Here is a 55,524-nt window from a genome sequence, read left to right on the forward strand (position 1 = left end):
CAGCCTGGTTGCCGTGACCGGCGTACACCTGGAGCCGCTGGGCGCCTACTCGAGCAAGATCAAGAAAATCGAAGACCTGCCAGGCGGTGCCAACGTGGTGATCCCGAACGACGCCACCAACGGCGGCCGTGCGCTGTTGCTGCTGGACAAGGCGGGCGTGATCAAACTGAAAGACTCGAAAAACATCCTGTCGACCGTCAAGGACATCGCTGAAAACCCGAAAGACCTGAAGATCCGTGAACTGGAAGCTGCGACCATCCCGCGTGTGCTGACCCAGGTCGACCTGGCACTGATCAACACCAACTACGCGCTGGAAGCCAAGCTGGATCCGTCCAAGGACGCGCTGGTTATCGAAGGCAACGACTCGCCGTACGTGAACATCCTGGTGTCCCGCGCGGACAACAAGGACAGCGACGCCATGCAGAAACTGGCCGCCGCCCTGCACAGCCCGGAAGTGAAGAAATTCATTACCGAGAAGTACAAAGGCGCGGTATTGCCGGCGTTCTGATTCGGACGCCGCAACGAAAAAGGGGACGCCACTGGCGTCCCCTTTTTTGTCCCCAAAACACATCCCCTGTGGGAGCGGGCTTGCCCGCGAAAGCGGTGGGTCAGATAAACATAGGTCGACTGACACACCGCATTCGCGAGCAAGCCCGCTCCCACATTGGAACAGTGCTGTTCTTACTTGCGGTTCAGCATCACCGGCAACTGCGCCACCAGCTTGGCATTATTCAACGGCGCCCGAATAAACCCACGCTGTGTACCATCAGGCCCGATCACCGCCAGGTTCCCACTGTGATCCACCGTGTAATTCGGCTTGCTGGTGTCCGCCGGAATGAACGGAATGCTCACTGCGTTCGCCACCTTCTGCAGCTCCTCGATCGATTTCGGCGTCAGGCCGATGAACTGTGGATCGAAGTAGCCCAGGTACTGCTTCAACTGCGCAGGGTTGTCGCGGTTCGGGTCGACGCTGACCAGCACGATCTGCAACTTGTCCACAGCATCCTTCGGCAGCTCGCTCTTGATCTGGCGCAGTTGGGCGAGGGTGGTCGGGCAGATGTCCGGGCAGAAGGTGTAGCCGAAGAACAGCAGGCTCCACTTGCCCTTGAGCTCGTTGACCGTGACCGGTTGGCCGTCCTGATTGGTCATCGTCACGTCCGGCAGGTTGCGGCTTTGCGGCAGCAGGATGATGCCGGCGTCGATCAGCGCCGTCGGGTCGCCCTGGCCCTTGCCGCTCAGCACTTTGTTGACGGTCAGGCCGAGGATCAGCGCGATCACGGCCACGAGGATGAAGACGGTTTTCTGGGTTCGAGTCATAGGTTCAACAGTAAGTAGTGGTCTACGAGCAGGGCGATGAACAGCAGAAACAAGTACCAGATAGAGTACTTGAAGGTGTTGATCGCCGCGTGCGGCCGGGTGCCACGGTACAGCACCACGGCCCATTGCAGAAACCTTGCGCCCAGCCCGAGCGCGCAGATCAGGTACAGCAGGCCGCTCATGTGGATCACATACGGCAGCAGGCTGACCGCCAGCAGGGCGAAGGTGTACAGCAGAATGTGCACCTTGGTGTAGTGCTCGCCGTGGGTGACCGGCAGCATCGGAATGTCGGCCTTGGCGTATTCCTCCTTGCGATGGATCGCCAGCGCCCAGAAGTGCGGCGGGGTCCAGGCGAAGATGATCAGCACCAGCAGCAACGGTTCGGCGCTGACGTGACCGGTGGCAGCGGTCCAGCCGAGCAGCGGCGGGGCGGCGCCGGCGAGGCCGCCGATGACGATGTTCTGCGGCGTAGCGCGTTTGAGGAAACCGGTGTAGATCACCGCGTAGCCGAGCAGCGAGGCCAGGGTCAGCCACGCGGTCAGCGGATTGGTGAAGGTCAGCAACAACGCCTGGCCGAGCAGCGCCAGCACCAGTGCAAACGTCAGTGCAGCGGCAGGCGAGACCCGACCCTCGGCCAGCGGCCGTTTGTGGGTACGAGCCATGACCGCGTCGATGCGCCGGTCCACCACGTGATTGACCGCCGCCGCGCCGCCGGCACACAGCGCGATCCCCAGGTTGCCGAACACCAGCACCGTCCACGGCACCCCGGCGCGGGTCGCGAGGAACATGCCGACCAGCGAGGTGATGAGCATCAGCACCACGACTTTCGGTTTGGTCAGCTCCAGGTAATCACGCCAGATCGCCTGTCCGTGACGTTCGCCGATCAGAACCGCCATGGCGTCTCTCCTTTTATCGTGATGGGCGCGGCCGACTGTTTACGCGGGCTCAGACGCCAGCGCACAAGCATCGGCTGCTTGACCCGAACCAGACTGGTTCGCGCGTGATAGTTGACCAGCACCATGGTCAGCAGCAGCGCCGCGCCACCGGCGTTGTGCGCCACGGCCACCGGCAGCGGCAGATGAAACAGCACGTTGCTGATGCCGAGGGTGATCTGCGCGGCGAGGGCGATCAGCACCAGCCCGGCCAGTCGGGTCATGCCCACCACTTTCAGTTGCCAGGCCAGACCGAGCAGGACGACCGTCACCAGCAATGCGCCGATGCGGTGGGTCAGGTGAATCGCCGTGCGCGCATCGCTGTCGAGTTGTCCGCCGAGGTAATTGGGGCCGATATGTTGGGTCAGGTGAAAGCCATTGGCGAAATCCGCCGGCGGCAACCATTGACCGTGGCAGGTCGGGAAGTCGATGCAGGCCACCGCCGCATAGTTGGAACTGACCCAGCCACCCAGCGCAATCTGGCCGATCACCAGCAACAGGCCGGCAGTCGCCCAATATTGCAGACGCTTGGGCACCGTCAGCGCCGGCAGCACGCCGGACAATCTCAACGTCAGCAGAAACAGCAGACTCAAGGTCGCGAAACCACCGAGCAAATGCCCGGTCACCACTTGCGGCCAGAGCTTGAGCGTCACCGTCCACATGCCGAACGCCGCCTGAGCGAACACCACCGCCAGCAGAAACAGCGGCAGTTTCAGCGGCTGCCCCGGATGCCGCCGATTGACCCACGCCCGCCCGGCCAGAATCGAAATCAGCAGGCCCAGGGTGCCGGCGAAGTAGCGGTGGATCATCTCGTTCCAGCCTTTGTGCGCTTCCACTGGCGATTCGGGGTAATGCAGTTCGGCATGGGCCAGTTGGGCTTCGCTTTTCGGCACGCTGATAAACCCGTAGCAGCCCGGCCAGTCCGGGCAGCCGAGGCCGGCGTGGGTCAGGCGGGTGTAGGCGCCGAGCAGCACCACGATCAGTGCCAGCAGGGTGGCAAACAGCGCGAGGCGAAATCCAGGTTTGGCCATGACGATGCCCTTATCCGATGTTCGACAGTTTCAGCAGGTGGCGCAGGTCGTTGAGCAGATCCTTGCCCTTGACACTCGGGTCGTAGCGCAGCACGAGGTTGCCGTGGGGATCGATGATCCACAGTTGCGGCGTGGCCTTGTCGCCGGTCGCCTTGCTGAACGCGGCGGAATCCAGCGGATAACGTTGCAGCTGCGGATATTCACGGGTCAGCTTGGCTTCGTAGTCGGCGCTCAACGGCTGTGCGGCGGCGAGGGCGTGGCTGGCGCGCCCGGCATCGCGGCCGAGGCCGATCTGGATCTGCCGCGCCAGGTACACCAGTTGCTGGCAATCCACCGCACAGTCTTTCGGCGCGGTCACCAACATCTGCCAGCGTTCTTCGTCAGCCGTCACGCCGAGGTCGGCACGGCTCTGGCCGTTGCCGATCAGTTCGCCGTGATAGCTGCGACCGTCCGGCACCCAGAACTGCAGCTTGTACATGCCGGTGGCGAGGATCATCGGGCCGACGACGCCCAGCACGATCAGCAGCAGTTGAATGCGCCCGCGGCGGCGACCGGCCGGGGCTTTGGCTTCAGACATGCTGGGTGGATTCATGGCCGCTCCCATGGTGTTTCTCCTTCGCGTTGTGCAATCCGAGGTAGATGTAGAGACCGAACAGGGCGGTGGCCATGGCGAACCACTGCACGGCGTAACCGAGGTGTTTTTCCGGGCCCATGGCAACTACGGGCCAGTCGGCCTGATAGCTGGCGGGACCCGGTTCTGCGCGCAATTCATAGGCGAAGCCGTCGCGCTCGAGGGTTTTCCACAATTTGGCCGGTTCGACGGCGGTGACGGTTTGCGGCCAGGTGCTGCTGACCGGGTCGGCGTGCAGCTGGAAGGTCGCGCCGGGGGCGATGTACACCCAGGCATCGACATTCACGGCATCGGCCGGTGTCTTGAATTGCGGGGTAATGCGCCGGTCCGACCAGGGCAGCCAGCCGCGATTGACCAGCAGCCATTGGCCGCTGCGCTGATCCTGAAACGGTTGCAGCAATTCGACGCCGACCTTGCCCTCCCGCTGCCGGTTGTCCAGCAGCAGGCTGTGCGCCGCATCGAACTGACCGTGCAGATGCACCCGGCGAAAGGCCGGATCGGCGCTGTGCAGCAGTTCGGTGCTGGCCATCGGCTCGGCGGCGCGGCGTTCGGCGTAACTGGCGAGCAGGGCGGTTTTCTCCGCGCCCCGGCCCAGTTGCCAGAAGCCCAGCGAAATCAGCAGCGGCAGCAGCAAGGCGACCACCAGCGTCGGTACGACGCCCGGCCGGAAGCGCTTCATGGCCGCGCCGCAAAAGCTGTGAACGCGACCGCTATACTTGATTGCATCGCCTGTACCCCCGGAGTCTTCCCATGCTCAAAGCAGCGATCGTCCTGATGCTGATTGCCACGGTGATCAGCCTGTTCAGCGGCCTGTTTTTCCTGGTCAAGGACGACAGCAGTTCAAATCGCCTGGTCATCGCCTTGAGTGTTCGGGTGGCATTGGCCGCTTGCACCGTCGGCTTGATTGCCTGGGGTTTCTACAGCGGCCAACTGGTGTCGCATGCGCCCTGGTAGCTTTGTCCTTCAGAGCACGTAAACGAAGATGAACAAGCCGATCCACACCACATCGACGAAGTGCCAGTACCAGCTCGCGGCTTCGAAGCCGAACTGGTGCTCGTTGTCGAAGTGGCCCTTCATGATGCGCATCAGCATCACGAACAGGATGATCGTGCCGATGGTCACGTGGGCGCCGTGAAACCCGGTGAGCATGAAGAACGTCGCGCCGTAGATCCCCGAACCGAGGGTCAGGCCCAGTTCGTGATAGGCATGCATATACTCCTCGGCCTGCAAGGCGAGGAAGCCGCAACCCAGCAGCACGGTGATCGCCAGCCACAGTTTCAGCGCACCGCGATGGCCTTTCTTCAGGGCGTGGTGAGCGATGGTGATGGTCACGCTGGAGCTCACCAGCAGGATGGTGTTGACCAGCGGCAGGCCCCAGGGGCTGATGACTTCCTTGGGCGGCGGGAACAGTTTCGGATCCGGCGTGTGCAATAGCGGCCAAGTGAACTGGAAGTTCGGCCAGAGCATGTGGGCGATGCCTTTGGTGCCTTCGCCGCCCAGCGCCGGGCCGGAGATGTGCCGCACATAGAACAGTGCGCCGAAGAAGGCGATGAAAAACATCACCTCGGAGAAAATGAACCAGCTCATGCCCCAGCGGAACGAGCGGTCCAGCTGCGGGCTGTACAACCCCGCGCGGCTTTCCTTGATCACCGTGCCGAACCAGCCGAACAGCATGTACGCCAGCAACAGGCCACCAACGAAAAAGATCAGCGGGCCGTGGGATTCAGGGCGCGCTGCCTTCAGATCGTTGAACCAGGTGGCCAGGCCGTAGACCGTGATGACCATGCCGAAGGTCGCGATGATCGGCCACTTGCTCTGGGCCGGGACGTAGTAGTGCTCATGAGTTGCCATTTATTGTTCTCCTTATCGGGCACGCTTAACCGCCAGTGTTTGCAGCCACCGGAGGATGTCGGGCGGTGATATCGAACAGCGTGTAGGACAGCGTCAGGTGCTTCACGTCCTTGGGCATGTCGCGGTCAACGATGAAACGCACCGGCATCTCGATCTGCTGACCGGGCTGCAGCACCTGCTGGGTAAAGCAAAAGCATTCGGTCTTGTGGAAATACGCCGCCGCATTGCTCGGCGCGATGCTTGGCACCGCTTGCGCGCTCATCGGTTTGTCGGTGGGATTGCGGGCGATGAAGATCATCTCGTTCACCGCGCCGGGGTTGGCCGTCAGTTCGTCATGCTTGGGATAGAAGTCCCATGGCATGTCGGCGGTGTTGGTCGACAGAAATTGCACCCGCACCTGCCGCGAGGCATCGACGGTCTGCTCGCCCTCGTACTGCCCGGCGGTCTTGCCGTTGATGCCGAACGCCTTGCACATCACGTCGTAGATCGGCACCAGGGCAAAACCGAAGACGAACATCGCCACCACCACACCGAGCAATCGGGTGACCAGCTTCTTCATCGAAATCGAGTCAGCCATGGTGGCGGCCCTCAACGGCTACAGGGTTCATTTCACTTCCGGTGGCGTGGTGAAGGTGTGATACGGCGCCGGCGACGGCACGCTCCACTCCAGACCTTCGGCGCCATCCCACGGTTTGGCCGGAGCCGGCTCGCCGCCACGGATGGTCTTGATCACGATGAACAGGAAGAAGATCTGCGTGGCACCGAACATGAACGCGCCGATCGACGAGACCATGTTGAAGTCGGCGAACTGCAGGTTGTAGTCCGGAATCCGTCGTGGCATCCCCGCCAGTCCCACGAAGTGCATCGGGAAGAACGTCAGGTTCATGCCGACGAAGGACAGCCAGAAGTGCAGCTTGCCCAGGGTTTCGTCGTACATGTGGCCGGTCCATTTCGGCAGCCAGTAATAGGCCGACGCGAAGATCCCGAAGATCGCCCCCGGCACCAGCACGTAGTGGAAGTGCGCCACCACGAAGTAGGTGTCCTGGTACTGGAAATCCGCCGGGGCGATGGCCAGCATCAGCCCGGAGAAACCGCCGATGGAGAACAGGATCACAAACGCCACGGCAAACAGCATCGGCGTTTCGAAGGTGATCGAGCCCTGCCACATGGTGCTGGCCCAGTTGAACACTTTCACCCCGGTGGGCACGGCGATCAGCATGGTCGCGTACATGAAGAACAGCTCGCCAACCAGCGGGATGCCGACCACGAACATGTGGTGCGCCCACACGATGAAGGACAGGAACGCGATGCTCGCCGTCGCGTAGACCATCGAGGTGTAGCCGAACAGCGGCTTGCGCGAGAAGGTCGGGATGATCTGGCTGACGGCGCCGAAGGCCGGCAGGATCATGATGTACACCTCGGGGTGGCCGAAGAACCAGAACACATGCTGGAACAGCACCGGGTCACCGCCACCGGCCGCGCTGAAGAAGCTGGTGCCGAAGTGGATGTCCATCAGCATCATCGTTACGCACCCGGCCAGCACCGGCATCACCGCGATCAGCAGGAACGCGGTGATCAGCCAGGTCCAGACGAACAGCGGCATTTTCATCAGGGTCATGCCGGGGGCGCGCAGGTTGAGGATGGTGGCGATCACGTTGATCGCGCCCATGATCGAGCTGATCCCCATCAGGTGGATGGCGAAGATGAAGAACGTCACGCTTTCCGGGGCATAGGTGGTGGACAGCGGCGCGTAGAAGGTCCAGCCGAAGTTCGGCCCGCCACCGGGGGTGAACAGGGTCGAGACCAGCAGCAGGAACGCCGCCGGCAGCAGCCAGAAGCTGAAGTTGTTCATCCGTGGCAGGGCCATGTCCGGCGCGCCGACCATCAACGGGATCATCCAGTTGGCGAGGCCGACGAACGCCGGCATCACCGCGCCGAACACCATTACCAGGCCGTGCATGGTGGTCATCTGGTTGAAGAACGCAGGCTCGACGATCTGCAATCCGGGCTGGAACAGCTCGGCACGGATCACCATGGCGAACGAGCCGCCGAGCAGGAACATGCAGAACGCAAACCACAGGTACAGCGTGCCGATGTCCTTGTGGTTGGTGGTCAGCACCCAGCGCATCAGGCCTTTGGCGGGGCCGTGGGCGTGGTCGGCATGACCGTGGTCATCGATGACAGCGCTCATGGCCGGTCTCCTTCAAGTGAGTGGACTGGGCAGGCCGGGGCGCCTTGCCCCGACCGGTTCACGAAGTACGCAATAGACCGGCTCATTTGCTTTCCGCCTGTTTCAGCTCCAGCACTTCTTTTGGCGTGACCATGTCGCCCTTGTTGTTGCCCCAGGCGTTACGTTCGTAGGTCACGACCGCTGCGATATCGACTTCCGAGAGTTGTTTGCCAAACGCCGCCATGGCGGTGCCCGGCTTGCCGTGGAACACCAGACTCAGGTGCGCCTCTTTCGGGCCGGTGGCGATTTTCGAGCCCTTGAGTGCCGGGAACATTGGCGGCAGGCCCTGGCCTTCGGCCTGGTGACAGGCGACGCAGGTGGTGTGGTAGATCTTGTCGCCACGTTCCTTGAGCTCGTCGAGGGTCCATTCTTTGCTGGTCAGCTCTTTGAGCTGCGCAGCCTCGGCCTTGCGGTCGGCCAGCCATTTTTCGTAGTCGGCCTTCTCCTTGACGTCGACCACGATCGGCATGAAGCCGTGATCCTTGCCGCACAGCTCGGCGCACTGGCCACGGTAGAGGCCGGGCTTGTCGATGCGGGTCCAGGCTTCGTTGACGAACCCCGGGATCGCATCGCGCTTGACCGCAAAAGCGGGCACCCACCAGGAGTGGATCACGTCGGCAGACGTGACGAGGAAGCGCACTTTGGCGCCGATCGGCAGCACCAATGGCTTGTCGACCTCGAGCAGGTAATGCTCGCCCTTGGCTTCCTTGTTGTGGATCTGCTCGGCGGGGGTGGCCAGGTTGCTGAAGAACTCGACGTCCTGGCCCAGGTATTTGTAGTGCCACTTCCACTGATAGCCGGTGATCTGGATATCGATATCCGGCTCACTGGTGTCGTACATCTTGATCAGGGTCGCGGTCGCCGGAACGGCCATCGCCACCAGAATCAGCAGCGGGACGACGGTCCAGAGAATTTCGACGGTGGTGCTTTCGTGGAATTTTGCGGCGACCTGCCCGGTAGAACGGCGGTGCACCATCATCGACCAGAACATGGCGCCGAAGACGATGATCCCGATCACCACACAGATCCAGAAAATGGTCATGTGCAGGTCGAATACTGCGTGACTGATTTCGGTCGCTCCAGGCGCCATATTCACAGTCCAGGCAGCTTGCACCGGGCTGAAAATCGACCACAACAGGAGGCCCATCCAGACGTGTGGATGTCGCATCATTGCGGGTTCCCCTTATCGTTCTTGTTATCCCGCCGGCTTTCACCAGAGGCAAGGGAGCGGCTGCATCAGACTACGAACTTGAATCGCCGGGCCTTGCTGCGTGGGCAGTCGGGCGTCATCAGCTAACTCCATTCAATGGCGAGTATAGACAGCGGCTGAAAAATGCAATGTGCGGACGTAAATCGAATGAAACAGCTGGCACTTGCGTTCCAGGGCACGAATGGAGAAGGATGCAGACGAGTGGTGGCAAACCGATATAACGCCGGTGCATCAAGGATGAAATAATTATGACAAATGCGTCTTAGCATTTTTCGTAAGCCAGCTAAGTTATGTCTTCCCTATTTCATTGCCTTGTTTCCTGGAGTTTTCATGAACACCGCCGCATTGCGCGAGCAGATCCACATAGCCCGACAACACGAGATCGAAACCGGAAAGCTGACCCGTCAGCTCGAAAGCCAACTGCAACACCTGCACCCGGCCATTCGGTTGCCGGAAACCGACGCCAACGGCGTGCTGACGCGTTTTGTCGCCGCCTACATCGATGAAGTGCCAGATCTGCTGGATGCAGCCAATGAAGTCGCCAGGGAAGCGGGAATCGAGTCACAGATCACACCGGTGCTGAAAATCGCCGAACAGTACTTTCTCCAGCCGCCGGTCGGCCTGGACAGTCTGCTGGACGAAGCCTATCTGGCGCACCGTTTTGTCGAAGAGGTCAACGACCTGTACATCAAGCATTTCGGCCAGCCACTGATCCCCCTGGACATGACGGTCGCCAATCTGATTGCTCACCAGTTGCTCGGTGAGGAATTTGCCAACCAACTCGATGAAGTGGTGCATCACGCGGTGGACAGCATGCTCGACGACGACAGCTTTGCGCTGGAGTCGGTGGAAGCCTACCGCGAGAAACTCAGCAGCCCGGACACCGGTGCGGCGTGGAAACGCTGGCCGTGCATGAGTCGCCGTCTGGGCGTGGGCCTGGAGCTGGATCAGCCGGCCGCATAACCCGGAGTTGCATGCAATTCAAATGTGGGAGCGGGCTTGCTCGCGAAAGCGGTGTGTCAGTCAAAATTAATGTCGACTGATCCACCGATTTCGCGAGCAAGCCCGCTCCCACAGGGGGTATGTCCAAGTCAGATTTTTAGCCAGCAGCACCGATCCCGGTGGTGGTGCGGATCCGTCCCTCGAGCCGTCGCTTCAACCCACGCGACTCGATCAACAGCTTTGAACCCTTGGCCCCATTGGCCCGGCCCCACTCTTCGAGCAGTTCCAGACACGAATGGTCGATGTAGCTCAGGTTATTGAGCGGCACGTGCACCGTCGTGCCCGGCGGGATGCTGCCCAGCACCTGAGTCAATGCCGGCACTTTGAGGAACGTTGCCGCGCCCACCAGACGCAACTCCATTTCCCCGTCCTGCGGCAGATCGATCAGGCTGATTTTCAGGCGCGAGGCCTTGAACGCCAGCTTCACCAGGGTCAGGCCGAAACCGATCAGCACGCCGGTCAACAGGTCGGTGAAGATGATCGCCAGCGCCGTGGCGGCGTAGGTGAACATCGGCATCCGGCCATAACGCCCCAGACCACGGAACGCCTTCAGATCCACCAGTTTGAAACCGGTGTAGACCAGAACGCCCGCCAGACTCGCCACCGGAATGCTCTGCAGCACGCTCGACAGCAACAGCACGAACGCCAGCAGCCACAGGCCATGGAAAATCGTCGAGTAGCGCGTGGTGGCGCCGGCCTGGACGTTGGCCGAACTGCGCACGATGACCCCGGTCATCGGCAGTGCGCCGACCAGACCGCACAGCATGTTGCCGACGCCTTGCGCCGACAGCTCACGGTCGAAGTCCGAACGCGGGCCGCTGTGCATGCGATCCACTGCGGCGGCGGACAGCAGGGTTTCGGCACTGGCGATGAAGGCCACGGCGAACGCGGCAATCAGCAGCGTCGGGTCGGCCAGGCTCAGCAGGTCCGCCGGTTTCAACCAGTCGATGGCTTCGGCCAGATTCGCCGGCACTTCAACCCGCTTCACTTGCAGCGCCAGCAAAAGGCTGGCACCTGTCGCCAGCCCGACACCGAGCAGCGCGCCCGGAATGAAACGCAGCGAATGCGGGCGGAATTTCTCCCACAGCCACATCACCGCGATGGTCGACAGCCCGAGCAGCCCGGCCTGCCAGCCAACGGACGGCAAGGCCTGCGCCACCGCGCCGGGGAATGCCGTGAGGTTGTCGAGACCTGAAGGTTTCGGTGACGCATCGAGCATCACATGCACCTGTGAGAGCACGATCAACACACCAATACCGGCAAGCATGCCGTACACCACCGCTGGCGCCGTGACCCGAAACCAGCAGCCGAGCTTAAGACGCCCGGCCACCAGTTGCAGGAAACCGGCGAGCAGCAGGATCGGCCCGAGCATTTCGATGCCGTGCTGGCGCACCAGCTCAAACACCAGCACCGCCAGACCCGCTGCCGGCCCGCTGACCTGTAACGGCGAACCCGCCAGCCAGCCCACCACCAGACCGCCGATGATCCCGGTGATCAGACCTTTGGCCGGTGGCAGCCCCGAAGCAATGGCAATGCCCATGCACAGCGGCAGAGCGACCAGAAACACAACCACCGAAGCGAGCAGCTCCCGTGGCAACACAGCTTTCAATTGAGCCGCACGCATGATGACTCTCCCGAAGTTTTCTTCAGGCGTGGCGAAGCCGGGTCGCTTGAACTGCGACCGGCGTCAGACCACACGGATGTTTAGGAGGATTCAGAAGCGCGCTTTGGGCGTCGCCACCGGAATCGGATGGCTGCCGTCCAGCGGCAGGAAGCGTCCCTGATCCGCGTCGTAAGCTTTGATTTCGCTGGTTTCGATGTTGTAGACCCAGCCATGGATGAACAGATGACCGTTCGCCATGCGCGAGGCTACCGAAGGATGGGTACGCAAGTGCTGCAGTTGGGCGATGACGTTCTCCTCCGTGAGGATCGGCATGCTTTCTTTTTCGTCGGTGCAGTTGCAGTTGTCATGCACCATGGTTTTCGCGACTTCGGCGTGGCGCAGCCAGGCTTTGACCGTCGGCATTTTTTCCAGGCTGTCCGGATTGAGTACCGCACGCATGGCGCCGCAATCGGAGTGACCGCAAATGATGATGTGCTGCACGCCAAGGGCCAGTACCGCGTATTCGATGGCGGTGGATACGCCACCGTTCATCTGGCCGTAGGGCGGCACGACGTTGCCGACGTTACGGGTCACGAACAGATCGCCGGGGGAGCTCTGGGTGATCAGTTCGGGCACGATGCGCGAGTCGGCGCAAGTGATGAACATCGCCCGTGGCGACTGGGCCGTGGCGAGTTTCTTGAAGAGTTCTTCCTGCTGCGGGAAGACCTCATGATGAAAATGCAAAAAGCCGTCAACGATATGTCGCAGTGCTGCATCGGCGGAATCCGCCCCGGGGACGGCTTGCGCCGACGCAGCCAACGGCTGTTTATCCTTGTCACTCATGATTCATCCTCTTTGGCGGATTCGGGGAGTCATTCCCGTGTATTCCGGTATGAAGCCAGTGGCTGTTTAAAACATCCGGGCCGTCCTGACCCATCAGTCACTCGATGAACAAGGTAACCGCCGAAACTTAACTCAAACTGAATCAAGCGCTCTAGAACGTGTGTTACAGGTCACAAAAAAGATGACTGGCGTGAACCGGGCCAGTATTTCCTTCCACTCAACCGCAGGCCAATTGTTCCTAAATCAGCGCCATCTGACGACCCGGCGGACAGAAGGCCGTGCAATCGAGATTGAAACCTTCGCGGTGATTGAGCCCCAGGCGTTTGAGGGCCTTGGCGAAGCGCTGGGCGAGCAGGTCGGCGAATGGCCCTTCACCGCGCATGCGTGCGCCAAAACGGCTGTCGTACAGTTCGCCGCCACGGCTCTGGCGGATCAGGCTCAACACATGGGCGGCCCGCTGCGGGTAGTGTGCCTCAAGCCATTCCTCGAACAGCGGCGCCACTTCCAGCGGCAGGCGCAGCATCATGTAGGCGGCGCTCTGGGCACCGGCAGCGTGGGCTTCGGTCAGCAGGTTCTCGATTTCGCTGTCGTTGATCATCGGAATCATCGGCGAGCACAGCACGCCGACCGGAATCCCCGCCTCGCGCATCACCCGGATCGCCCGCAACCGGGCCTTGGGCGCAGCGGCGCGGGGTTCGAGGATGCGTTTGAGTTCATCGTCCAGGGTGGTGAGGCTGATCATCACCGCCACCAGCCGTTGCTGCGCCAGCTCGGTGAGCAGATCGAGGTCGCGCAGGATCAGCGAGCCCTTGGTGACGATGGTCACCGGGTGTCGATAGCGCAGCAGCACTTCGAGGGTCTGGCGGGTGATTTTGTGTTCGCGTTCGATCGGTTGATACGGGTCGGTGTTGGAACCCAGATTGATCGGTGCGCACTGATAGCCTTTCTTGCCAAGCTGTTCCTCCAGTACTTGGGCGGCATTGGTCTTGGCGATCAGCTTCGTTTCGAAATCCAGCCCCGGCGACATGTCCCAATAGGCGTGGCTCGGCCGTGCGTAGCAATAGATGCAGCCATGCTCGCAACCGCGATAGGGATTGATCGAACGGTCGAAGGGCAAGTCCGGCGAGGTGTTGCGGGTGATGATGGTCTTTGCCGTCTCGAAGCTGACTTCGGTGCCCTGGGTCAGTGGCACTTCCTGATACCAGCCGTCGTCCTCGGCCACCGAACGACTCGGTGCGAAACGGTTGTGCGGGTTGGTGGCGGTGCCGCGACCGCGCGGGGGAAGAGGGGTAGACATGGCAGCGCCTCGATACTGTTTGTATGTACAGTATCGAGGCGCTGTCGATCTGACTAGTGCCGTTGGGCGAACAGTCAGTTGTGCTGTGTCACCTGGCCGAGGTCATCGTTCGAGGTTTGCTTCATATCGTCCTTGCGCAATTCGGCGACGTCAGCGGCCTTGACTGGCGCGCCCTTGTTGCCCCAACTGCCACGAATAAAGCTCACCACATCCGCCACTTCCTGATCCGACAGACGCCAGGCGAAGCCAGGCATGGTGAAGGTCGACGGCGCGGTGTGCGTCGCAGGCAATGTGCCGCCCTTGAGCACGATGTGAATCAGCGAGGTCGGGTCATCCGATTGCAACACCGGGTTGCCCGCCAGCGCCGGGAACACCCGGGTGTAGCCATGGCCGTCGGTACGGTGGCACGCCGCGCAGTTGTCGATGTACACCGACGCGCCGCGCTGACTGTCATCACCGTTCCACAAGGCTTTGGCAGCTTTCTCATCGTATTGATGCGGCTGGTCGGCAGGATCGTTGGCCGGCAGCGATTTCAGGTAACGGGCGATTGCGGTCAGGTCGGCGTCGGTCATGTACTGCATGCTGTGGGTGACCACGTCGCTCATGCCGCCGAATACCGCGCTGCGGTCGCTACGGCCGGTCTTGAGGAACTGCACCAGTTGCTCTTCGCTCCAGCTGCCGAGGCCGTCCTTGTGGTCGCCGCGCAGGCTCTTGGCGATCCAGCCTTCCAGCGGCGCACTGCCTGACAGAAAGCTGCTGCCTTCGGCCGCGCTCAGGGATTTTTCCTGCATGGTCAGGGCCCGGGGCGTATGGCAGGCGCCGCAATGTCCGAGGCCTTCCACCAGATAGGCCCCACGGCTGACGACGGCATCGTCCGACGCGGGTTTGGAGTCCTCGACCTTCGGCGCGAACAGCCAGCGCCAGCCCATCAGCGGCCAGCGCATGCTCAACGGCCACGGGATGTCGCTGGCCTTGTTTTCCTGTGCCACCGGTTTCACGCCGTGCATGAAGTAGGCGTAGAGCGCCTGCATGTCGGTTTCGCTGACACGGGCGTAGGACGGGTACGGCATCGCCGGGTACAAGGTGCTGCCGTTTTTGGCCACGCCATGACGCACGGCCTGGTCGAAGTCCTCGAAGCTATAGTCACCGACGCCGGTTTTATCCGGAGTAATGTTGGTCGAGTAGATCGTGCCGATCGGGGTTTCCATCGGCAGGCCGCCGGCGAACGGCTTGCCGTCCTTGGCGGTGTGGCAGGCCACGCAGTCACCGGCACGGGCGAGGTATTCGCCTTGTTTGATCAAGGATTGATCAACTTCGGCGCCATAAAGGGAAGCACTGCCGAGCAGCGTCAGGGTCGCGATAACGAGAGTCTTCATGGTCATCGCTCCTTAAGCCTGAACCAGCGGGCCGGGGTTCTTCAGGTATTGCTCGCGGATTGCTTTGGCCGACCAGTAGGTCAGTGCGGCAACCAGGCCGGTCGGGTTGTAGCCCAGGCCCTGTGGGAATGCCGAGGCACCCGGGACGAACACGTTGTGCACATCCCAGCTCTGCAAGTAGCGATTCAGCGCGCTGGTCTTCGGATCGGTCCCCATGATCGCGCCACCGTTGAGGTGGGTGGTCTGGTAGGACGCGGTGTTGAAGTGTTCGCCGACTTTCTTGCCAAGCACGGCAATGGCTTTCGGGCCCATGGCTTGTGCGACCTTGCCCATTTTCTCGACCATGAAGCGGTTCATCTTGATGTCGTTTTCCTGCCAGTCGAAGGTCATCCGCAGCAGCGGCAGGCCGTAGGCGTCGCGGTACACCGGATCCAGATCGAGGTAGTTGCCACGGTAGGACTGATGCGCGCCGTGGGCGTCCATCGACACCTGGTGGGTGTAGTAATCGGCGGTGGCGCGTTTCCAGTCGCTGCCCCAGGCCGGCGTGCCCGGCGGGTTGGAGGTGCCGGCAATCGGACGGCTGCCAGCCTGGTTGACCCACATCGGCGAGCCACCGACGAACCCGTGGGGGCCGTGGTCGAAGTTGTCGGCGTTGAAATCGTCCAGCGCCACGCCGTTGCCACCGGCGCCAATGAAGTTGTTGGTGTGGGTGTCCTTGTCGAAGAACGCCTTGATGGTCGCCATGTTCTGGTAGGCGAAGTTACGCCCGACCACACCTTCGCCGCTGACCGGGTCGTACGGCTTGCCGATGCCGGAGAGCAGCATCAGGCGCACGTTGTGTAACTGGAATGCGCCGAGGATCACCAGATCCGCCGGTTGCTCGATCTCGCGGCCCTGGCCGTCGATGTAGGTAACGCCGGTGGCTTTGGTTTTCGTGCTGTCGAGGTTGACCCGCAACACGTGGGCGTTGGGCCGCAGTTCGAAATTCGGCAGCGGTTTCAGCGCTGGCAGAATGTTCACGTTCGGCGAGGCCTTGGAATACATGTAGCAAACGTAACCGCTGCAAAAACCGCAGAAGTTGCACGGGCCCATCTGTGCGCCGTAAGGGTTGGTGTACGGCCCCGAAGTATTCGCGGAAGGCAGGTTGTAGGGTTTGTAACCGACTTCTGTGGCCGCTTTGCCGAACAGCTGTGCGGAAACCGTGTTCTTCTGCGCCTCCAGCGGGAACGGGTTCGAGCGATCCGGGGCGTACGGGTTGCCGCCCTTGCCCTGACCGACCAGTTGGCCTTTCACTGTCCAGGCCTGGCCGGAGGTGCCGAAGACTTTTTCGGCGAAATCGAAGAACGGTTCCAGCTCTTCATAACTGACGCCGAAGTCCTGAATAGTCATGTCCTTGGGGATGAAGCTTTTGCCGTAGCGCTCTTCATAGTGGCTGCGCATGCGCAACTCGATCGGGTCTACGCGAAAGTGCACCCCCGACCAGTGCAGGCCGGCACCGCCCACGCCATTGCCCGGCAGGAACGCGCCCAACTGGCGATTCGGCAGAGCGATGTCGTTGACGCTGTGGCGGATGGTGACGGTTTCCTTGGAGATGTCCTGGAAGAGTTTTTTCCGCACGCTGTAGGTGAGTTCGTCGATCACCTGGGGATAGTTGCCGTCAGGGTAGGTGTCCTGCATCGGCCCGCGCTCCAGCGCCAGCACGTTGAGGCCTGCCTCGGTCAGCTCCTTGGCCATGATCGCGCCTGTCCAGCCGAAACCGACGATCACCGCGTCGACCTTCTTCATTACCGTTGCCATGCTCACGCCCTCTCGCCGCGAATCGAAACTGCCGGGAAGGGGTATTGCTCGTTGCGTTCCACCCAATCCATGAAATCGGCGCGGGCGCCGGGAAAGCCGATCATGGTCCAGCCGACCATGCCTTTATTGCCGCCATGGATCGGATCGCAGAAGAACCCTTCCTTGGTGTTTTGCAGCAGTAGATTGAAGAAAATCTTCGCCGGAACGCTGTCGAATTGCGGTTTTCCGGCTTCAAGCTGCTTGAGCAGATCGTCTCGGGTAGCGCTGTCTTGCTCGGCAAATGTTTTACCGTTGAGGGATTTTGCCCACTGATCCGTGGCGGCGATGCCGAGGCGATAGATCTCTTTCGGCACCAGTTTGCTCTGCCAGCCCATCTCCGGCGCCGCATCGGCGTTGAACGGGCCCTGCATGTACCAAAGGGCACCGGCGGCGTACGGCGTGTTCATCTGACGGTCGATGTATTCCGGCACACCAGCCTCGAGAGCGCCAGGGCCCTGGGCATCGTTGGGGATCAATTGCGCGACGGCGGCATTGATGAACGCCCACTCTTCGGCGGTGAAGTAACTCGGCTGATAGACGCCCGCGTCAGTGACGCCCGGTTTTGCCGGCGCCGCAGCCGGTGCGCTTTGCGGGGCGGCTTGCAGCACGCTGCTGCCCAGGCCGGTGCCGGCGAGGGTGACCACCGGGATCAGGGTCAGGGATTTGCGCAAAAACTCACGCCGCGGGTTGTCTCGATCTTGATCAGACATGGGGATGCACCTCATCAGGCATTGATGGTTATCAGCCGTTTCTGAGGACGGCTTTGAAGTGGTTGGTTGCGACGTGGCTGGAAATGACCCGGAAAAGGGGGACGCGCCTGCAACATGATGTGACAAATGGTAGCAGGCTAACCAATCGGATGAATCGATTCGGCCGAAAAAAGCCCGAATTTTCGACGAAGGAAGTGCCTGGCTTCACGTTTCTTTGACAATCGCCTCACAGGGATTTGACTGGACAACCCGCAAGCTGCGGCCCTACTGACGAATCCCACACGGTTACCGCACAGCATGTCCTTGAAGCGTTTTTCCTCCGCGATCTGTTTCTCGCTGTTTGCCCTGCTCGGCTCGATCCCGGCCCATGCCGCAGATGCGCCGGTTTCCCGCCCTCCGGAATGGGCGCAACCGGTCGAAGTGAAATACAACTTCTTCCAGATGTCGCCCACGCTCTATCGCAGTGCGCTGCCTGACGCCGGTGCCGTGCCGTTGCTGCAAAAACTGAAAGTGGCCACGGTCATCAACTTCCTGCCGGAGGCGGACTCGAGCTGGCTGAATGCCCCTGGCATCAATCAGGTGCAACTGCCGTATCGCACCAATCACGTCGATGACAGCGATGTCCTCAAGGCCTTGCGTGCCATTCAGACCGCCGAAGCCAACGGTCCGGTGTTGATGCATTGCAAGCACGGCTCCGACCGTACTGGCCTGATGGCGGCGATGTACCGCATCGTGGTGCAGGGCTGGAGCAAGGAAGACGCCCTGAACGAAATGACCCAGGGCGGTTTCGGTGAAAGCGGTCACTTCAAGGACGGGGTGCGCTACGTGATGCAGGCTGATGTCGACAAGCTGCGCACCGCGCTGGCCAATGGCGATTGCAGCACCAGTGCGTTCGCTACCTGCTCGATGAAGAGCTGGTTCCAGACCGTCAATCTGAAATAACCCGCCGGGTGATGGGGCGGCCGGGGCAAAGCTCTTCAGCGACCGGCCGGCCAATGAACGCCTCCACCGCTTCCAGCAACGGGCGCCCGGCTCCGGGCGCAAAGAACGTTTCCCGGAACGCCCGGCCGGTCTGCGCCCTGAACACCCAGTCAAGACTGAAGCGTTTGAACGCCTCCTGAGCCAGCACCCCTGACCAGACATAGGCGTAAACCGAAGCGTCGTACTGGGTCACCATGTAATCGAAACCATTGGCGAACCGGTGACTGTCGGGCAGTTGCAGACCCATCGTGCGCTGCACGTCGGCGCAAACCTCTTCGACAGAGCGTCCGTCGCCGTGAGTGGCGTGCAGCTCGAAATCGATGATCGCTCCCATCAGTAGCAAAGCCTGTTGCCGACTGGAGTGGGCCTGACTGGCCGAGAGTGCCGCGTCGACCCGTGCAGCGCTCAAGCGCTCGCCAGTCTGGAAATGCGCACCGAGCCACAGCACGAACTCCTGCGACTGGCACCACTGTTCGAACAGTTGTCCGGAAAACTCCGCCGCCTCATGGCCCAGTTGCAAAATGCCGGACAGCGTGTGATGGGGCGAGCGCGTCAATACGTGTTGAAGGCAGTGGCCGAACTCATGAAAAAGTACCCGTAGCTCATTGAGCTCCAGTCGGCATGGATGGCCGTCGGTGGCCGGTGTGAAATTGCTGTAGAGCACGGCAATGGGGAGCGCCGGCCGGCCTTCGACGTTGATCCGACGGTTGCGTAGCGTGAAGGTGCCAGCGTAATCCGCAGCGTTATCGCGATGAAACGGGTCGAGGTAGATGTAGCCGATGACCTGTTCATGCTCGCGGATTTCCAGCAGTCGCACATCGTCATGCCAGTGGTTTGCGCCGATCTGTTCGACGATACGGATCCCGAACATGCGCTCGCAGAACAGGCAGAGTCGGAGCAGGGTGCCATCGAACGCGAAGTAATCACGCAGGTTATCCAGCGCTCCGGGAAACTGTTGCTGACGCCATTGCTCGGCGAGGAAGTCTTCGTCCCATGGCTGGATACGGTCGATTCCGCATTGGCGGGCGAAAGCGGCCAGTTGTTTTGCGTCCTGCTCCAGGATGGGGATCAATTGCGCAACCTGGCACTGGAGAAAATCCCTGACCCAGGTCGTCGTTCCGGCCATGCTTTTTGCCAGACTCAGTTGCGCGGCGTTTTCGTGGCCAAGCAAGCGAGCTTTCTGTTGGCGCAAGGCAAGCAGCTTTGTCAGCACCGGACCGTTGTCGAAGCGTCCGGCCAGTGGCCCCTGATCGGAGGCGCGGGTCGCGTAGGCAACACAGCATTCCTCGCGCAGGGCACGATTCTCGGCGTATTTGAGGATGTGCTGACAGGTGTTCTGGTCCAGGCGAATCAGCCAGCCGTCATGGCCGGCCTGGCGGGCGTTGAGTGCCAGGCGTTCCTTCATCGCCGGAGACAGGCCTGCAAGCAACGTCGGGTCGTCGACACGTTTGCTCCAGGTCTCGGTCCAGCGTTCGAGGTGGGTCAGAAAACTGAATTCCAGACCGCCGATCTCAAGCTTCAACCGGGCCAGTTCCTGCTGCTGCGCAGTGGGAAGCTCGATGCCGGACTGTCTGAATTTGCGCAGTACCCGCGCCAGCACGGTCTTGCGTGACTCATCGAAACCGGCCGCGACCGAGCTCTGCGCCAAGCGCTGGTAAGCCTCGAACAACGGGCGATTTCGGGCTTTTTCAGAGCGATAGTGGTTGATCGCGAGATGAGCCTTGGCGCTTTCCACGAGCCAGTCGGCATCGTCGGATCTGACCGTGGACAGTGTTTCGAGAATCGACCGGAATTCACCGATGCGGGCATCGGCTTCGTCGATGCTCAGTACCAGATCGTCCCAACCGGGATTTTCCAACTGAGTGTCGAGCACTTGCGTAATGATTCGTCGCTGGTCGTCGATGAGGGTGTTGATCGCCGGCAGCAGATGTTCAGCGCGAATCGCCGGCCAGGGCGGCAGGATCCAGTGTTGCAGGAGGGGGTTGGAGTCGGGCATGGCAACTTCCTTCGAGGCATGGCGGAAACGGCCAGCCTACGAAGCAAGTGCAGGGGACAGGTGTTAACCCAATACCACCTTCCACCGCAGCTCGGTGGAAGGTGGTGACGGATCAGTGTTGCTCGTCAGGTTTTTTCTTCAGCTTCGGGTTCGGGAAGAACTGCACCGCCTGAACCGTCTTGTCCGGTGCAGGCTTGAGCGCGCTGGTGTTGACCCGCGTGCCCAGCTCTTTCGGCACCGACAGCCCTTGGGCATTCAGCGTATCGCTGTAGCCGCACGCCACGCATTCGCGGTGCGGGACGTCGTCCTCGCTCCACATCATCAGTTTGTCCGGCTCGCTGCACGCCGGGCAGACCGCCCCGGCGATAAAGCGTTTTTTGGTCTTCACGGGTGCTTCACTCATGCTGCCGCGTCCTCACTCAGGCCGCTGTGGCGCAAGAGTGCGTCAATCGACGGCTCACGGCCACGGAAGTCGACGAACAGCACCATCGGCTCCTGCGAGCCGCCACGGGCGAGGATCGCTTCGCGGAAGGCGCGACCGGTGTCAGCATTGAGCACACCTTCTTCTTCGAATTTGGAGAAGGCATCTGCCGACAGCACTTCCGCCCACTTGTAGCTGTAGTAACCCGCCGCGTAACCGCCGGCGAAGATGTGCGCAAAGCTGTTCGGGAAGCGGTTGTAGGCCGGAGGACGCATCACCGACACCTCGTCACGCACGCCTTCAAGCACCTGCGCGACGCTGCGGCCGTCGCCGTGGGTGGCGTGCAGTTCGAAGTCGAACAGCGAGAATTCCAGCTGACGCACCATCATCAGGCCGGACTGGAAGTTCTTCGCTGCGAGCATTTTTTCCAGCAGATCCTGCGGCAGTGGCTCGCCGGTTTCGTAATGACCGGAAATCAGTGCCAGGCCTTCCGGCTCCCAGCACCAGTTTTCCATGAACTGGCTTGGCAGCTCGACTGCGTCCCACGCCACGCCGTTGATGCCCGATACGCCGGCATGCTCGACGCGGGTCAGCAGGTGGTGCAGGCCGTGGCCGAACTCGTGGAACAGGGTGGTCACTTCATCGTGGGTCAGCAGCGCAGGCTTGCCGCTGTCGGCCGGGGTGAAGTTGCACACAAGGTTGGCTACCGGACTTTGCAGCACGCCGTCGACGGTGCGGCGACGGTCGCGGGCGCCGTCCATCCAGGCACCGCCACGCTTGTTGGCGCGGGCGTAGAGGTCGAAGAAGAAGCGGCCGACGTGCTGACCGTTTTCCTTGATCTCGAACAGGCGCACGTCCGGATGCCAGGTGTCGAAGCCTTTCAGTTCAGTGATTTCGATGCCGTACAGGCGCTGAACGATAGCGAACAGCCCGCCCAGCACTTTGTCGATCGGGAAGTAAGCGCGCAGGGTTTCCTGGGCGACGCTGTAGCGTTGTTCACGGAGTTTTTCACCGTAGAAACCGCTGTCCCAGCTTTGCAGATCGGCGCAGCCCTGCTCGGCGGCGTAAGCCTTGAGCTGTTGCAGATCCTGGGCGGCAAACGGTTTGCTGCGCTTGGCCAGGTCACGCAGGAAGCTCAGCACCTGATCGCTGGATTCAGCCATTTTGGTCGCCAGGCTCAGTTCGGAGAAGCTGGAGAAACCGAGCAGTTTGGCCAGCTCCTGACGCAGGTCGAGGATTTCGTCCATCACCGGGCCGTTGTCGTTCTGGCCGGCATTCGGGCCTTGATCCGACGCACGGGTGCAGTAGGCGGCGTAGACTTCTTCGCGCAGCGCACGGTCCTGGGCGTAGGTCATCACCGCGTAGTAGCTCGGGAATTCCAGGGTGATCAGCCAGCCGTCGAGGCCTTTGGCCTGTGCGGCAGCAGCCATTTGTGCCTTGGCCGAATCAGTCAGGCCGGCAAGGGCGGCTTCGTCGGTCAGGTGCTTGGTCCAGGCCTGGGTGGCGTCGAGCAACTGGTTGGAGAAGCGGCTGCCCAGCTCGGACAGCTTGCTCTGCACTTCGGCGTAGCGTTTCTGTTCGGCTTCCGGCAGGTCGATGCCCGAGAGGCGGAAATCGCGCAACGCGTGTTCCAGAATGGTTTTCTGCGCCACGTCGAAACCGGCAGCTTCCGGGCTGTTGGCCAGGGCTTCATAGGCCTGGAACAGCTCGCGGTTCTGGCCCATTTCGGTGGAATAGGCGCTCAATGCCGGCAGGCACGACTCGTAGGCTTCACGCAGTTCGGCGCTGTTGCACACGGCATTGAGGTGGCTGACCGGACTCCAGGCAGCGCCCAGGCGATCATTGAGTTCGTCCATCGCCAGCACCAGCCCGGCCCACGTCGGGTTCTGGCCCTGGGTCTTGAGGATGTCGGCGATGGCGGCGCGGTTGTCGGCCAGGATGGTTTCGATGGCCGGCTGCACGTGTTCGGCACGGATCGCGGAGAACGGCGGCAGGTCGTAGGACTGCAGAAGAGGGTTGTTCACGCTCACGGTTGGCACCTTGGCTGGAAGAAACATGCGCCCATCTTAATTACAATCGACCCCCACCGCAGCTATCGGCGACAGAGAGAGAACTAATCGTGTCCCTTCGCAAGTACCAGAATCACACCCCACGCTTGGGCCAAGGCGCTTTTGTCGACGGCTCGGCGGTGGTGATCGGCGACGTCGAAATCGGTGAAGACAGCTCCGTATGGCCGCTGACCGTGATCCGTGGCGACATGCACCGCATCCGCATCGGTGCCCGCACCAGCGTGCAGGATGGCTGCGTGTTGCACATCACCCACGCCGGCCCGTTCAACCCGGACGGCTTCCCGCTGCTGATCGGCGATGACGTGACCATCGCCCACAAGGTCATGCTGCATGGCTGCACCGTCGGCAGTCGCGTACTGATCGGCATGGGCAGCATCGTCATGGACGGCGCGGTGGTCGAGGACGACGTGATCATCGGTGCCGGCAGTCTGGTGCCACCGGGCAAGCGCCTGGAAAGCGGTTTCCTGTACGTGGGCAGCCCGGTGAAACAGGTTCACCCGCTGACCGACAAGGAAAACGCCTTTTTCACCTACAGCGCGGCGAACTACGTGAAGCTCAAGGACTTGCATCTGGCCGAAGGCTACGACCAGCTCTGACTTTTCTCTCTATTGCCCGGGATTTTTCATGCATTACCAGACCGTACTGTTCGACCTCGACGGCACCCTCACCGACCCGCGTGAAGGCATCACCCGTTCCATCCAGTTCGCGCTGGCCAAACTCGGCATCGATGAGCCGGACCTGACCAGACTGGAACACTTCATCGGCCCGCCGCTGTTGCAGGCGTTCATGCAGTTCTATGGTTTTGATGAAGCGAAGGCGTGGGAGGCGGTGAATTTCTATCGCGAGCGCTTCAAGGTCACCGGCCTTTACGAGAATCGGGTGTTCGAAGGCGTCACGCCGTTGCTGGAAACCTTGAGCGGCCAGGGGCGGCAGTTGTACATCGCGACTTCGAAACCTTGGGTATTTGCTCGGGAAATCGCCCGGCACTTCGATTTCGCCCGACATTTCAAGGTGATCTACGGCAGCGAATTGGACGGCACCCGCACCAACAAGGTCGAACTGATTGCTCACTTGATCGCCGAGGAAGGGCTGGATCCGGCCAATACGCTGATGATCGGTGATCGCAAACACGATTTGATCGGCGCACGCAGCAATGGTCTGGATGCGGCGGCTGTTGGTTATGGGTTTGGCAGTTTTGAAGAGTTGAATGCAGAGGCGCCGGCTTATCACTTCGAGACTTTGGATCAGTTGCATCAGGCATTTTTGCAGCGCTGATGAATCAGCCATCGCGAGCAGGCTCGCTCCCACAGTGACCGCGTTTCAGTACCGGAACTCGGTTTCCTGTGGGAGCGAGCCTGCTCGCGATGGGGCCAAAAAGCCGCAGTAGGTTTATGAGCCTGCCAGCACTTTCAGAGCCGACTTACGCTCAACGACTGGCAAGCCACCCAACTTCTCGACTTCTGTGTAAAACCTGACCCAATCCCCATCGACCTGTCTGAACAACGCCGCAAACGCCGGCACCCACTGGTCATACAGCCCGAACGGCAACAGCCGCGCATTGTTCAGCGGTGCTTTGACCCAGGCGTCATAGCGTTTATCCCCGGCCCACTGGCTGTCGCGCATCACCCGATAGTCCCGGCGAAACCGTTCGAACTCGGCAGTCTTGCGTTCGCGCATCTGCTCGACGGAAATCGGTTGGGCGTACAGCTTCTCCAGTCGGGCTCGGGTATCGAGGATCAGTTGAATGAACTGGTCACGACGTTTGAGCTGAGCGTCATTTTCTGGCGGCAAGCCACGAAACGCCCGCCACTGCCGGGTGCCTTCCTGCTCGACAAACGTGGCGTAGGACTCGTTGAACTCGGTGTCGTCCTTCACATAGAAACGTTGATGGCCCAGCTCATGGAAGATCAGCGTGGCCAACCGTTCATCGCCCCAGCCCATCATCGAATTGAGGATCGGGTCATTGAACCAGCCCAGGGTCGAATAGGCTTCCACACCGCCAATCGACACATCCATGCCTTGCAGGCGCTGAATCGCCGCTTCGCCCCGCGCCGCGCTCTGGCTGTAGTAGCCGCGATAGGCCACGCAGCCGGCAATCGGGAAGCAGTGGTTCTGCGGGCTCAGGGAAAACTCCGGGGTGGCGAAGACATTCCACACCACATACGGCCGGTGGATGTCGGCATACAGGCGATAGCTCTGGTTGTCGGGCAGGTGCAGGTGTTGGCTGGCGAAATCCCGGGCCTTCTGCGACTGGGTCAGGTGGGCGCGCAGTGTGGCGTCCCGGCTCGGGTCGGCGATCACCTTGGCCACCGGCTCTCGCGCCCGCAGCAATTGCAGTTGACCGCTGGCCAGCTGGCTGTAATAGCCAACGCTGGAACAACCGTTGAGCAACAAAAACAACACACCCGGAAACAAAACCCGCAAAACGCGATCAAGTAACCCAAGGCTTGGAAACGGCCTGACCACAATAAGAACATCCCTGGAAAGTCTGATCGCAAGACTATCCCGCCCATTGGAGCTTCGCCATGCGCATCTTGATACTGACGGGAGGCCTGCTGACGCTGGCCGGTTGTGCCGGATTCGGAATGCCCACCCCTGACCCCTCGCAAGCCTGGATCGATCTGGACGCCCGGCAACAGGACACGGCGCTGCAAGCGCTGGAAGTCGACAGGAAGGCCGCCGTCGACAAACGTTACTTTGAAGTTCAGCCCGGCAGTCATGAACTGAAGGTGCGCTACCAGTTTCCAGTGGAGGCGACCAACATCGGCCCGGATGCCGAGCCGCTGTGGCGCGATTGTCAGTTGAGCCTGAAATTCACGGACTTCAACGCCGGCCAGCGCTATCAGCTCCAGGCTGGCTACATCGGTTTCCGGCCGTGGGCCAAGCTCTATGACCAACAGAAAAATGTAGTCGGCCAAGGCAAACCGGCAGGCTGCCAGCGCACCTGATCGGCGTTATGCTGGATGTCCAAGTTCACGGACATTCATCATGCGCAAGTCAATGCTGTTGCTGGTTGCCGGTGTGCTCGCCGGTTGTCAGACGCCGATGCCCCCGGTCGACCCGAACATGGCCTGGGTCGAGTTCTCCACGCCGACCCCCGGCGGGAAACTGCTGATGGCCGAGCGTCTCGACAAGCAGAGCTTGAATGACGGGCGTTTTTTCCAGGTAACGCCCGGCAGCCATGAGTTGCTGGTGCGTTTCGATTTCGAGGCGCCTGGTGGAGGCGGCGGTCTGTTGAACGACCCCGTGGAGCTTCTGTGCTACCTGACCATCCGCTTCGACCATTTCGAAGCGGGTCAGCGTTACGTGTTGGAGGGTCGCTCCCTGATGTTTACTCCCAGTGCCCGGCTGTATAACGCCAAGCGGGAAATCGTCGCTGAGGATCGCGACACCTATTGCGCCATCTAGCGTGAATCAGCTGTCGTTCTTCTGGTAGATGATGGCCTTGGTGCCGTTCTCGCAAGTGCCGACGATCATGGCGACGTCGTGTTTTTCAGCCTCCTCTTTGGACACTATCTCCAGGGTGTAGGAGGGCACGGCATTCGCCTGAATCTTGATTTCGATCTCTTGCTTGAGTTCTTCACAGTCTTTGGGCGCTGCGAAGGCCGACGTTGCCAGCACGCCACAGATAACCGCCAAGGCAAAACGTTTCATGGTTGAAGCTCCATCGAAGCAGCGCGCACGAAGATGCGCGAAAGCTGCTGTCATTTATTCGACCACATTTTTGCCTGGCGGGTTCTGATTCGGCTCAATCCGTCAGCCAACCAGCGACGCGTCGAGACTGATTTTCGCATTCAGCACCTTGGACACCGGGCAACCTTCCTTGGCCTTGTTGCTCAGCTCTTCGAACTGCGCCTGAGTCGCGCCCGGAATCTTCGCCTTGAGAATCAGCTTCACCGCAGTGATCGCGAAACCGCCGTCAACCTGATCAAGGGTGACTTCAGCCTGGGTATCGATGCTGTCGGCCTTCAGCCCGGCGTCGCCGAGGATCATCGAGAATGCCATGGAGAAACAGCCGGCGTGGGCGGCGCCGATCAGTTCTTCCGGGTTGGTGCCCTTGCCGCCCTCGAAGCGGGCCTTGAAGCCGTACGGCGCTTCCCGCAGGACGCCGGTTTCAGTGGAGATCGAGCCGATGCCGGTTTTCAGGTCACCTTCCCAATGCGCGGATGCCTTCTTCACGATAGCCATGTGTGCCTCCTTCAATTCGGGCGCGAACGCCGCGCCGTCGTGGTTTTTGCCTGCAAGGCTTCTGAGGATAGACGCCGGAACAAAGTTCAGCTCATCTGAATCGTTGACTTTTTTAGTAGGAAATTTCGGGTCGGCTATTGAAACTCGGGTATATGCCCTTATTGCACATGACACGCTTATGAATTGGGCAGGTTTGCGTTCGCCAAGAACACACCTGCGCCCTCAATCGGAGATGCAGGTTTATGAAGCAACTGTCCGACGTAAAGTTTTCAACCCTCGATCTGGTGCCAGTGCGCGAAAACGGCAGCCCGGCGCAGTCGCTGCGCAACTCGCTGGACCTGGCGCAGCATGTCGAAAAATTCGGCTACACCCGGTTCTGGGTCGCCGAGCACCACAACATGGACGGCATCGCCAGTTCCGCCACCTCGGTTTTGCTGGGCTATCTGGCCGGCGGCACGTCAACCATTCGCGTCGGCTCCGGTGGCGTGATGCTGCCCAACCACGCGCCGCTGGTGATCGCCGAGCAGTTCGGCACCCTTGAAAGCCTGTATCCGGGGCGGATCGACCTCGGCCTGGGCCGTGCGCCGGGTTCCGATCAGATGACCGCCCGCGCCCTGCGCCGAGAGCGCTCCGGCAGTGCCGACGACTTCCCGGAAGACGTGGCCGAACTGGCGCGGTTCCTCGGCCCGCGTACGCCGGATCAACGTGTGATCGCGATGCCGGGCACCGGCACCAACGTGCCGATCTGGCTGTTGGGTTCCAGCCTGTTCAGTGCGCAACTGGCCGGCGAGCGCGGTTTGCCCTACGCCTTTGCCTCACATTTCGCACCGCGCTTCATGCACGAGGCGATTCGCGTCTACCGCAATCACTTCAAGCCATCGGCGGTGCTCGACAAGCCGTACGTGATGCTCGGCGTGCCGCTGGTGGCCGCCGACACCGACGAGCAGGCCGATTACCTGGCAACCTCGGTGTACCAGCGGATTCTCGCGCTGATGCGTGGGCAAAGTCTGGTGCAGCGTCCGCCGGTGAAAACCATGGACGGCCTGTGGCTGCCACACGAGCGTGAGGCGGTGGGTGATTTCCTCGGTCTGGCGATGGTCGGCAGTCCGCAGAAAATCCGCGCGAAACTCGAAGTGCTGGTGGAACAGACCCAGGCTGACGAACTGATCTTCACCTGCGATCTGTACGAACACGCCGATCGCCTGCATTCCTACGAGCTGCTGGCGCAGGTGATGAAGGGCTGAGGTCTGACATTCAGGCACAAAAAAAGCCGACGCATTGCGTCGGCTTCTGTTTTTCCGGCGTGATCAGCCGCGGGTGTAAACGATCTCTTTGGCGCCGCCTTCGCAGGTGCCGACGACTTTGCCGCCACTGGCCGCACCCTTGTCGACAATCTCCAGCGAATACCCGGAAACGCCCTTGGCATCCAGCTTGGCCGCAATTTCAGCCTTCAGTTCTTCACAGGGCTTGCCGGCAGCAAACGCACCACCCGCAAGGCTCAACAAGCCTACTGCCAATATGAACTTCTTCATCGGTCGCACTCCCTGGTCGGATTAAAAGAGGCGGGCATCAGGTCGTTTACCCGATGCGCTCACCCTGTAGCGCTTTGCCATTCCTATGGCATTCGGCCAGCGCGCAAGTTCAGAAGCGTAGTCCAAACTCAGCTGCTGGCAATCCTGAACCCGACTTTCAGAGTCACTTGAAAGTGGGCAGCCTTGCCGTCCTTGATGTGGCCGCGGGTATCGACTACTTCAAACCATTCCAGATGCTTGATGCTCTTGTTGGCCTCGGCCAGCGCGTTGTTGATGGCGTCTTCGATGCTGCTGGTGGACGAACCGACCAGCTCGACTTTCTTGTAGGTGTGATGGTCACTCATGGCGATCTCCTTGACGTGTGGAATTGAGCCTAGCAGCGATTTGCGCTGTTGATTTCGGTCGCCGGGAGAAACCGGAGTTCAGATTTTCTGCACTTTCCAGAACCCGTGAAGTCCCAAACAACACACGCCACTCATCACCAATGCAGGAGAGCCACCATGGCCAACACCTCGTTACGCAAAGCCTCGTTGCAAAGCATGGAAGCGGAGATCGAGAGTCTGCTCAAGTCGTTGGAGAGCCTGAAGGACGACGCTTCTGACGAGTCGCGCAAGACCCTCAAGGCGCTCAAGGGCAATGCTGAAAGCGCGCTGAAACACTCGCGCAGCCTGCTCAGCGATGCCTACGAAGAAGTCAAAGTCAAAACCCGCGAGACCGGGATCGCCACCCGTGATTACGCGCAGGAACATCCGTGGACGACCGCCGGTGTGGCGGTCGGTGCGTTGGGTCTGCTGGCCGCTTACTTGCTGTTCAAGCGCGGCGAGTGATCCGTCTGGCGCAGCTCGTTCCTGAGCCACTGCGCCAATTGCCGGGCGCGCCCGTCTGCGGCGCGCTTGGGTAGCCACAGCGCCAGTTGCGCCGGGGTTTCACTGAAACCCCACGGCGCGACCAGGCGACCGGCCTTCAAGTCTTCGGTCACCAGCGGTTCCGGCGCGATCGCCACGCCCAGCCCGGCGACGGCCGCTTCCAGCAAATAATACAAATGTTCGAAACCTTGCCCCAGCTTCAATGCCTTGGCGTCGAGGCCGTTTTGCTGCGCCCAGCTCGGCCAGGCTTGCGGCCGTGAGGTCGTGTGCAGCAAGGGTTCGTCGAGCAGGGCGATGGGCGGTGCCGATTGCAGGCGCTGGTAGCCGCTGAACAGCGGGCTCATGACCGGCCCGATGCGCTCGCTGGCCAGCTCATAGACTTGCATGTCTGCCGGCCATGGCGGTTCGGCGAACAGCAGCAATGCATCCAGCCCTGGGCGGCGCGGATCGAGATCACCTTCTCCGGCCGACAGGTGCAGACGCAAGTCCGGCAGATCGGCATTCAGTCGTCCCAGCCGCGGGATGAACCAGCGCGCCAGCAGACTGCCGGAGCAACCAAGCACGAACGGCGCGTCGGCGGTGCTTTGGGTCAGTTCGGCGCAGACGCTGCGCAAGCGGTCGAACGCCTCGCCGCTGGCGTCGCGCAGACGGATGCCGGCATCTGTGAGTTTCAAGCCGCGACCATCCTTGACGAACAGGCTGACGCCCAGGTGCTCTTCAAGCGCCTTGAGCTGGCGACTGACCGCACCGTGCGTTACGTGCAGCTGTTCGGCAGCCTGGCTGACGCTGTTCAGCCGGGCGGTGGCTTCGAAGGCGCGCAGGGCGTTCAGCGGGGGAAGGTCATGGCTCATGATATCTGTGAGTTTTCCTGACAGGTTGTGGCGATCTTATCGGTTTTCAGCCTGGAAGGTCAGGGGTAGAGTGAACGCCATTGTCTTCTCGTGAAATCCGCTGGAGCGAACCATGACCCAGACTTCGAACACCTCCGATCTGCGTAACGGCCCTGACGCCAACGGCCTGTTTGGCTCGTTCGGCGGCCGTTACGTCGCCGAAACCCTGATGCCGTTGATCCTCGACCTGGCCCGCGAATACGAAGCGGCCAAGGAAGATCCGGCGTTCAAAGAAGAATTGGCCTACTTCCAGCGCGACTACGTCGGACGTCCGAGCCCGCTGTATTTCGCCGAGCGCCTGACCGAGTTCTGCGGTGGCGCCAAGATCTACCTCAAGCGCGAAGAGCTGAACCACACCGGCGCGCACAAGATCAACAACTGCATCGGCCAGATCCTGCTGGCGCGACGCATGGGCAAGAAACGCATCATCGCCGAGACCGGCGCCGGCATGCACGGCGTGGCCACCGCCACCGTGGCCGCGCGTTTCGGTCTGGATTGCGTGATCTACATGGGCACCACTGACATCGAACGTCAGCAGGCCAACGTGTTCCGCATGAAGCTGCTGGGCGCCGAAGTGATCCCGGTGGTCGCCGGCACCGGCACCCTGAAAGACGCGATGAACGAAGCACTGCGTGACTGGGTGACCAACGTCGACAGCACCTTCTACCTGATCGGCACTGTGGCCGGACCGCACCCTTATCCAGCCATGGTTCGCGACTTCCAGGCGGTGATCGGCAAGGAAACCCGCGATCAACTGCAAGCCCAGGAAGGTCGTCTGCCGGACAGCCTGGTGGCGTGCATCGGCGGCGGTTCCAACGCCATGGGCCTGTTCCACCCGTTCCTTGATGACAAGAGCGTCGAGATCATCGGTGTCGAAGCCGCCGGTTACGGCATCGAAACCGGCAAACACGCGGCCAGCCTCAACGGCGGCGTACCGGGTGTGTTGCACGGCAACCGCACTTTCCTGCTGCAGGATGACGATGGCCAGATCATCGACGCCCACTCGATTTCCGCCGGCCTCGATTACCCGGGCATTGGCCCGGAGCACGCCTGGTTGCATGACATCGGCCGCGTCCAGTACACCTCGGTGACTGACGACAAAGCCCTTGCTGCGTTCCACCAGTGCTGCCGCCTCGAAGGCATCATCCCGGCACTGGAAAGCGCCCATGCCCTGGCCGAAGTATTCAAACGCGCACCGAAGCTGCCGAAGGATCACCTGATGGTGGTCAACCTGTCCGGCCGCGGCGACAAAGACATGCAGACCGTCATGCACCACATGGAACAATCTAAGCAGGAGAAACACTGATGAGCCGCCTGCAAACCCGCTTTGCCGAACTCAAGGAACAGAACCGCGCAGCCCTGGTGACCTTTGTCACCGCTGGTGACCCGGACTACGACACTTCGCTGGCCATCCTCAAAGGCCTGCCGAAAGCCGGTGCCGATGTGATCGAGCTGGGCATGCCGTTCACCGACCCGATGGCCGACGGCCCGGCGATTCAGCTGGCGAACATCCGTGCCCTGGGCGCCAAGCAGAACCTGATCAAAACCCTGCAAATGGTCCGCGAGTTCCGCAAGGACAACAGCGACACACCGCTGGTGCTGATGGGTTACTTCAACCCGATCCACAAGTTCGGCGTCGAGCGCTTCATCGCCGAAGCCAAAGAGGCCGGCGTTGACGGCCTGATCGTGGTCGACATGCCACCGGAGCACAACTCGGAGCTGTGCGACCCGGCCCAGGCTGCAGGCATCGACTTCATCCGCCTGACCACACCAACCACCGATGACGCACGTCTGCCGAAAGTGTTGAACGGCAGCTCCGGCTTCGTTTACTACGTGTCGGTTGCCGGTGTGACCGGTGCTGGTGCGGCGACGCTGGAGCACGTCGAGGAAGCGGTGGCGCGTCTGCGTCGTCACACCGACCTGCCGATCAGCATCGGTTTCGGTATCCGTACGCCGGAGCAGGCTGCGTCCATCGCGCGTCTGGCCGATGGCGTGGTGGTAGGGTCGGCGCTGATCGATCACATTGCCAACGCGACCACGCCGGATCAGGCCATCGACGGCGTGCTGAGCCTGTGTTCGGCGCTGTCCGAAGGCGTGCGCAAGGCTCGCGTCAGCTGAAGGTAACGTTCCTGATAGAGAGGAATTAGCACCTCGAGGCACAGACTAACGAGGGGTTCAGAACCACGTTCTGAATCCCTTTTTGCTGTTGGTGCGGTGAGGAAACCCCATGAAAATGCCGAAACGTCTGATTGCCGGTCTGGGCGTGCTGATGATCAGCGCGACGCCGCTGCTGGCCAGCGCCGACCCACGCGATGATCACGACCACGGCGGCCCGCAACAGGGTCATTTCGACGATCGCGGTGGCGATATCGTGTTGATTGCAGTCGGTACCGGGATCGTCTACGAAGTTCTGGACGGCGTTCTGTATTGATTGGCAGGCAATAAAAAAGACCGCAGCCTTTCACAGGCTGCGGTCTTCTTTTTTCAGGGCCGTTGTTTTCAGGGCAGTTCCAGGCCGCCCGAGGCTTTGTGCAGTTTGCGCAAATGCTCGCCGATCTGCTTCACGTTGGCTTCGTTGGCGGCAATCTCCGCCGCTCGCTTCGGTTCCAGCAGCGCGCGTACCTCCTTGTCCAGATCACCGCTGAGCACCAGCAGCTGTTTCTGACGCTGGCTGCTTTCGGCTTCCAGTCGACTGAATTCGCTGGGTTGCGGCAGGCCGTAACCACGAGAATCGAGCAATTCTGCCGGGCGACTGAGGAAGCCGCTGTTGGCGAGGATCTGCTGCAACGTGGCGTTGGCCTTGTCCATGCCGCCGTTTTCCAGCTCCCGGGCGCCGAGGTAGCGCTGCTTGACCTCATCCTGGGCCAGCAACAACTGACGACGGAAACTCGCCTGTTCCAACAGCAGCAATGCAGCGCTGGTACGCAGGTCGGCGCGTTCGAACCAGGGCCGTCGCTCCTCGGCAGACAGCGACAGCCATTCCTCGACGCTGGTCTGCTTGATCGGCAGTTGCTTCTTCAGCACCTCGAACATCGCCTGATAACGATCGCGAAACGAATCGAAGCGGTAACCCAGGCGCAAGGCCTCTTTCGCGTTGTCCAGCACGCTGGTATCCGCCAGGCCCCGGCCCTTGAGCACTTCCAGCAGGCCATTGGGCATGATGCTGTCGAGGCCGACCAGTTGCGAATTGTTGCTGCCGCTACGCAGCAGCTTCAGGCTTTCCACCGCGCAGTTGTTGGACAGGAAGAAGTAGTTGCCGTCGTAGCTCCAGTGCATTTCGGCGGCGTGTTCGACCACGTCTTCGATCTCGCTGCGGGACAGGTTCAGCGGCACGGAGGCGAGGCTGCGCAATTCGGTCTTGGTGTATTCGTCGATCACTTGCGCCAGTGGCAGGACAAACAGACGCGACGGGTATTTGCCGACCAGTCCATCCCAACTCGACAGCTGCACATCGCCGACGAATGCGCGGTAGGACAGCACCAGGTGCTGGTCCAGGTCCAGTCGGCAATCCGGCCCGCGAGGCCGGCCCGGGGCGCAGATCACCAGGCGCAGCATGCTGTGCCCCCAGCGGCTGACCCAGTTCTGATTCGCTTCGGCCAGCAGGTAGTCGATGGCGTAGACCCGCTCCGGATCGACCTGCCCCAATGGCTGCTTGGCAAAGTCGTTGCCGGCGTTGAGGAAGGCGAAGGATTTGGCGCAGGTGTCCTTTTCCGGCGGCGCCCAGCCGAAGTGTTCCTTGTAATAGCGATACAGCGCCGGGCGGCGGCAGGCGTAGCTCGGGTCGAGGAGGAAGTACTCCATGTTGACCGCGACGAACTCCTTCGGATTGGAGATTTCGTACAGATCCGGGCTGCGGGCGATTTGCCGGTTGTGCTGTTCACGCTCGCCACGGCGGCCGACGTATTGCTGCCAGCCGGCGAGGTCGAGCAGGCGCGGGTCATCGCTGAGGGTGAAGCGCCGGTCATTCTGGCCACGGCATTCATCCGGCAGGCCGATCAGCCCGGCGCTGTTGTTGCGGCGCGTGCAGCGCTGGATCAGCGTACGTTCGGCGGCCGGCCACAGGCGTGCGCGATCATAAATGTGGGTGATTTCATGCAGTACCGTGGCCAGCAATTCCTGACGCACAGTGCCGTGGGGCCGACTGGTCTTTTGTTTGGCCGCGCTGCCGTCGGTGAGACTGGCGAGCAGTTTGCGGTTCAGGTCCAGTTCGGAGACCAGCGTTGCCTGGCCATAGGCGTTGGCGGGCATGTCGTCGGTCCAGCCGACATCGATGCGTCGATCCAGGCGCTCGATGAAGCTGGGCGGCAGCTTGCGCATCGCTTCATCGAGCAGGGCCTGACTGGCCTGTTGTTGGGCAGGGCTCAGACCGTCGGTCTTGAGCCGCAGTTGCAGGCTGGCGTGAGCGTTACTGCCGATCAGCAGCAGCGCCCCGGCCAGCAGCCAGGCGCTGAGTGACTTCACAATGCGAGGATGGCTTCGGCGAGTACCTGATCACTGGCGTCGCGGGCTTCCGGCACGCGGGTGCGCAAGGTGTTGAGGGCGGCTTCCAGATGCGCACCACGGATATCACCGTTGCTGGCGACGAAGCTGGCGGCGTCGTCGTGGGCTTCGCGGATGATTTTCGAATCGCGGATCGATGTGGTGGTGTCGGAGGTGAAATCGATGGTGCGCTGGGAGGCACGAACGATGATGTTACTGGTGGCTACCAGGGTGTGCGCCTGGGCCATATCGGCCAACAACAGCAGGCCAAGGGCGGCAGCAATCAGCGGGCTACGCATGGAACGACTCCGGAGGGGGCAAGAATAACTATTGGACGAGAATTACCTGTGCCAGTTCAAGGTCGCTTACATGAAGTTTTGGCCGGGATTTACGCAGGTAATGCAACGCGGATTCCAGCTGGGCGCCTCGCAACTGGCCGTCACTGGCAACGAATGCCGCGGCATCGTCGTGGGCGGCGAGCAACAGTTTACGGTCGAAAGGCGCGGAAGACACCATGCTGGTGGCGTAACCGCTGACAACGGTGTTTTGCGTCGAGACGTCAAAGGCATCGACTGACGTCGCCCAGCAGGACGTGAACAGAACGGATGGGATGAGCAGATTTGAAAGAAAACGCATGAGTCTCGGGTGCTGTTAGTGAGCCCCAAGGCTAGCGCAATGCCCGGGCCAGAGCCAGCGGCGAAACATCGGGACACGACGGGCGTGTCCCTTCACGCAACGTCGGATCAGATCGCCAGGATGGCTTGCGCCAGTTGTGCATCGGTCGCATTCAGTTGCGGAGCCTGATGGCGGATAAGGTCCAGGGCGCTCTCCAGTTTCACGCCGCGGATCTGGCCTTCGCTGGCAACGAAGCTGGCAGCGTCGTCACGGGCAGCGATCACGACTTTGTTGTCACGCAGCGAAGAGCTGACGTCGGAAGTCGCGTCCGAAGAGGACTTCAGGGCGCCAACAACGGCGTCGGTGGTCACGATGAAGCTGGAGGCGCTGGCATTGGCTGCCACGGCCAGCAGGGCGGCAGCACTGAGCAGGCGAAGACGGGACATGGTGTAACTCCTCTGGAAGTTTCGTATTGAGAGGTGGCTTGGTGTCTGGGAAGTCAGACGCCAGTCGCACGGCATTCGCCACGTTCTGCCCGGATATTAGGCCTGTGTGGGAGGTTTCGCACAGAGGGCAAAATGCTAGCGCCAGAAAGGTTTTTCCAGTTCGTTGAGTCGATCCGTGTGGCTCAGGCCGAGATCGGCGAGCTCCCGTCCATCGAGTTGAGCCAGCAGACGCCGTGTCCTGGCGCGCTCCAGACCCTGCCGGAAACCTCTGAATAGCCGCCGTAGGCGACCGAAACGAAGACAACGATCGGCCGTAACTGCTGAAACATCCTGTATGTGATTCATGACGTCTTCCTTATTCCAGTGGAGGCGGAAGGTCATGTTGAGCCGAATGCGGTGAGCACGGCAGATACACCGCGGCAAAATTGTACTGGTTCAGTTGTGGTTATATTAGAACTGTACCTGTCTGCGGTACACGCTCCTGTACCGGATGTTTTCCTGGCCCAAAACGACAAGACCCGTCGCGGTTTCCCGCGACGGGTCTTGTGTGTTCAATTCGGGTTGCTGGCGGTGGGTCTAACGACCAGAGCCAGCGACGCTACTTAGCGCCAGAACGGCTTGCTCAGCTCTTCGTAGCGTTGTGCTTCGCTGATACCGGCGTCAGCCAGCAGACGCGAATCCAGACGAGCCAGTTGGTGGCGGCTGGAGATGCGGCGCTGCCACAACATCAGGTTGGCGATAACGCGCAGAGGCAGGGAAGCCTGGGTTTTTGCAGCTTTGTCTTCGAAGAACAGTTCGGAACTGAGTGTACGTTCCATGGTTGACATCCTTCCGCTTGTGGCGGGATTAGGTAGTGGTTTAACTGGTGCCCATGATCCTCTCGTTTGGCCAGACTCTCTAGATACAGTTCACTTGTATTGTGAGTGACCAGTTAACTGTTTATAGGGGGTGTACGGGTCAAAATTGCGCAAACTGTACCTGTCTGCGCATTTTTGGTGCATTTTTACCCAATAGGAAGGCTTGAGCAGGCAAAAGCCGTAGGAAAAGACCGGTACAGAAGTACAGTTTTTGATGAGATCGAAGATTTTAAAAATCCCGCTGGCAAAACTGTGTTTGTGCCAGCGGGAAATCTGTGCGGATTACACAGCCAGCATGCGTCCGGTTTCTTCCAGATTGATGTGCCAGCTCAGTGCATCGCGCAGGATGTGCGGGGTGTGGCCGCCGATGGCACAGGCTTTATCGAAATAGTCGTTCAGCGCCTGGCGGTAATCCGGGTGCACACAGTTATCGATGATGACCCGGGCGCGTTCCCGTGGCGCCAGGCCGCGCAGGTCGGCCAGGCCTACCTCGGTCACCAGGATGTCGACGTCATGCTCGGTATGGTCGACGTGGCTGACCATTGGCACCACGCTGGAAATCGCGCCGCCCTTGGCAATCGACTTGGTCACGAACACCGCCAGGTGTGCGTTGCGCGCGAAGTCGCCGGAGCCGCCGATGCCGTTCATCATCCGCGTGCCGCAGACGTGGGTGGAGTTGACGTTGCCATAGATGTCGAATTCGAGCGCCGTGTTGATACCGATGATGCCCAGGCGCCGCACCACCTCCGGATGGTTGGAGATTTCCTGTGGACGCAGTACCAGCTTGTCCTTGTACTTCTCCAGGTTGCCGAACACGTCGCTGTTGCGCCGTTCCGACAGGGTGATCGAGCTGCCCGAGGCGAAACTCAGCTTGCCCGCATCGATCAGGTCGAAGGTCGAGTCCTGCAGCACTTCGGAGTACATAGTCAGGTCTTCGAACGGCGAGTCGATCAGTCCGCACATTACCGCATTGGCGATGTTACCGATCCCGGCCTGCAACGGGCCGAGCTTATTGGTCATGCGTCCGGCATCGACTTCCTGCTTGAGGAAGGTGATCAAGTGATCGGCGATGGCCTTGGTGTCGACATCCGGCGACGACACGGTAGACGGCGAATCCGGCTGCTGGGTGATGACGACCGCGACGATCTTCTCTGGCGGGATCGGGATCGCGGTGCTGCCGATGCGGTCGTCGACTTTTACCAGCGGGATCGGTGTGCGGGTCGGGCGGTAAGTCGGGATGTAGATGTCATGCAGACCTTCGAGGTTCGCGTTGTGCGCCAGGTTGATCTCGACGATTACGTGTTTGGCGAAGATCGCGAAGCTCGCCGAGTTGCCCACCGAAGTGGTCGGCACGATGTGGCCCTGTTCGGTGATGGCCACGGCTTCGATCACGGCGATGTCCGGCAGCTTCAGTTGCTGGTTGCGCAGTTGCTCGACGGTTTCCGACAGGTGCTGGTCGATAAACATCACTTCGCCGGCGTTGATTGCCTTGCGCAGGGTGCTGTCGACCTGGAACGGCATGCGCCGCGACAGCACGCCGGCCTCGGTCAGTTGCTTGTCGAGATCATTGCCCAGGCTGGCACCGGTCATCAGGCTGATCTTCAGCGGCGTGACCTTGGCTCGCTCGGCCAATGCATGGGGAACGGCCTTGGCTTCGCCGGCGCGGGTGAAGCCGCTCATGCCGACGGTCATGCCGTCCTCAATCAGCGCAGCGGCGTCGGCGGCGCTCATCACTTTATCCAACAACGAAGGCAGGCGAATACGGTCACGGTACATGGATTATTTTCTCGGGCAGCGAGTAGCAGGATGCGCAGTCTAGTGAATTTCGCGAGCGCCTGTCCCGCTACCAAGGTCGCAAACGAGGCGTCTATTCAGCGGGTTTCAAGTAAAACACCGTTACCGGATCTGCAACAACGCGGCAAATTGTCCGACGGTTTGCGCAAACAAAAACGCCCCGACAAGTCGGGGCGCCCGGGGAAGCAGCGAGCGAGTTACTCGACCGCTTTGACCATGTCTTCGATGACTTTTTTCGCGTCGCCGAACACCATCATGGTCTTGTCCAGGTAGAACAGTTCGTTGTCCAGACCGGCATAGCCGCTGGCCATCGAGCGCTTGTTGACGATGATGGTCTTGGCCTTGAACGCTTCGAGGATCGGCATGCCGGCAATCGGCGATTTCGGATCGTTCTTGGCGGCCGGGTTGACCACGTCGTTGGCACCGAGCACCAGCACCACGTCGGCCTGGCCGAACTCGGAGTTGATGTCTTCCATCTCGAACACCTGGTCGTACGGCACTTCGGCTTCGGCCAGCAGTACGTTCATGTGGCCAGGCATCCGACCGGCCACCGGGTGAATCGCGTACTTCACGGTCACGCCGTGGTGGGTCAGCTTCTCGGTCAGCTCTTTCAGTGCGTGTTGCGCACGAGCCACCGCCAGACCGTAGCCCGGCACGATGATCACGGTGTCGGCGTTGGTCAGCAGGAAAGTCGCGTCGTCAGCCGAACCGGATTTCACCGGACGGGCTTCCTTCTCCCCGGCAGGACCGGCGTCTGCTGTATTGCCGAAACCGCCGAGCAGTACATTAAAGAAGGAACGGTTCATCGCCTTGCACATAATGTACGAGAGGATCGCGCCGCTCGAACCCACCAGCGAACCTGCAATGATCAGCATCGAGTTGTTCAGCGAGAAGCCGATACCCGCCGCCGCCCAACCGGAATAGCTGTTGAGCATCGACACCACCACCGGCATGTCGGCGCCGCCGATCGGGATGATGATCAGCACGCCCATGACGAACGCCAGGGCCAGCATCAGTGCGAACGCGGCGAGGTTGCCGGTCAGCATGAAGGTGAGGCCAAGGATCAGCGTCGCCAGACCCAGTACCGCATTCAGCTTGTGCTGACCGCTGAACTGTACCGGTGCCCCCTGGAACAGGCGGAACTTGTACTTGCCCGACAGCTTGCCGAAGGCGATTACCGAACCGGAGAAGGTGATCGCGCCGATGGCGGCACCGAGGAACAGCTCCAGACGGTTACCTGCCGGAATCGAGTCGCCCAGTTGCTTGACGATGCCCAGCGACTGCGGCTCAACCACTGCAGCAATGGCGATGAACACCGCTGCCAGACCGATCATGCTGTGCATGAACGCGACCAGTTCCGGCATCTTGGTCATTTCAACGCGTTTGGCCATGATCGAACCGGCGGTGCCGCCGATCAGCAGGCCGACGATCACGTAACCGATGCCGGCAGTTGCCAGCTCAGCGCCCAGCTTATAGATGAGGCCGACCGTGGTGATGATTGCCAGCGCCATGCCGAGCATGCCGAACAGGTTGCCGCGCCGCGATGTGGTCGGGTGCGACAGACCCTTGAGGGCCTGGATGAAGCAGATCGACGCGATCAGGTAGAGCGTCGTGACGAGGTTCATGCTCATTACTTAGGCGCCTCTTCTTTTGCTTTCGGGGCTTTCTTCTTGAACATCTCAAGCATGCGACGGGTGACCAGGAAGCCACCAAACACGTTGACCGCTGCCAGTGCCACGGCAAGGGTGCCCATGGTCTTGCCCAGCGGGGTGACGGTCAGGGCGGCAGCGAGCATGGCGCCGACGATCACGATCGCCGAAATGGCGTTGGTCACCGCCATCAAAGGCGTGTGCAGTGCGGGGGTAACGTTCCAGACCACGTGATAGCCGACATAAATCGCCAGCACGAAGATGATCAGGTTGTAGATACCGGGGGAGATAAGCTCTTCCATCGTCTGAATCCCTGCTTAGGCGTTTTTGCGGATGACTTGGCCGTCGCGGCACATCAGGCACGCGGCGACGATGTCGTCTTCGAGGTTCACTTCGAACTGGCCTTCTTTGGTGAAGACCAGCTTCAGGAAGTCCAGCAGGTTGCGTGCGTACAGCGCCGAGGCGTCTGCGGCGACTTCACCGGCCAGATTGGTCGGGCCGACGATGGTCACGCCGTTCTCGATCACGACCTGATCGGCCACGGTCAGCGGGCAGTTGCCACCCTGGGCGGCGGCGAGGTCGATGACCACCGAGCCGGGTTTCATCTGTGCCACGGTGTCTGCGCTTAGCAGCGTCGGCGCCTTGCGGCCCGGAATCAGTGCGGTGGTGATGACAATGTCAGCCTGCTTGGCGCGTTCGTGCACGGCCTGGGCCTGGCGCTGCATCCAGCTGGCCGGCATTGGGCGCGCATAACCGCCGACGCCGACCGCGCATTCGCGTTCTTCATCGGTCTCGTAAGGCACGTCGACGAACTTGGCGCCGAGGGATTCGATCTGTTCCTTCACGGCCGGACGTACGTCGGACGCTTCGATGACGGCACCCAGACGTTTCGCCGTGGCAATCGCCTGCAACCCGGCCACGCCGGCCCCCAGAATCAGCACTCGCGCCGCTTTCACGGTGCCCGCAGCGGTCATCAGCATCGGCATGAAGCGCGGATAGTAATGAGCGGCCAGCAGCACGGCCTTATAGCCGGCAATGTTCGCCTGGGACGACAGCACGTCGAGGCTCTGGGCCCGGGAGGTACGTGGTGCCGCTTCCAGGGCGAACGCGGTAATCCCGCACTCGGCCATTTTCGCGATGGTGTCGTTGTTGAACGGGTTGAGCATGCCCACCAGCACCGTTCCACGCTTGATCAGCGTCAGTTCGGCATCGCTTGGCGCGACCACTTTGAGAATCAGCTCGGCGCCAAACGCGTCATTGGCAGTGCCAATGGTCGCGCCTGCCGCTTCATAGGCACTGTCGACAACGCTGGCTTTAACGCCGGCGCCGGTTTGCACAGTGACCTTATGACCTTGGCTGATCAGCTTTTTAATGGTTTCCGGGGTTGCAGCAACCCGTGTTTCACCGGTCTGGGTTTCGAGAGGAACACCAATGTGCACGTCAAATCTCCTGCGTGATCTTATTGAGTAAACCCATGCACTACGGATGGTGCGACTGGGGCGGCCGATCAGCACGATCCCGCCAAATCAGGGCGGGGCGCGGCATTTTGCAGGCGAAGTTTATGCCCTTCAAGGGATTATGACGGGTGACGGAAAATTAACTACAAGTCATCCCGTGACCGAATGTCGCAGATGGCCAGTTGAATCCCTTGCAGGCCGTGCCTTTCAAGGAGTCTGGATGAATTTGAAGAATTTTCTCATCGGTGACGTGAATAGGTCGCAATGCGTCGCGAATGAGGGCTCAAAGCCACGTCGGCAGGCGCTTGTGGGACGTCTGTACGACTTTCGGATACAGTCTGTCGATTTGCGACAAATAGTTATATCTGTAGGGCTTTTATTTTCCTGACTACGGGGTTAGCAATTGCTGGAACCCTTTAACCTTCTAGGTTGTAGCTATATGCCTGGTTCACCAGCCAGTCGCGAAATGCCTTGAGTGACGCTGATTCGACCTTTCGCTCCGGAATCATCAGGTAATACGCCTTGATGCTGGAGAGCGCGTTCGGGTTGGCAATGACCAGCCGTTTCTCGGCCAGTTCGCGTTGAATGAGGAACGGTGGGATCAGCGCGATGCCCATGTCGTGCATGGCGGCCTGGGCCAGCATGGAGAATAGCTCGTAGCGCGGACCTGTCATGTCGCGGGGGATGTTCAGGTGTTGCGAGTTGAACCACTGTCGCCAGGCGTAGGGGCGGGTGGTTTGCTGGAGCAGCGGCAGATCGGCGATTTCTTCAGGTGTCAGATGCGTCTTGTTGCCGAGCAGGACGGGACTGCATACCGGCATCGGATTCTCGCCCATCAGCCTGTGGGATTCGGTACCGGACCAGTCGGCATCGCCAAAATAGATGGCGGCATCGAAGTCAGTGTCGGCAAACAGGAACGGGCGGGTGCGGTTGGTCAGGTTGACCGTAACCTCGGGGTGCTTGAGCTGGAAATCCTTGAGCCTTGGCAGCAGCCATTGCGTGCCGAAGGTGGGCACCACAGCGAGTTCGATCACGTTGGTACCTTGCTGGCCCATGACCGACAGGGTGTCACGCTCAACGGCATCAAGCTGGGTCGCTACTCGACGGCTGTAGGAAAGACCCGCCTCCGTCAGCTTCACCCCGCGCCGGGAGCGTCGGAACAGTTCGACACTGAGGAAGTCCTCAAGGCTGGCGATCTGTCGGCAAATGGCGCCCTGGGTGAGAGAAAGTTCTTCGGCGGCCTTGGTGAAACTCTCGTGACGGGCGGCGGCTTCGAAACTGATCAGGGCGGTGGTGCTGGGTATCTTGCGGCGCATGTACGTCAACCTCACTAATACATCGCTTAATTGGCATTTCGCGATGTTTCGGAGTGAGAAATTAGCACAACAGGATGCGAAATCCTCGTTTGCCGGGATGGCGAAGCGGGCCTAGGATCAATGCCACGTTAATTCACCCGATTTGCGAGGACTCACTCATGGGCGGTAAAGCTAGCTTCAACTGGATCGATCCATTGCTGCTGGATCAACAGCTGACTGAAGAAGAACGCATGATCCGCGACACTGCCGAGCAATTCGCCCAGCAGAGCCTCGCGCCACGTGTTCTCGAAGCCTTCCGCCATGAGAAGACTGATCCGGCGATCTTCCGTGAAATGGGTGAGGTCGGCCTGTTGGGTGCGACCATCCCCGAGCAGTACGGTGGCAGCGGCCTCAACTACGTCAGCTACGGCCTGATTGCTCGTGAAGTCGAGCGTGTCGACTCTGGCTACCGTTCGATGATGAGTGTGCAGTCTTCGCTGGTGATGGTGCCGATCAACGAATTCGGTACTGAAGCGCAGAAACAGAAGTACTTGCCGAAACTGGCTTCCGGCGAGTGGATCGGCTGCTTCGGTCTGACCGAGCCGAACCACGGTTCCGATCCGGGTGCGATGATTACTCGTGCGCGCAAAGTCGAAGGTGGCTACAGCCTGACCGGCGCCAAGATGTGGATCACGAACAGTCCGATCGCCGATGTGTTTGTGGTTTGGGCCAAGGACGATGCTGGCGACATCCGTGGTTTCGTTCTGGAGAAAGGCTGGAAGGGCCTGAGCGCTCCGGCGATTCACGGAAAGGTCGGTCTGCGAGCCTCGATCACCGGCGAAATCGTCATGGACAATGTCTTTGTGCCGGAAGAGAACATCTTCCCGGACGTGCGTGGTTTGAAAGGTCCGTTCACCTGCCTCAACTCTGCACGTTATGGCATCTCCTGGGGTGCGCTGGGTGCGGCGGAATTCTGCTGGCACACCGCTCGCCAGTACACCCTGGATCGTCAACAGTTCGGTCGTCCGTTGGCCGCCACTCAGTTGATCCAGAAAAAGCTGGCGGACATGCAGACCGAAATCACCCTTGCACTGCAAGGCTGCTTGCGTCTGGGTCGCATGAAGGATGAAGGCACCGCAGCGGTTGAAATCACTTCGATCATGAAGCGCAACTCTTGCGGCAAGTCGCTGGATATCGCTCGCATGGCGCGTGACATGTTGGGCGGTAACGGGATCTCCGATGAGTTCGGGGTGGCCCGTCATCTGGTCAACCTGGAAGTGGTCAATACCTACGAAGGTACTCACGACGTTCACGCGCTGATCCTCGGTCGTGCGCAGACCGGCCTGCAGGCGTTCTATTAACAGGAGAGCGACCATGGGCGCGCTGTCGCATCTGCGGGTACTGGATTTATCGCGAGTGCTGGCCGGCCCGTGGGCTGGTCAGATCCTGGCCGATCTCGGGGCGGAAGTGATCAAGGTCGAGCGCCCGGGTAATGGTGACGATACCCGCGCCTGGGGGCCGCCCTTCCTGAAGGACGCTTACGGCGAGAACACCAGCGAGGCGGCTTATTACCTGTCGGCCAACCGCAACAAGCAATCGGTGACGATCGACTTCACGCGTCCCGAAGGTCAGAAGCTCGTGCGGGAGCTGGCAGCCAGGTCCGACATCCTGATCGAGAACTTCAAGGTGGGTGGTCTGGCCGCTTATGGCCTGGATTACGAGTCGCTGAAGGCGGTCAATCCGGATCTGATCTATTGCTCGATTACTGGTTTCGGTCAGACCGGACCGTATGCCAAGCGTGCGGGTTATGACTTCATGATTCAGGGGCTGGGTGGGCTGATGAGCCTCACCGGGCGTCCTGAAGGTGATGAAGGCGCCGGTCCGGTGAAGGTGGGTGTGGCGCTTACGGATATTCTGACGGGGTTGTATTCGACCGTGGCGATTCTGGCCGCGCTGGCTCACCGCGATCATGACGGCGGTGGTCAGCATATCGATATGGCGCTGCTGGATGTTCAGGTGGCTTGTCTGGCTAACCAGGCGATGAATTATCTGACGACGGGCAATGCGCCAAAACGGCTGGGGAATGCGCATCCGAATATCGTGCCGTACCAGGACTTTCCTACTGCTGATGGTGACTTCATTCTCACGGTGGGTAATGACGGGCAGTTCCGCAAGTTTGCCGAGGTGGCCGGGCAGCCGCAGTGGGCGGACGATCCGCGCTTTGCTACTAATAAGCTGCGAGTGGCGAACCGGGCGGTGCTGATTCCGCTGATCCGTCAGGCAACAGTCTTCAAAACGACCGCCGAGTGGGTGTCTCAACTGGAGCAGGCGGGTGTGCCGTGTGGGCCGATCAATGATCTGTCACAGGTGTTCGAGGATCCGCAGGTTAAGTCCCGTGGGTTGGCGATCGAGCTGCCTCATGCTCTGGCAGGGATGGTGCCGCAGGTGGCGAGTCCGATTCGCTTGTCGCGGACTCCAGTTGAGTATCGACGTGCTCCTCCTCTATTAGGAGAGCATACGCTGGAGGTTTTGCAGCGAGTGCTGGGTCTGGAAGCCGGAGCGGTGGCGGCAATGAAGCAGGATGGAGTGCTTTGATGACTTCCTCTATATAGAAGGGGACTTCTATATAGAGGGCGTGGGGTGTTTTACGGTCTGTCCGCAAGTTATTGAAAGAAAAACGAAATTAAGTGTTGACGGCAGATTCTGGAGGTCTATAATTCGCCCCACTTCCGGCGCAGTCGAAACGGAAAACTCCTTGAGATTCAATGAGTTACACGGTTTTCGATAGCGGTTTGCTTCAGATCATCGAAGCCTGGAAGGAGTTGGAAATGCCGGTTTTTCTGGCGCTTTCAACGGTTCGATCTTCTCGGTCGAAAGCGGAGAAAAAGAGGTGTTGACAGCAGCGTGTAACGCTGTAGAATTCGCCTCCCGCTGACGAGAGATCGGAAGCGCAAGTGGTTGAAGTTGTTGAAGAAATCTTCGAAAACTTCTGAAAATAATCACTTGACAGCAAATGAGGCTGCTGTAGAATGCGCGCCTCGGTTGAGATGAAAGCTCTTAACCAACCGCTCTTTAACAACTGAATCAAGCAATTCGTGTGGGTGCTTGTGGAGTCAGACTGATAGTCAACAAGATTATCAGCATCACAAGTTACTCCGCGAGAAATCAAAGATGTAACCAACGATTGCTGAGCCAAGTTTAGGGTTTCTTAAAAACCCAAAGATGTTTGAACTGAAGAGTTTGATCATGGCTCAGATTGAACGCTGGCGGCAGGCCTAACACATGCAAGTCGAGCGGATGAAGGGAGCTTGCTCCTGGATTCAGCGGCGGACGGGTGAGTAATGCCTAGGAATCTGCCTGGTAGTGGGGGACAACGTTTCGAAAGGAACGCTAATACCGCATACGTCCTACGGGAGAAAGCAGGGGACCTTCGGGCCTTGCGCTATCAGATGAGCCTAGGTCGGATTAGCTAGTTGGTGAGGTAATGGCTCACCAAGGCGACGATCCGTAACTGGTCTGAGAGGATGATCAGTCACACTGGAACTGAGACACGGTCCAGACTCCTACGGGAGGCAGCAGTGGGGAATATTGGACAATGGGCGAAAGCCTGATCCAGCCATGCCGCGTGTGTGAAGAAGGTCTTCGGATTGTAAAGCACTTTAAGTTGGGAGGAAGGGTTGTAGATTAATACTCTGCAATTTTGACGTTACCGACAGAATAAGCACGAGCTAACTCTGTGCCAGCAGCCGCGGTAATACAGAGGGTGCAAGCGTTAATCGGAATTACTGGGCGTAAAGCGCGCGTAGGTGGTTCGTTAAGTTGGATGTGAAATCCCCGGGCTCAACCTGGGAACTGCATCCAAAACTGGCGAGCTAGAGTATGGTAGAGGGTGGTGGAATTTCCTGTGTAGCGGTGAAATGCGTAGATATAGGAAGGAACACCAGTGGCGAAGGCGACCACCTGGACTGATACTGACACTGAGGTGCGAAAGCGTGGGGAGCAAACAGGATTAGATACCCTGGTAGTCCACGCCGTAAACGATGTCAACTAGCCGTTGGGAGCCTTGAGCTCTTAGTGGCGCAGCTAACGCATTAAGTTGACCGCCTGGGGAGTACGGCCGCAAGGTTAAAACTCAAATGAATTGACGGGGGCCCGCACAAGCGGTGGAGCATGTGGTTTAATTCGAAGCAACGCGAAGAACCTTACCAGGCCTTGACATCCAATGAACTTTCCAGAGATGGATTGGTGCCTTCGGGAACATTGAGACAGGTGCTGCATGGCTGTCGTCAGCTCGTGTCGTGAGATGTTGGGTTAAGTCCCGTAACGAGCGCAACCCTTGTCCTTAGTTACCAGCACGTAATGGTGGGCACTCTAAGGAGACTGCCGGTGACAAACCGGAGGAAGGTGGGGATGACGTCAAGTCATCATGGCCCTTACGGCCTGGGCTACACACGTGCTACAATGGTCGGTACAAAGGGTTGCCAAGCCGCGAGGTGGAGCTAATCCCATAAAACCGATCGTAGTCCGGATCGCAGTCTGCAACTCGACTGCGTGAAGTCGGAATCGCTAGTAATCGCGAATCAGAATGTCGCGGTGAATACGTTCCCGGGCCTTGTACACACCGCCCGTCACACCATGGGAGTGGGTTGCACCAGAAGTAGCTAGTCTAACCTTCGGGGGGACGGTTACCACGGTGTGATTCATGACTGGGGTGAAGTCGTAACAAGGTAGCCGTAGGGGAACCTGCGGCTGGATCACCTCCTTAATCGACGACATCAGCTGCTCCATAAGCTCCCACACGAATTGCTTGATTCATTGAAGAAGACGATAGAAGCAGCCCGAAATTGGGTCTGTAGCTCAGTTGGTTAGAGCGCACCCCTGATAAGGGTGAGGTCGGCAGTTCGAATCTGCCCAGACCCACCAATTTTGTGTGGGAAACGCCTGTAGAAATACGGGGCCATAGCTCAGCTGGGAGAGCGCCTGCCTTGCACGCAGGAGGTCAGCGGTTCGATCCCGCTTGGCTCCACCACTACTGCTTCTGAAGTTTGAAAGCTTAGAAATGAGCATTCCATCAGTGTGATGATGAATGTTGATTTCTAGTCTTTGACTGGATCGTTCTTTAAAAATTTGGGTATGTGATAGAAAGATAGACTGAACGTTACTTTCACTGGTAACGGATCAGGCTAAGGTAAAATTTGTGAGTTCTCTTAATTGAGAAGTTCGAATTTTCGGCGAATGTCGTCTTCACAGTATAACCAGATTGCTTGGGGTTATATGGTCAAGTGAAGAAGCGCATACGGTGGATGCCTTGGCAGTCAGAGGCGATGAAAGACGTGGTAGCCTGCGAAAAGCTTCGGGGAGTCGGCAAACAGACTTTGATCCGGAGATGTCTGAATGGGGGAACCCAGCCATCACAAGATGGTTATCTTGTACTGAATACATAGGTGCAAGAGGCGAACCAGGGGAACTGAAACATCTAAGTACCCTGAGGAAAAGAAATCAACCGAGATTCCCTTAGTAGTGGCGAGCGAACGGGGACTAGCCCTTAAGTGGCTTTGAGATTAGCGGAACGCTCTGGAAAGTGCGGCCATAGTGGGTGATAGCCCTGTACGCGAAAATCTCTTGGTCATGAAATCGAGTAGGACGGAGCACGAGAAACTTTGTCTGAATATGGGGGGACCATCCTCCAAGGCTAAATACTACTGACTGACCGATAGTGAACTAGTACCGTGAGGGAAAGGCGAAAAGAACCCCGGAGAGGGGAGTGAAATAGATCCTGAAACCGTATGCGTACAAGCAGTGGGAGCAGACTTTGTTCTGTGACTGCGTACCTTTTGTATAATGGGTCAGCGACTTATTTTCAGTGGCGAGCTTAACCGAATAGGGGAGGCGTAGCGAAAGCGAGTCTTAATAGGGCGTCTAGTCGCTGGGAATAGACCCGAAACCGGGCGATCTATCCATGGGCAGGTTGAAGGTTAGGTAACACTGACTGGAGGACCGAACCGACTACCGTTGAAAAGTTAGCGGATGACCTGTGGATCGGAGTGAAAGGCTAATCAAGCTCGGAGATAGCTGGTTCTCCTCGAAAGCTATTTAGGTAGCGCCTCATGTATCACTGTAGGGGGTAGAGCACTGTTTCGGCTAGGGGTCATCCCGACTTACCAAACCGATGCAAACTCCGAATACCTACAAGTGCCGAGCATGGGAGACACACGGCGGGTGCTAACGTCCGTCGTGAAAAGGGAAACAACCCAGACCGTCAGCTAAGGTCCCAAAGTTATGGTTAAGTGGGAAACGATGTGGGAAGGCTTAGACAGCTAGGAGGTTGGCTTAGAAGCAGCCACCCTTTAAAGAAAGCGTAATAGCTCACTAGTCGAGTCGGCCTGCGCGGAAGATGTAACGGGGCTCAAACCATACACCGAAGCTACGGGTATCACGTAAGTGATGCGGTAGAGGAGCGTTCTGTAAGCCTGTGAAGGTGAGTTGAGAAGCTTGCTGGAGGTATCAGAAGTGCGAATGCTGACATGAGTAACGACAATGGGTGTGAAAAACACCCACGCCGAAAGACCAAGGTTTCCTGCGCAACGTTAATCGACGCAGGGTTAGTCGGTCCCTAAGGCGAGGCTGAAAAGCGTAGTCGATGGAAAACAGGTTAATATTCCTGTACTTCTGGTTATTGCGATGGAGGGACGGAGAAGGCTAGGCCAGCTTGGCGTTGGTTGTCCAAGTTTAAGGTGGTAGGCTGAGATCTTAGGTAAATCCGGGATCTTAAGGCCGAGAGCTGATGACGAGTGTTCTTTTAGAACACGAAGTGGTTGATGCCATGCTTCCAAGAAAAGCTTCTAAGCTTCAGATAACCAGGAACCGTACCCCAAACCGACACAGGTGGTTGGGTAGAGAATACCAAGGCGCTTGAGAGAACTCGGGTGAAGGAACTAGGCAAAATGGCACCGTAACTTCGGGAGAAGGTGCGCCGGTGAGGGTGAAGGACTTGCTCCGTAAGCTCATGCCGGTCGAAGATACCAGGCCGCTGCGACTGTTTATTAAAAACACAGCACTCTGCAAACACGAAAGTGGACGTATAGGGTGTGACGCCTGCCCGGTGCCGGAAGGTTAATTGATGGGGTTAGCTAACGCGAAGCTCTTGATCGAAGCCCCGGTAAACGGCGGCCGTAACTATAACGGTCCTAAGGTAGCGAAATTCCTTGTCGGGTAAGTTCCGACCTGCACGAATGGCGTAACGATGGCGGCGCTGTCTCCACCCGAGACTCAGTGAAATTGAAATCGCTGTGAAGATGCAGTGTATCCGCGGCTAGACGGAAAGACCCCGTGAACCTTTACTATAGCTTTGCACTGGACTTTGAATTTGCTTGTGTAGGATAGGTGGGAGGCTTTGAAGCGTGGACGCCAGTTCGCGTGGAGCCATCCTTGAAATACCACCCTGGCAACTTTGAGGTTCTAACTCAGGTCCGTTATCCGGATCGAGGACAGTGTATGGTGGGTAGTTTGACTGGGGCGGTCTCCTCCTAAAGAGTAACGGAGGAGTACGAAGGTGCGCTCAGACCGGTCGGAAATCGGTCGTAGAGTATAAAGGCAAAAGCGCGCTTGACTGCGAGACAGACACGTCGAGCAGGTACGAAAGTAGGTCTTAGTGATCCGGTGGTTCTGTATGGAAGGGCCATCGCTCAACGGATAAAAGGTACTCCGGGGATAACAGGCTGATACCGCCCAAGAGTTCATATCGACGGCGGTGTTTGGCACCTCGATGTCGGCTCATCACATCCTGGGGCTGAAGCCGGTCCCAAGGGTATGGCTGTTCGCCATTTAAAGTGGTACGCGAGCTGGGTTTAGAACGTCGTGAGACAGTTCGGTCCCTATCTGCCGTGGACGTTTGAGATTTGAGAGGGGCTGCTCCTAGTACGAGAGGACCGGAGTGGACGAACCTCTGGTGTTCCGGTTGTCACGCCAGTGGCATTGCCGGGTAGCTAGGTTCGGAAAAAGATAACCGCTGAAAGCATCTAAGCGGGAAACTTGCCTCAAGATGAGATCTCACTGGAACCTTGAGTTCCCTGAAGGGCCGTCGAAGACTACGACGTTGATAGGTTGGGTGTGTAAGCGCTGTGAGGCGTTGAGCTAACCAATACTAATTGCCCGTGAGGCTTGACCATATAACACCCAAGCAATTTGCGTCGGCTCTCTAAACCAGAGCAACCAGATTGCGGTGTGTGAAGACGAAACGAACCGAAAGTTCGACGCTCACAAAGCACCGAAAACTATCCCATACCCAATTTGCTGAAGCGAGGCCGTCCGGTCACGAGTCAGTACCCGAATTTCTTGACGACCATAGAGCGTTGGAACCACCTGATCCCATCCCGAACTCAGAAGTGAAACGATGCATCGCCGATGGTAGTGTGGGGTTTCCCCATGTGAGAGTAGGTCATCGTCAAGATTAAATTCCGAAACCCCAATTGCGAAAGCAGTTGGGGTTTTGTTTTAGTAGAAGTCACCGTTTTTTGCCGGAACGTTACTGTGGTAACGGGCTGGTCACAGAATTTCTTGACGACCATAGAGCGTTGGAACCACCTGATCCCATCCCGAACTCAGAAGTGAAACGATGCATCGCCGATGGTAGTGTGGGGTTTCCCCATGTGAGAGTAGGTCATCGTCAAGATTGAATTCCGAAACCCCTGTCTGCTAACGCAGACAGGGGTTTTGTCGTTTCAGTGCCCACGAAAGTCCGATCTTCAGACCGCTCTGCGTGCCTTGCTGCTCCGACGAGCCTGCCACTTGCGCCACCAGATGTAGACGCCGGTCCCCGACAATCCTGCAATCAGAACGCCCAATACCGCGATCATCACTTGCCCGGTGAAGCCTATGATCCGTCCCCCATGTATCGGCAACTGCAACCGATAAAACCGCTCTCCCAACGTCCCTTCTCCTGCAATCTCCTGCCCCAATAATCGCCCGTCCGTACCGTGGAAGAACAACCAGGATTTGCCGTGGGCCTCAGTGTCATGCTGTCCGAACCCCGCGCCGTAGAAGTTGTACTCAAAGCTGTAATACAACTCGCCGATTGCCGCTGTCAGCCCCAACCTTTTCCCTTCCTGCAGTGCCCTTTCATATGCCTGTTGATAACTCAATCGAGTAATCCCCAACTTTTCGGCAGGCATTCGCCCTCGAGCCTCATACACGCTCGGTTCAATCGAAGAGAACAACGACACCACCGGTTTGAAGACCTGGCTCGGGAGGTTCATCGCCACGCTACTGACGGCTATCGGCAGCAATAACAACCACAGCCACAAGCCCCCGGCCCTGTGCAGATCAAAGTTGAGTCGATAGGCATGCCTGCCCTTGATCTTCCAGGCGTCAGGCCACTTCTTCCAGAACGGTTTACCTCGAGGCAAAGTCAGCCAGAGAGCGATGAAGCAATCGATCAACCAGGCGATGGCCACCAACCCCATCAACAGCAAACCCCAGTTACCGGGCAGTGTCAGGTTGTAGTGGAACTCGAGAATGAAAGGAACGAAGTTCTCACGCTGGAAACAGCACTCACCCCAGTAACGCTGGCCTTTCTGCTCGCCACTGACCGGGTCGAGGTAGAACACCTGATTGCGTTCTTCGAACGGTTCGCCCGTCGCCGGATCGTTGCGCGGAACCGCCGCCAGCAATGCCGTGTGGCCTGCCTCGTTCGGATACTCCATGTACCAGACCTGCAACTTCGGATGTAACGATTGCACCGCATCCACCAGTTCGCCTGGCGGTAGGCGCTCTCCCTCGGCCGATGCCGCGTAGAACTCCGGGTTCAACCACTCATCCAGCTCATGATTGAACGCCAGAATGCTCCCGGTAATCCCCGCCAGCAGCAGAAAAACCGCCGTGGCCAACCCGATATACCGGTGCAATAAAACCAGAAACGAACGCATGAAAATTTCCCCCACAGATGCGACAAAGCCAGCCCCTGAAATCAGGAGCTGGCTTTTTTATGCACAAGACAAAGGCTTAGAACTGGTAACTGACCGTAGCGGCGACATTGCGCTCTTCGCCCATGTAGCAGAAGTCGAGACTGGCGCAGGAGGCTACATAGGATTCATTGGTCAGATTGTTCGCATTCAGGCGTACGTCGATACCCTTCAAACCGACCTTGCCGAGGTCATAGCCAATCGATGCGTCGAACAATGTGTAGGACGGCACCTTCATGGTGTTCTCTGCATCCGCCCAGCTGTAGCCGACATAACGCACACCACCGCCCAATCGCAGCCCATCAAGCGCCGCACTGTCGAACTTGTAGTCAGCCCACAGCGAGGCCATGTGCCGCGGCGCCTGGGTTGGCGAGTTGCCTTTGTTCTCGATCACGTTTGTCGGGGTGCTCAAGGTGCTGGTCATCGACTTCGAGTACTCGATGTCAGTGAAGGTGTAGCTGCCGAGGACTTTCAGGTTATCGGTCAACTGCATGTGCGCTTCCAGTTCCAGACCCTGAGAGCGGACAGCGCCTACAGCGCGATAGAAGTTTTCCTGCGGCAGTTTGGTTGCCAGGTTCTTCTGGTCGATGCCGAACAAGGAAGCGGTGAACAGATCGTCCGTCCCCGGTGGCTGATACTTCAGGCCCATTTCCCACTGCGTTCCATCGGTCGGTGCAAGAGGATTGCCGGCACTGTCCGCGTAGGAGTTCGGGTTGAACGACTCGGAATAGCTGACGTACGGCGCGAGGCCGTTATCGAACAGATACAGCGCGCCGGCACGGCCTGTGAGCTTGGTGCGTCGATCATTGATCTCGGTGCCGACCGGACGGCCCGCTTCGGCAATACGGTTTTCGTCGGAGGTTTCTACCCAATCCTGGCGCAGTCCCAGCGAGAAGCGCCACTTGTCCATCTCGATCAAGTCTTGCAGGTAAACGCCGGTCTGCTCCAGGCGCCGCAGGTAGCTCGTCTCGCCGTAAGGCGTGATAGCGGAATTGCCATACACCGGGTTGAACGCATTGATCGGCGCCAGGCCGCCACTGGTCCAGTCGACCACGGTTTTGCGCCGCTGATAATCCGCCCCCATCAGCACCGTGTGCCTGGTCGCGCCGGTGAAGAATTCAGCCTGGAGCATGTTGTCGACGATGAACGCGTGCAGACGCTCGTCACCTGCGGTGTAGTAGCGATTCAGTTCGTTGCCGGTCGGCGACGTCCAGCCATAGGCGTACACCTGATCCATGTTCACTTTGGAGTCGAGGTAGCGGAAGTTCTGCCGCGCGGTGAAGACATCGTTGAATCGATGTTCGAACTGGTAACCGAACGACTGCTGATCACGGGAGTAACCATCGATGCCCGGCTCGCCTTCGAAGAAGTGCGGTGAGATGCGGTTGCCGTTGCGCTGATGAATCGTGCCGTCGGCCGGCACGCCGCCGTGGTAGCCGCCATCCGGGTCATGTTGCAGATACGCTTGCAGCGTCAGCGATGTGTCCTCGCTGAAATCGATGCTGACCGTTGGCGCGAGGGCGAAGCGCTTTTCCTTGTTGTGGTCGAATTGCATGTCGGACTGATCCGTCAAACCGGTCAGACGATAGGCGATACGCTTGTCGTCATCGACCGGGCCACTGAAGTCAAAACCGACGCCGCGCTGGCCCTGAGTGCCAACGGTGGCTTGAACCTGGTGATAGGCCTCGTACAGCGGCTTCTTGCTGGTCAGCGCCACCAGCCCGCCCGGCGAGCTACGGCCGTACAACACAGAAGACGGGCCTTTGAGAATATCCACGCGCTCGAGGAAATACGGATCGACCTGCATGGTGCTGTAGGTGCCGCTGTCACCCATGGACTTGAGGCCGTCGAGGTAGATGTTGTCCACCGAACCGTCGTTGAAACCGCGCATCGCCACGTAGTCGTAGCGGTGCGTGGCACCGTAAGGGTTGGTCAGCACGCCGGGGGTGTAACGCATGGCTTGGGATACGGTTTGCGAGCCCTGGTCATCCATTTGCTCGCGGGTGACCACGGACACGCTTTGCGAGGTTTCCAGCAGCGCGGTACTGGTTTTGGTGGCGATCTGGCTGTGCGTCGCGTTATAGCCATCCATGCTGCCCAACGCGTTGCCGAGGGCGAAGCCTTTGATGTCGGTGGTCGGCAGGGCCAGCGCTTCGGTTTC

The 55,524-nt window shown here is 59.6% G+C and carries 52 protein-coding genes, 2 tRNA genes and 4 rRNA genes (2 of these 58 only partly in view); 21 read left to right on the forward strand and 37 right to left on the reverse strand.

Annotated elements, in window-relative coordinates:
* A protein-coding gene (locus ACSPX5_RS24160) for a MetQ/NlpA family ABC transporter substrate-binding protein (RefSeq protein ID WP_085713035.1) crosses the window boundary here: on the forward strand, positions 1–508 show its 3' portion. The gene continues 263 nt to the left of window position 1, outside the view; the window shows 508 of its 771 coding nt (coding positions 264–771); its start codon lies beyond the left edge, outside the window; it ends in the stop codon at positions 506–508.
* A 173-nt stretch (positions 509–681) separates the two neighbouring features.
* Here ACSPX5_RS24160 and ACSPX5_RS24165 read toward each other — a convergent pair whose 3' ends face one another.
* Genes ACSPX5_RS24165 through ACSPX5_RS24185 form a run of 5 tightly spaced genes read right to left on the reverse strand, consistent with a single transcriptional unit; the run spans position 682 to position 4,590 of the window.
* Positions 682–1,317 (reverse strand): SCO family protein, encoded by a 636-nt coding sequence (locus ACSPX5_RS24165; protein WP_085733848.1) that lies wholly within the window; start codon positions 1,315–1,317, stop codon positions 682–684.
* Complete coding sequence (gene cyoE / locus ACSPX5_RS24170) at positions 1,314–2,213, reverse strand: heme o synthase (protein ID WP_169428262.1); 900 nt, start codon at positions 2,211–2,213, stop codon at positions 1,314–1,316. Before cyoE ends, ACSPX5_RS24165 begins: the two co-directional genes overlap by 4 nt.
* Positions 2,201–3,280: a COX15/CtaA family protein gene (locus ACSPX5_RS24175; protein WP_439820392.1), complete on the reverse strand. Its 1,080-nt coding sequence runs from the start codon at positions 3,278–3,280 to the stop codon at positions 2,201–2,203. Before ACSPX5_RS24175 ends, cyoE begins: the two co-directional genes overlap by 13 nt.
* A gap of 10 nt (positions 3,281–3,290) precedes the next feature.
* A complete protein-coding gene (locus ACSPX5_RS24180) occupies positions 3,291–3,884 on the reverse strand; it encodes a hypothetical protein (RefSeq protein WP_169428264.1) in 594 nt (197 codons plus the stop codon).
* Positions 3,850–4,590, reverse strand: a complete 741-nt coding sequence (locus ACSPX5_RS24185) for an SURF1 family protein (RefSeq protein ID WP_439820393.1) — start codon at positions 4,588–4,590, stop codon at positions 3,850–3,852. The genes ACSPX5_RS24180 and ACSPX5_RS24185 overlap by 35 nt, the downstream gene beginning before the upstream one ends.
* Positions 4,591–4,661: 71 nt before the next feature.
* On the opposite strand from ACSPX5_RS24185, the gene ACSPX5_RS24190 reads away from it, so the two are divergent.
* Positions 4,662–4,865 carry a twin transmembrane helix small protein gene (locus ACSPX5_RS24190; protein ID WP_065260656.1) on the forward strand — a complete coding sequence of 68 codons (204 nt, stop codon included), beginning with the start codon at positions 4,662–4,664 and terminating at the stop codon, positions 4,863–4,865.
* Positions 4,866–4,874: 9 nt separating this feature from the next.
* Here ACSPX5_RS24190 and ACSPX5_RS24195 read toward each other — a convergent pair whose 3' ends face one another.
* From ACSPX5_RS24195 to coxB, 4 genes are all read right to left on the reverse strand, one after another.
* Positions 4,875–5,762 carry a cytochrome c oxidase subunit 3 gene (locus tag ACSPX5_RS24195; RefSeq protein ID WP_169428266.1) on the reverse strand — a complete coding sequence of 296 codons (888 nt, stop codon included), beginning with the start codon at positions 5,760–5,762 and terminating at the stop codon, positions 4,875–4,877.
* Positions 5,763–5,787: 25 nt separating this feature from the next.
* Entirely contained in the window at positions 5,788–6,339 is a 552-nt protein-coding gene (locus ACSPX5_RS24200) for a cytochrome c oxidase assembly protein (protein ID WP_011331799.1), read from the reverse strand.
* A 27-nt stretch (positions 6,340–6,366) separates the two neighbouring features.
* Positions 6,367–7,953: a cytochrome c oxidase subunit I gene (gene ctaD / locus ACSPX5_RS24205; protein ID WP_169428267.1), complete on the reverse strand. Its 1,587-nt coding sequence runs from the start codon at positions 7,951–7,953 to the stop codon at positions 6,367–6,369.
* Positions 7,954–8,035: 82 nt separating this feature from the next.
* Positions 8,036–9,163, reverse strand: a complete 1,128-nt coding sequence (coxB, locus tag ACSPX5_RS24210; protein ID WP_169428268.1) for a cytochrome c oxidase subunit II — start codon at positions 9,161–9,163, stop codon at positions 8,036–8,038.
* A 369-nt stretch (positions 9,164–9,532) separates the two neighbouring features.
* Here coxB and ACSPX5_RS24215 point away from each other — a divergent pair, with 369 nt between their 5' ends.
* Positions 9,533–10,165, forward strand: a complete 633-nt coding sequence (locus ACSPX5_RS24215; protein WP_169428269.1) for a hypothetical protein — start codon at positions 9,533–9,535, stop codon at positions 10,163–10,165.
* 136 nt (positions 10,166–10,301) lie between these two features.
* On the opposite strand, the gene ACSPX5_RS24220 is transcribed toward ACSPX5_RS24215, so the two are convergent.
* The 6 genes from ACSPX5_RS24220 to ACSPX5_RS24245 all read right to left on the reverse strand — a co-directional run bounded on the left by ACSPX5_RS24220 (position 10,302) and on the right by ACSPX5_RS24245 (position 17,869).
* A complete protein-coding gene (locus ACSPX5_RS24220) occupies positions 10,302–11,828 on the reverse strand; it encodes a SulP family inorganic anion transporter (RefSeq protein ID WP_439820394.1) in 1,527 nt (508 codons plus the stop codon).
* Between the two features lie 90 nt (positions 11,829–11,918).
* Positions 11,919–12,650, reverse strand: coding sequence for a carbonic anhydrase (locus ACSPX5_RS24225; protein WP_323159612.1), 732 nt, complete (start codon positions 12,648–12,650; stop codon positions 11,919–11,921).
* 238 nt (positions 12,651–12,888) lie between these two features.
* Complete coding sequence (locus ACSPX5_RS24230) at positions 12,889–13,947, reverse strand: PA0069 family radical SAM protein (RefSeq protein ID WP_169428272.1); 1,059 nt, start codon at positions 13,945–13,947, stop codon at positions 12,889–12,891.
* A 74-nt stretch (positions 13,948–14,021) separates the two neighbouring features.
* Entirely contained in the window at positions 14,022–15,323 is a 1,302-nt protein-coding gene (locus tag ACSPX5_RS24235) for a c-type cytochrome (RefSeq protein ID WP_439820395.1), read from the reverse strand.
* A gap of 12 nt (positions 15,324–15,335) precedes the next feature.
* Positions 15,336–17,120: a GMC family oxidoreductase gene (locus ACSPX5_RS24240; RefSeq protein WP_096822445.1), complete on the reverse strand. Its 1,785-nt coding sequence runs from the start codon at positions 17,118–17,120 to the stop codon at positions 15,336–15,338.
* A 2-nt stretch (positions 17,121–17,122) separates the two neighbouring features.
* Positions 17,123–17,869, reverse strand: coding sequence for a gluconate 2-dehydrogenase subunit 3 family protein (locus ACSPX5_RS24245; protein WP_169428274.1), 747 nt, complete (start codon positions 17,867–17,869; stop codon positions 17,123–17,125).
* A 297-nt stretch (positions 17,870–18,166) separates the two neighbouring features.
* Here ACSPX5_RS24245 and ACSPX5_RS24250 point away from each other — a divergent pair, with 297 nt between their 5' ends.
* Positions 18,167–18,811 (forward strand): dual specificity protein phosphatase family protein, encoded by a 645-nt coding sequence (locus ACSPX5_RS24250; protein WP_169428275.1) that lies wholly within the window; start codon positions 18,167–18,169, stop codon positions 18,809–18,811.
* Here ACSPX5_RS24250 and ACSPX5_RS24255 read toward each other — a convergent pair.
* The 3 genes from ACSPX5_RS24255 to prlC form a co-directional block, all read right to left on the reverse strand.
* Positions 18,798–20,846 (reverse strand): M3 family metallopeptidase, encoded by a 2,049-nt coding sequence (locus ACSPX5_RS24255; protein ID WP_439820396.1) that lies wholly within the window; start codon positions 20,844–20,846, stop codon positions 18,798–18,800. The two genes, ACSPX5_RS24250 and ACSPX5_RS24255, sit on opposite strands and share 14 nt — an antisense overlap.
* Positions 20,847–20,958: 112 nt before the next feature.
* Positions 20,959–21,249, reverse strand: coding sequence for a YheV family putative zinc ribbon protein (locus ACSPX5_RS24260; RefSeq protein ID WP_007953955.1), 291 nt, complete (start codon positions 21,247–21,249; stop codon positions 20,959–20,961).
* Positions 21,246–23,297, reverse strand: coding sequence for an oligopeptidase A (gene prlC, locus ACSPX5_RS24265; protein ID WP_439820397.1), 2,052 nt, complete (start codon positions 23,295–23,297; stop codon positions 21,246–21,248). The genes ACSPX5_RS24260 and prlC overlap by 4 nt, the downstream gene beginning before the upstream one ends.
* 89 nt (positions 23,298–23,386) lie before the next feature.
* On the opposite strand from prlC, the gene ACSPX5_RS24270 reads away from it, so the two are divergent.
* A complete protein-coding gene (locus tag ACSPX5_RS24270) occupies positions 23,387–23,932 on the forward strand; it encodes a gamma carbonic anhydrase family protein (RefSeq protein WP_439820398.1) in 546 nt (181 codons plus the stop codon).
* A gap of 28 nt (positions 23,933–23,960) precedes the next feature.
* Complete coding sequence (locus tag ACSPX5_RS24275) at positions 23,961–24,611, forward strand: HAD family hydrolase (protein WP_207867312.1); 651 nt, start codon at positions 23,961–23,963, stop codon at positions 24,609–24,611.
* A gap of 114 nt (positions 24,612–24,725) precedes the next feature.
* Here ACSPX5_RS24275 and ACSPX5_RS24280 read toward each other — a convergent pair whose 3' ends face one another.
* Entirely contained in the window at positions 24,726–25,802 is a 1,077-nt protein-coding gene (locus ACSPX5_RS24280) for an aminopeptidase (RefSeq protein ID WP_323159603.1), read from the reverse strand.
* Between the two features lie 59 nt (positions 25,803–25,861).
* Between ACSPX5_RS24280 and ACSPX5_RS24285 the strand changes: the two genes are divergently transcribed.
* Together ACSPX5_RS24285 and ACSPX5_RS24290 are read left to right on the forward strand one after the other, a co-directional pair.
* A complete protein-coding gene (locus ACSPX5_RS24285; protein WP_207867308.1) occupies positions 25,862–26,284 on the forward strand; it encodes a PA0061/PA0062 family lipoprotein in 423 nt (140 codons plus the stop codon).
* 40 nt (positions 26,285–26,324) lie between these two features.
* Positions 26,325–26,744, forward strand: a complete 420-nt coding sequence (locus ACSPX5_RS24290; RefSeq protein WP_439820399.1) for a PA0061/PA0062 family lipoprotein — start codon at positions 26,325–26,327, stop codon at positions 26,742–26,744.
* Positions 26,745–26,750: 6 nt separating this feature from the next.
* Here ACSPX5_RS24290 and ACSPX5_RS24295 read toward each other — a convergent pair whose 3' ends face one another.
* A complete protein-coding gene (locus ACSPX5_RS24295; protein WP_439820400.1) occupies positions 26,751–26,990 on the reverse strand; it encodes a DUF1161 domain-containing protein in 240 nt (79 codons plus the stop codon).
* A 102-nt stretch (positions 26,991–27,092) separates the two neighbouring features.
* On the reverse strand, positions 27,093–27,524 hold the full coding sequence (locus ACSPX5_RS24300) for an OsmC family protein (protein WP_007953923.1): 432 nt from the start codon (positions 27,522–27,524) through the stop codon (positions 27,093–27,095).
* A gap of 242 nt (positions 27,525–27,766) precedes the next feature.
* On the opposite strand from ACSPX5_RS24300, the gene ACSPX5_RS24305 reads away from it, so the two are divergent.
* Positions 27,767–28,768 carry an LLM class flavin-dependent oxidoreductase gene (locus ACSPX5_RS24305; RefSeq protein WP_047297487.1) on the forward strand — a complete coding sequence of 334 codons (1,002 nt, stop codon included), beginning with the start codon at positions 27,767–27,769 and terminating at the stop codon, positions 28,766–28,768.
* A 63-nt stretch (positions 28,769–28,831) separates the two neighbouring features.
* On the opposite strand, the gene ACSPX5_RS24310 is transcribed toward ACSPX5_RS24305, so the two are convergent.
* Together ACSPX5_RS24310 and ACSPX5_RS24315 are read right to left on the reverse strand one after the other, a co-directional pair.
* Positions 28,832–29,056: a DUF1161 domain-containing protein gene (locus ACSPX5_RS24310; protein WP_169428284.1), complete on the reverse strand. Its 225-nt coding sequence runs from the start codon at positions 29,054–29,056 to the stop codon at positions 28,832–28,834.
* A 128-nt stretch (positions 29,057–29,184) separates the two neighbouring features.
* Positions 29,185–29,400, reverse strand: a complete 216-nt coding sequence (locus ACSPX5_RS24315; RefSeq protein ID WP_003220389.1) for a dodecin — start codon at positions 29,398–29,400, stop codon at positions 29,185–29,187.
* A gap of 156 nt (positions 29,401–29,556) precedes the next feature.
* Between ACSPX5_RS24315 and ACSPX5_RS24320 the strand changes: the two genes are divergently transcribed.
* The gene (locus ACSPX5_RS24320; protein WP_007953918.1) at positions 29,557–29,883 is read left to right on the forward strand and encodes a DUF883 family protein; all 327 of its coding nucleotides are present in this window, start codon (positions 29,557–29,559) and stop codon (positions 29,881–29,883) included.
* Here ACSPX5_RS24320 and ACSPX5_RS24325 read toward each other — a convergent pair.
* Positions 29,856–30,773, reverse strand: a complete 918-nt coding sequence (locus ACSPX5_RS24325) for a LysR family transcriptional regulator (RefSeq protein WP_439820401.1) — start codon at positions 30,771–30,773, stop codon at positions 29,856–29,858. The two genes, ACSPX5_RS24320 and ACSPX5_RS24325, sit on opposite strands and share 28 nt — an antisense overlap.
* Before the next feature lie 112 nt (positions 30,774–30,885).
* Between ACSPX5_RS24325 and trpB the strand changes: the two genes are divergently transcribed.
* The 3 genes from trpB to ACSPX5_RS24340 all read left to right on the forward strand — a co-directional run bounded on the left by trpB (position 30,886) and on the right by ACSPX5_RS24340 (position 33,243).
* Positions 30,886–32,118: a tryptophan synthase subunit beta gene (trpB, locus tag ACSPX5_RS24330; RefSeq protein ID WP_439820402.1), complete on the forward strand. Its 1,233-nt coding sequence runs from the start codon at positions 30,886–30,888 to the stop codon at positions 32,116–32,118.
* Positions 32,118–32,930, forward strand: coding sequence for a tryptophan synthase subunit alpha (gene trpA, locus ACSPX5_RS24335; protein WP_007953915.1), 813 nt, complete (start codon positions 32,118–32,120; stop codon positions 32,928–32,930). Before trpB ends, trpA begins: the two co-directional genes overlap by 1 nt.
* Positions 32,931–33,039: 109 nt before the next feature.
* The gene (locus tag ACSPX5_RS24340) at positions 33,040–33,243 is read left to right on the forward strand and encodes a hypothetical protein (RefSeq protein WP_207867300.1); all 204 of its coding nucleotides are present in this window, start codon (positions 33,040–33,042) and stop codon (positions 33,241–33,243) included.
* A 68-nt stretch (positions 33,244–33,311) separates the two neighbouring features.
* Here the strand turns inward: ACSPX5_RS24340 and ACSPX5_RS24345 are convergent, their stop codons facing one another.
* From ACSPX5_RS24345 to ACSPX5_RS24395, 11 genes are all read right to left on the reverse strand, one after another.
* Positions 33,312–35,273 carry a DUF7844 domain-containing protein gene (locus tag ACSPX5_RS24345; RefSeq protein WP_169428287.1) on the reverse strand — a complete coding sequence of 654 codons (1,962 nt, stop codon included), beginning with the start codon at positions 35,271–35,273 and terminating at the stop codon, positions 33,312–33,314.
* On the reverse strand, positions 35,270–35,590 hold the full coding sequence (locus tag ACSPX5_RS24350; protein ID WP_065260625.1) for a DUF2388 domain-containing protein: 321 nt from the start codon (positions 35,588–35,590) through the stop codon (positions 35,270–35,272). Before ACSPX5_RS24350 ends, ACSPX5_RS24345 begins: the two co-directional genes overlap by 4 nt.
* Positions 35,591–35,618: 28 nt before the next feature.
* Positions 35,619–35,927, reverse strand: a complete 309-nt coding sequence (locus ACSPX5_RS24355; RefSeq protein WP_439820403.1) for a DUF2388 domain-containing protein — start codon at positions 35,925–35,927, stop codon at positions 35,619–35,621.
* Positions 35,928–36,034: 107 nt separating this feature from the next.
* Positions 36,035–36,352, reverse strand: a complete 318-nt coding sequence (locus ACSPX5_RS24360; RefSeq protein ID WP_169428289.1) for a DUF2388 domain-containing protein — start codon at positions 36,350–36,352, stop codon at positions 36,035–36,037.
* 135 nt (positions 36,353–36,487) lie between these two features.
* Positions 36,488–36,733 (reverse strand): DUF1127 domain-containing protein, encoded by a 246-nt coding sequence (locus ACSPX5_RS24365; protein WP_439820404.1) that lies wholly within the window; start codon positions 36,731–36,733, stop codon positions 36,488–36,490.
* 221 nt (positions 36,734–36,954) lie between these two features.
* Positions 36,955–37,170: a DUF1127 domain-containing protein gene (locus tag ACSPX5_RS24370; RefSeq protein WP_003220409.1), complete on the reverse strand. Its 216-nt coding sequence runs from the start codon at positions 37,168–37,170 to the stop codon at positions 36,955–36,957.
* A gap of 321 nt (positions 37,171–37,491) precedes the next feature.
* On the reverse strand, positions 37,492–38,985 hold the full coding sequence (locus ACSPX5_RS24375) for an acetyl-CoA hydrolase/transferase family protein (RefSeq protein ID WP_169428291.1): 1,494 nt from the start codon (positions 38,983–38,985) through the stop codon (positions 37,492–37,494).
* A 215-nt stretch (positions 38,986–39,200) separates the two neighbouring features.
* On the reverse strand, positions 39,201–40,634 hold the full coding sequence (locus ACSPX5_RS24380) for an NAD(P)(+) transhydrogenase (Re/Si-specific) subunit beta (protein ID WP_169428292.1): 1,434 nt from the start codon (positions 40,632–40,634) through the stop codon (positions 39,201–39,203).
* A complete protein-coding gene (locus ACSPX5_RS24385) occupies positions 40,634–40,954 on the reverse strand; it encodes an NAD(P) transhydrogenase subunit alpha (protein WP_003220416.1) in 321 nt (106 codons plus the stop codon). The genes ACSPX5_RS24380 and ACSPX5_RS24385 overlap by 1 nt, the downstream gene beginning before the upstream one ends.
* A 15-nt stretch (positions 40,955–40,969) precedes the next feature.
* On the reverse strand, positions 40,970–42,091 hold the full coding sequence (locus tag ACSPX5_RS24390; RefSeq protein ID WP_207867298.1) for a Re/Si-specific NAD(P)(+) transhydrogenase subunit alpha: 1,122 nt from the start codon (positions 42,089–42,091) through the stop codon (positions 40,970–40,972).
* Between the two features lie 434 nt (positions 42,092–42,525).
* Positions 42,526–43,425 carry a LysR family transcriptional regulator gene (locus tag ACSPX5_RS24395; protein ID WP_323159596.1) on the reverse strand — a complete coding sequence of 300 codons (900 nt, stop codon included), beginning with the start codon at positions 43,423–43,425 and terminating at the stop codon, positions 42,526–42,528.
* A 158-nt stretch (positions 43,426–43,583) separates the two neighbouring features.
* Between ACSPX5_RS24395 and ACSPX5_RS24400 the strand changes: the two genes are divergently transcribed.
* The 8 genes from ACSPX5_RS24400 to rrf (ACSPX5_RS24435) all read left to right on the forward strand — a co-directional run bounded on the left by ACSPX5_RS24400 (position 43,584) and on the right by rrf (ACSPX5_RS24435) (position 52,075).
* A complete protein-coding gene (locus tag ACSPX5_RS24400; RefSeq protein WP_085712999.1) occupies positions 43,584–44,765 on the forward strand; it encodes an acyl-CoA dehydrogenase in 1,182 nt (393 codons plus the stop codon).
* Between the two features lie 13 nt (positions 44,766–44,778).
* Positions 44,779–45,999, forward strand: coding sequence for a CaiB/BaiF CoA transferase family protein (locus ACSPX5_RS24405; protein ID WP_207867296.1), 1,221 nt, complete (start codon positions 44,779–44,781; stop codon positions 45,997–45,999).
* A gap of 633 nt (positions 46,000–46,632) precedes the next feature.
* Positions 46,633–48,169: ribosomal RNA gene (locus ACSPX5_RS24410) — 16S ribosomal RNA — on the forward strand.
* A gap of 81 nt (positions 48,170–48,250) precedes the next feature.
* Positions 48,251–48,327, forward strand: a tRNA-Ile gene (locus ACSPX5_RS24415).
* Positions 48,328–48,357: 30 nt separating this feature from the next.
* Positions 48,358–48,433 (forward strand) — tRNA-Ala (locus ACSPX5_RS24420).
* 247 nt (positions 48,434–48,680) lie between these two features.
* Positions 48,681–51,572 (forward strand): 23S ribosomal RNA (locus ACSPX5_RS24425).
* A 165-nt stretch (positions 51,573–51,737) separates the two neighbouring features.
* Positions 51,738–51,853: ribosomal RNA gene (rrf, locus tag ACSPX5_RS24430) — 5S ribosomal RNA — on the forward strand.
* Between the two features lie 106 nt (positions 51,854–51,959).
* A 5S ribosomal RNA gene (rrf, locus tag ACSPX5_RS24435) occupies positions 51,960–52,075 on the forward strand.
* The 16S, 23S and 5S rRNA genes sit together here with 2 tRNA genes alongside, the layout of an rRNA operon.
* Before the next feature lie 73 nt (positions 52,076–52,148).
* Here rrf (ACSPX5_RS24435) and ACSPX5_RS24440 read toward each other — a convergent pair.
* Entirely contained in the window at positions 52,149–53,327 is a 1,179-nt protein-coding gene (locus ACSPX5_RS24440) for a PepSY-associated TM helix domain-containing protein (protein WP_169428296.1), read from the reverse strand.
* A 76-nt stretch (positions 53,328–53,403) separates the two neighbouring features.
* Positions 53,404–55,524, reverse strand: partial view of a TonB-dependent siderophore receptor gene (locus ACSPX5_RS24445; RefSeq protein WP_439820405.1) — the 3' portion only. It continues 381 nt past the right edge of the window; only the last 2,121 of its 2,502 coding nucleotides appear in the window; its start codon lies beyond the right edge, outside the window; it ends in the stop codon at positions 53,404–53,406.

Source organism: Pseudomonas sp. HLG18 (assembly GCF_051903985.1).
Classification (GTDB): Bacteria; Pseudomonadota; Gammaproteobacteria; order Pseudomonadales; family Pseudomonadaceae; genus Aquipseudomonas; species Aquipseudomonas fluorescens_BT.

What these genes read in the sequence shown, in the direction of transcription:
- ACSPX5_RS24165 (WP_085733848.1), bottom strand. Translation starts at nt 1,317, where the DNA reads ATGACTCGAACCCAGAAAACCGTCTTCATCCTCGTGGCCGTGATCGCG.
- ACSPX5_RS24355 (WP_439820403.1), bottom strand. Translation starts at nt 35,927, where the DNA reads ATGCGTTTTCTTTCAAATCTGCTCATCCCATCCGTTCTGTTCACGTCC.
- ACSPX5_RS24285 (WP_207867308.1), top strand. Translation starts at nt 25,862, where the DNA reads ATGCGCATCTTGATACTGACGGGAGGCCTGCTGACGCTGGCCGGTTGT.
- ACSPX5_RS24380 (WP_169428292.1), bottom strand. Translation starts at nt 40,634, where the DNA reads ATGAGCATGAACCTCGTCACGACGCTCTACCTGATCGCGTCGATCTGC.
- ACSPX5_RS24405 (WP_207867296.1), top strand. Translation starts at nt 44,779, where the DNA reads ATGGGCGCGCTGTCGCATCTGCGGGTACTGGATTTATCGCGAGTGCTG.
- ACSPX5_RS24275 (WP_207867312.1), top strand. Translation starts at nt 23,961, where the DNA reads ATGCATTACCAGACCGTACTGTTCGACCTCGACGGCACCCTCACCGAC.
- ACSPX5_RS24245 (WP_169428274.1), bottom strand. Translation starts at nt 17,869, where the DNA reads ATGTCTGATCAAGATCGAGACAACCCGCGGCGTGAGTTTTTGCGCAAA.
- ACSPX5_RS24385 (WP_003220416.1), bottom strand. Translation starts at nt 40,954, where the DNA reads ATGGAAGAGCTTATCTCCCCCGGTATCTACAACCTGATCATCTTCGTG.
- ACSPX5_RS24315 (WP_003220389.1), bottom strand. Translation starts at nt 29,400, where the DNA reads ATGAGTGACCATCACACCTACAAGAAAGTCGAGCTGGTCGGTTCGTCC.
- ACSPX5_RS24190 (WP_065260656.1), top strand. Translation starts at nt 4,662, where the DNA reads ATGCTCAAAGCAGCGATCGTCCTGATGCTGATTGCCACGGTGATCAGC.
- ACSPX5_RS24230 (WP_169428272.1), bottom strand. Translation starts at nt 13,947, where the DNA reads ATGTCTACCCCTCTTCCCCCGCGCGGTCGCGGCACCGCCACCAACCCG.
- ACSPX5_RS24400 (WP_085712999.1), top strand. Translation starts at nt 43,584, where the DNA reads ATGGGCGGTAAAGCTAGCTTCAACTGGATCGATCCATTGCTGCTGGAT.
- ACSPX5_RS24235 (WP_439820395.1), bottom strand. Translation starts at nt 15,323, where the DNA reads ATGAAGACTCTCGTTATCGCGACCCTGACGCTGCTCGGCAGTGCTTCC.
- ACSPX5_RS24175 (WP_439820392.1), bottom strand. Translation starts at nt 3,280, where the DNA reads ATGGCCAAACCTGGATTTCGCCTCGCGCTGTTTGCCACCCTGCTGGCA.
- ACSPX5_RS24250 (WP_169428275.1), top strand. Translation starts at nt 18,167, where the DNA reads ATGTCCTTGAAGCGTTTTTCCTCCGCGATCTGTTTCTCGCTGTTTGCC.
- ACSPX5_RS24365 (WP_439820404.1), bottom strand. Translation starts at nt 36,733, where the DNA reads ATGACCTTCCGCCTCCACTGGAATAAGGAAGACGTCATGAATCACATA.
- ACSPX5_RS24310 (WP_169428284.1), bottom strand. Translation starts at nt 29,056, where the DNA reads ATGAAGAAGTTCATATTGGCAGTAGGCTTGTTGAGCCTTGCGGGTGGT.
- ACSPX5_RS24325 (WP_439820401.1), bottom strand. Translation starts at nt 30,773, where the DNA reads ATGAGCCATGACCTTCCCCCGCTGAACGCCCTGCGCGCCTTCGAAGCC.
- ctaD (WP_169428267.1), bottom strand. Translation starts at nt 7,953, where the DNA reads ATGAGCGCTGTCATCGATGACCACGGTCATGCCGACCACGCCCACGGC.
- ACSPX5_RS24370 (WP_003220409.1), bottom strand. Translation starts at nt 37,170, where the DNA reads ATGGAACGTACACTCAGTTCCGAACTGTTCTTCGAAGACAAAGCTGCA.
- ACSPX5_RS24260 (WP_007953955.1), bottom strand. Translation starts at nt 21,249, where the DNA reads ATGAGTGAAGCACCCGTGAAGACCAAAAAACGCTTTATCGCCGGGGCG.
- ACSPX5_RS24185 (WP_439820393.1), bottom strand. Translation starts at nt 4,590, where the DNA reads ATGAAGCGCTTCCGGCCGGGCGTCGTACCGACGCTGGTGGTCGCCTTG.
- ACSPX5_RS24305 (WP_047297487.1), top strand. Translation starts at nt 27,767, where the DNA reads ATGAAGCAACTGTCCGACGTAAAGTTTTCAACCCTCGATCTGGTGCCA.
- ACSPX5_RS24195 (WP_169428266.1), bottom strand. Translation starts at nt 5,762, where the DNA reads ATGGCAACTCATGAGCACTACTACGTCCCGGCCCAGAGCAAGTGGCCG.
- coxB (WP_169428268.1), bottom strand. Translation starts at nt 9,163, where the DNA reads ATGATGCGACATCCACACGTCTGGATGGGCCTCCTGTTGTGGTCGATT.
- trpB (WP_439820402.1), top strand. Translation starts at nt 30,886, where the DNA reads ATGACCCAGACTTCGAACACCTCCGATCTGCGTAACGGCCCTGACGCC.
- trpA (WP_007953915.1), top strand. Translation starts at nt 32,118, where the DNA reads ATGAGCCGCCTGCAAACCCGCTTTGCCGAACTCAAGGAACAGAACCGC.
- ACSPX5_RS24220 (WP_439820394.1), bottom strand. Translation starts at nt 11,828, where the DNA reads ATGCGTGCGGCTCAATTGAAAGCTGTGTTGCCACGGGAGCTGCTCGCT.
- ACSPX5_RS24300 (WP_007953923.1), bottom strand. Translation starts at nt 27,524, where the DNA reads ATGGCTATCGTGAAGAAGGCATCCGCGCATTGGGAAGGTGACCTGAAA.
- ACSPX5_RS24350 (WP_065260625.1), bottom strand. Translation starts at nt 35,590, where the DNA reads ATGCGTAGCCCGCTGATTGCTGCCGCCCTTGGCCTGCTGTTGTTGGCC.
- cyoE (WP_169428262.1), bottom strand. Translation starts at nt 2,213, where the DNA reads ATGGCGGTTCTGATCGGCGAACGTCACGGACAGGCGATCTGGCGTGAT.
- ACSPX5_RS24240 (WP_096822445.1), bottom strand. Translation starts at nt 17,120, where the DNA reads ATGGCAACGGTAATGAAGAAGGTCGACGCGGTGATCGTCGGTTTCGGC.
- ACSPX5_RS24225 (WP_323159612.1), bottom strand. Translation starts at nt 12,650, where the DNA reads ATGAGTGACAAGGATAAACAGCCGTTGGCTGCGTCGGCGCAAGCCGTC.
- ACSPX5_RS24215 (WP_169428269.1), top strand. Translation starts at nt 9,533, where the DNA reads ATGAACACCGCCGCATTGCGCGAGCAGATCCACATAGCCCGACAACAC.
- ACSPX5_RS24290 (WP_439820399.1), top strand. Translation starts at nt 26,325, where the DNA reads ATGCGCAAGTCAATGCTGTTGCTGGTTGCCGGTGTGCTCGCCGGTTGT.
- ACSPX5_RS24440 (WP_169428296.1), bottom strand. Translation starts at nt 53,327, where the DNA reads ATGCGTTCGTTTCTGGTTTTATTGCACCGGTATATCGGGTTGGCCACG.
- ACSPX5_RS24375 (WP_169428291.1), bottom strand. Translation starts at nt 38,985, where the DNA reads ATGTACCGTGACCGTATTCGCCTGCCTTCGTTGTTGGATAAAGTGATG.
- ACSPX5_RS24320 (WP_007953918.1), top strand. Translation starts at nt 29,557, where the DNA reads ATGGCCAACACCTCGTTACGCAAAGCCTCGTTGCAAAGCATGGAAGCG.
- ACSPX5_RS24200 (WP_011331799.1), bottom strand. Translation starts at nt 6,339, where the DNA reads ATGGCTGACTCGATTTCGATGAAGAAGCTGGTCACCCGATTGCTCGGT.
- ACSPX5_RS24395 (WP_323159596.1), bottom strand. Translation starts at nt 43,425, where the DNA reads ATGCGCCGCAAGATACCCAGCACCACCGCCCTGATCAGTTTCGAAGCC.
- ACSPX5_RS24360 (WP_169428289.1), bottom strand. Translation starts at nt 36,352, where the DNA reads ATGTCCCGTCTTCGCCTGCTCAGTGCTGCCGCCCTGCTGGCCGTGGCA.
- ACSPX5_RS24180 (WP_169428264.1), bottom strand. Translation starts at nt 3,884, where the DNA reads ATGGGAGCGGCCATGAATCCACCCAGCATGTCTGAAGCCAAAGCCCCG.
- ACSPX5_RS24295 (WP_439820400.1), bottom strand. Translation starts at nt 26,990, where the DNA reads ATGAAACGTTTTGCCTTGGCGGTTATCTGTGGCGTGCTGGCAACGTCG.
- ACSPX5_RS24255 (WP_439820396.1), bottom strand. Translation starts at nt 20,846, where the DNA reads ATGCCCGACTCCAACCCCCTCCTGCAACACTGGATCCTGCCGCCCTGG.
- ACSPX5_RS24340 (WP_207867300.1), top strand. Translation starts at nt 33,040, where the DNA reads ATGAAAATGCCGAAACGTCTGATTGCCGGTCTGGGCGTGCTGATGATC.